The 57,671-nt window shown below is 46.6% G+C and carries 49 protein-coding genes (2 of these 49 cut by a window edge); 34 read left to right on the top strand and 15 right to left on the bottom strand.

What is annotated here, in order from left to right; translation table 11 throughout:
• Positions 1-712, top strand: the 3' portion of a protein-coding gene (locus E0496_RS17495; RefSeq protein ID WP_141503056.1) for a M24 family metallopeptidase. 389 nt of this gene lie to the left of the window's left edge; only the last 712 of its 1,101 coding nucleotides appear in the window; its start codon lies off the left edge, out of view; the stop codon is at positions 710-712.
• On the opposite strand, the gene E0496_RS17490 is transcribed toward E0496_RS17495, so the two are convergent.
• Positions 709-1,719 carry a sigma-54 interaction domain-containing protein gene (locus E0496_RS17490; protein ID WP_141503055.1) on the bottom strand — a complete coding sequence of 337 codons (1,011 nt, stop codon included), beginning with the start codon at positions 1,717-1,719 and terminating at the stop codon, positions 709-711. The two genes, E0496_RS17495 and E0496_RS17490, sit on opposite strands and share 4 nt — an antisense overlap.
• A gap of 85 nt (positions 1,720-1,804) precedes the next feature.
• Here E0496_RS17490 and E0496_RS17485 point away from each other — a divergent pair, with 85 nt between their 5' ends.
• Genes E0496_RS17485 through E0496_RS17475 form a run of 3 tightly spaced genes read left to right on the top strand, consistent with a single transcriptional unit; the run spans position 1,805 to position 4,894 of the window.
• Complete coding sequence (locus E0496_RS17485) at positions 1,805-3,025, top strand: NAD(P)/FAD-dependent oxidoreductase (protein ID WP_141503054.1); 1,221 nt, start codon at positions 1,805-1,807, stop codon at positions 3,023-3,025.
• A complete protein-coding gene (locus E0496_RS17480) occupies positions 2,994-4,013 on the top strand; it encodes a proline racemase family protein (protein ID WP_141503332.1) in 1,020 nt (339 codons plus the stop codon). Before E0496_RS17485 ends, E0496_RS17480 begins: the two co-directional genes overlap by 32 nt.
• A gap of 17 nt (positions 4,014-4,030) precedes the next feature.
• The gene (locus E0496_RS17475; protein ID WP_141503053.1) at positions 4,031-4,894 is read left to right on the top strand and encodes a proline racemase family protein; all 864 of its coding nucleotides are present in this window, start codon (positions 4,031-4,033) and stop codon (positions 4,892-4,894) included.
• A 4-nt stretch (positions 4,895-4,898) separates the two neighbouring features.
• Here E0496_RS17475 and E0496_RS17470 read toward each other — a convergent pair whose 3' ends face one another.
• Together E0496_RS17470 and E0496_RS17465 are read right to left on the bottom strand one after the other, a co-directional pair.
• Positions 4,899-5,789 carry an AraC family transcriptional regulator gene (locus E0496_RS17470; protein WP_141503052.1) on the bottom strand — a complete coding sequence of 297 codons (891 nt, stop codon included), beginning with the start codon at positions 5,787-5,789 and terminating at the stop codon, positions 4,899-4,901.
• A gap of 359 nt (positions 5,790-6,148) precedes the next feature.
• Positions 6,149-6,718 carry an LOG family protein gene (locus E0496_RS17465; RefSeq protein WP_141503051.1) on the bottom strand — a complete coding sequence of 190 codons (570 nt, stop codon included), beginning with the start codon at positions 6,716-6,718 and terminating at the stop codon, positions 6,149-6,151.
• A 79-nt stretch (positions 6,719-6,797) separates the two neighbouring features.
• Between E0496_RS17465 and E0496_RS17460 the strand changes: the two genes are divergently transcribed.
• Positions 6,798-7,112 carry a MazG nucleotide pyrophosphohydrolase domain-containing protein gene (locus E0496_RS17460; protein WP_141503050.1) on the top strand — a complete coding sequence of 105 codons (315 nt, stop codon included), beginning with the start codon at positions 6,798-6,800 and terminating at the stop codon, positions 7,110-7,112.
• Positions 7,113-7,210: 98 nt separating this feature from the next.
• On the opposite strand, the gene E0496_RS17455 is transcribed toward E0496_RS17460, so the two are convergent.
• Positions 7,211-8,068, bottom strand: a complete 858-nt coding sequence (locus E0496_RS17455) for an AraC family transcriptional regulator (protein ID WP_141503049.1) — start codon at positions 8,066-8,068, stop codon at positions 7,211-7,213.
• A gap of 219 nt (positions 8,069-8,287) precedes the next feature.
• Here E0496_RS17455 and E0496_RS17450 point away from each other — a divergent pair, with 219 nt between their 5' ends.
• Both E0496_RS17450 and E0496_RS17445 read left to right on the top strand, forming a co-directional pair.
• Entirely contained in the window at positions 8,288-10,309 is a 2,022-nt protein-coding gene (locus E0496_RS17450; RefSeq protein WP_141503048.1) for a beta-galactosidase, read from the top strand.
• A 356-nt stretch (positions 10,310-10,665) separates the two neighbouring features.
• Entirely contained in the window at positions 10,666-11,469 is an 804-nt protein-coding gene (locus E0496_RS17445; protein WP_141503047.1) for an acyltransferase domain-containing protein, read from the top strand.
• 42 nt (positions 11,470-11,511) lie between these two features.
• On the opposite strand, the gene E0496_RS17440 is transcribed toward E0496_RS17445, so the two are convergent.
• On the bottom strand, positions 11,512-12,351 hold the full coding sequence (locus E0496_RS17440; RefSeq protein WP_141503046.1) for an AraC family transcriptional regulator: 840 nt from the start codon (positions 12,349-12,351) through the stop codon (positions 11,512-11,514).
• Positions 12,352-12,545: 194 nt separating this feature from the next.
• On the opposite strand from E0496_RS17440, the gene E0496_RS17435 reads away from it, so the two are divergent.
• From E0496_RS17435 to E0496_RS17425, 3 genes are all read left to right on the top strand, one after another.
• Positions 12,546-13,589 (top strand): glycoside hydrolase family 88/105 protein, encoded by a 1,044-nt coding sequence (locus tag E0496_RS17435; protein ID WP_141503045.1) that lies wholly within the window; start codon positions 12,546-12,548, stop codon positions 13,587-13,589.
• 394 nt (positions 13,590-13,983) lie between these two features.
• A complete protein-coding gene (locus E0496_RS17430; protein ID WP_161601458.1) occupies positions 13,984-14,877 on the top strand; it encodes a nicotianamine synthase family protein in 894 nt (297 codons plus the stop codon).
• Positions 14,878-15,341: 464 nt separating this feature from the next.
• Positions 15,342-17,474, top strand: coding sequence for a GMC family oxidoreductase (locus E0496_RS17425; RefSeq protein WP_141503043.1), 2,133 nt, complete (start codon positions 15,342-15,344; stop codon positions 17,472-17,474).
• A 292-nt stretch (positions 17,475-17,766) separates the two neighbouring features.
• Here E0496_RS17425 and E0496_RS17420 read toward each other — a convergent pair whose 3' ends face one another.
• A complete protein-coding gene (locus tag E0496_RS17420; RefSeq protein ID WP_141503330.1) occupies positions 17,767-19,203 on the bottom strand; it encodes a DHA2 family efflux MFS transporter permease subunit in 1,437 nt (478 codons plus the stop codon).
• A 285-nt stretch (positions 19,204-19,488) separates the two neighbouring features.
• Here E0496_RS17420 and E0496_RS17415 point away from each other — a divergent pair, with 285 nt between their 5' ends.
• The 4 genes from E0496_RS17415 (at position 19,489) to E0496_RS17400 (ending at position 23,230) form a co-directional block, all read left to right on the top strand.
• Positions 19,489-20,103 (top strand): TetR/AcrR family transcriptional regulator, encoded by a 615-nt coding sequence (locus E0496_RS17415; RefSeq protein WP_141503042.1) that lies wholly within the window; start codon positions 19,489-19,491, stop codon positions 20,101-20,103.
• Positions 20,104-20,115: 12 nt separating this feature from the next.
• A complete protein-coding gene (locus tag E0496_RS17410; RefSeq protein WP_141503041.1) occupies positions 20,116-20,922 on the top strand; it encodes an AraC family transcriptional regulator in 807 nt (268 codons plus the stop codon).
• A gap of 78 nt (positions 20,923-21,000) precedes the next feature.
• Positions 21,001-21,972 (top strand): proline dehydrogenase family protein, encoded by a 972-nt coding sequence (locus tag E0496_RS17405; protein WP_141503040.1) that lies wholly within the window; start codon positions 21,001-21,003, stop codon positions 21,970-21,972.
• A 487-nt stretch (positions 21,973-22,459) separates the two neighbouring features.
• The gene (locus E0496_RS17400; RefSeq protein ID WP_141503039.1) at positions 22,460-23,230 is read left to right on the top strand and encodes an SDR family NAD(P)-dependent oxidoreductase; all 771 of its coding nucleotides are present in this window, start codon (positions 22,460-22,462) and stop codon (positions 23,228-23,230) included.
• A gap of 95 nt (positions 23,231-23,325) precedes the next feature.
• Here the strand turns inward: E0496_RS17400 and E0496_RS17395 are convergent, their stop codons facing one another.
• Together E0496_RS17395 and E0496_RS17390 are read right to left on the bottom strand one after the other, a co-directional pair.
• Complete coding sequence (locus E0496_RS17395) at positions 23,326-23,934, bottom strand: TetR/AcrR family transcriptional regulator (RefSeq protein ID WP_141503038.1); 609 nt, start codon at positions 23,932-23,934, stop codon at positions 23,326-23,328.
• Between the two features lie 224 nt (positions 23,935-24,158).
• Positions 24,159-24,395, bottom strand: coding sequence for a response regulator transcription factor (locus E0496_RS17390; protein WP_241674844.1), 237 nt, complete (start codon positions 24,393-24,395; stop codon positions 24,159-24,161).
• 488 nt (positions 24,396-24,883) lie between these two features.
• Between E0496_RS17390 and E0496_RS17385 the strand changes: the two genes are divergently transcribed.
• The 6 genes from E0496_RS17385 to E0496_RS17360 all read left to right on the top strand — a co-directional run bounded on the left by E0496_RS17385 (position 24,884) and on the right by E0496_RS17360 (position 32,380).
• A complete protein-coding gene (locus E0496_RS17385; RefSeq protein WP_141503037.1) occupies positions 24,884-26,056 on the top strand; it encodes a sensor histidine kinase in 1,173 nt (390 codons plus the stop codon).
• On the top strand, positions 26,049-26,735 hold the full coding sequence (locus E0496_RS17380) for a response regulator transcription factor (RefSeq protein ID WP_161601457.1): 687 nt from the start codon (positions 26,049-26,051) through the stop codon (positions 26,733-26,735). Before E0496_RS17385 ends, E0496_RS17380 begins: the two co-directional genes overlap by 8 nt.
• Before the next feature lie 144 nt (positions 26,736-26,879).
• Positions 26,880-27,911, top strand: a complete 1,032-nt coding sequence (locus E0496_RS17375; RefSeq protein ID WP_141503035.1) for an ATP-binding cassette domain-containing protein — start codon at positions 26,880-26,882, stop codon at positions 27,909-27,911.
• Positions 27,908-28,723, top strand: coding sequence for an ABC transporter permease (locus E0496_RS17370; protein ID WP_141503034.1), 816 nt, complete (start codon positions 27,908-27,910; stop codon positions 28,721-28,723). Before E0496_RS17375 ends, E0496_RS17370 begins: the two co-directional genes overlap by 4 nt.
• Before the next feature lie 262 nt (positions 28,724-28,985).
• A complete protein-coding gene (locus tag E0496_RS17365; RefSeq protein ID WP_141503033.1) occupies positions 28,986-30,773 on the top strand; it encodes a cache domain-containing sensor histidine kinase in 1,788 nt (595 codons plus the stop codon).
• Positions 30,774-30,829: 56 nt separating this feature from the next.
• Positions 30,830-32,380, top strand: a complete 1,551-nt coding sequence (locus E0496_RS17360) for an ABC transporter substrate-binding protein (protein WP_241674843.1) — start codon at positions 30,830-30,832, stop codon at positions 32,378-32,380.
• A gap of 170 nt (positions 32,381-32,550) precedes the next feature.
• On the opposite strand, the gene E0496_RS17355 is transcribed toward E0496_RS17360, so the two are convergent.
• Positions 32,551-34,071 carry a family 43 glycosylhydrolase gene (locus tag E0496_RS17355; RefSeq protein WP_141503032.1) on the bottom strand — a complete coding sequence of 507 codons (1,521 nt, stop codon included), beginning with the start codon at positions 34,069-34,071 and terminating at the stop codon, positions 32,551-32,553.
• 315 nt (positions 34,072-34,386) lie between these two features.
• Between E0496_RS17355 and E0496_RS17350 the strand changes: the two genes are divergently transcribed.
• The 4 genes from E0496_RS17350 (at position 34,387) to E0496_RS17335 (ending at position 39,756) form a co-directional block, all read left to right on the top strand.
• Complete coding sequence (locus E0496_RS17350) at positions 34,387-35,355, top strand: ABC transporter permease (protein WP_421924107.1); 969 nt, start codon at positions 34,387-34,389, stop codon at positions 35,353-35,355.
• Between the two features lie 33 nt (positions 35,356-35,388).
• Positions 35,389-36,285, top strand: a complete 897-nt coding sequence (locus E0496_RS17345; RefSeq protein WP_141503030.1) for a carbohydrate ABC transporter permease — start codon at positions 35,389-35,391, stop codon at positions 36,283-36,285.
• Between the two features lie 66 nt (positions 36,286-36,351).
• Entirely contained in the window at positions 36,352-37,965 is a 1,614-nt protein-coding gene (locus tag E0496_RS17340; RefSeq protein ID WP_141503029.1) for a DUF3502 domain-containing protein, read from the top strand.
• Positions 37,966-38,151: 186 nt separating this feature from the next.
• Positions 38,152-39,756: a helix-turn-helix domain-containing protein gene (locus E0496_RS17335; RefSeq protein ID WP_141503028.1), complete on the top strand. Its 1,605-nt coding sequence runs from the start codon at positions 38,152-38,154 to the stop codon at positions 39,754-39,756.
• A gap of 86 nt (positions 39,757-39,842) precedes the next feature.
• Here the strand turns inward: E0496_RS17335 and E0496_RS17330 are convergent, their stop codons facing one another.
• The 4 genes from E0496_RS17330 to E0496_RS17315 all read right to left on the bottom strand — a co-directional run bounded on the left by E0496_RS17330 (position 39,843) and on the right by E0496_RS17315 (position 42,249).
• Positions 39,843-40,139, bottom strand: a complete 297-nt coding sequence (locus E0496_RS17330) for a putative quinol monooxygenase (protein WP_141503027.1) — start codon at positions 40,137-40,139, stop codon at positions 39,843-39,845.
• 27 nt (positions 40,140-40,166) lie between these two features.
• Positions 40,167-40,805 (bottom strand): nitroreductase family protein, encoded by a 639-nt coding sequence (locus tag E0496_RS17325; RefSeq protein ID WP_141503026.1) that lies wholly within the window; start codon positions 40,803-40,805, stop codon positions 40,167-40,169.
• Between the two features lie 56 nt (positions 40,806-40,861).
• Positions 40,862-41,302 (bottom strand): MarR family winged helix-turn-helix transcriptional regulator, encoded by a 441-nt coding sequence (locus tag E0496_RS17320; protein ID WP_241674842.1) that lies wholly within the window; start codon positions 41,300-41,302, stop codon positions 40,862-40,864.
• A 116-nt stretch (positions 41,303-41,418) separates the two neighbouring features.
• The gene (locus tag E0496_RS17315) at positions 41,419-42,249 is read right to left on the bottom strand and encodes an AraC family transcriptional regulator (protein WP_141503025.1); all 831 of its coding nucleotides are present in this window, start codon (positions 42,247-42,249) and stop codon (positions 41,419-41,421) included.
• Positions 42,250-42,364: 115 nt separating this feature from the next.
• Here E0496_RS17315 and E0496_RS17310 point away from each other — a divergent pair, with 115 nt between their 5' ends.
• The 6 genes from E0496_RS17310 (at position 42,365) to E0496_RS17285 (ending at position 51,676) form a co-directional block, all read left to right on the top strand.
• Entirely contained in the window at positions 42,365-44,617 is a 2,253-nt protein-coding gene (locus E0496_RS17310) for an FAD-dependent oxidoreductase (RefSeq protein ID WP_141503024.1), read from the top strand.
• A 78-nt stretch (positions 44,618-44,695) separates the two neighbouring features.
• Positions 44,696-46,237, top strand: coding sequence for a response regulator transcription factor (locus E0496_RS17305; protein WP_141503023.1), 1,542 nt, complete (start codon positions 44,696-44,698; stop codon positions 46,235-46,237).
• Between the two features lie 32 nt (positions 46,238-46,269).
• Positions 46,270-48,048 (top strand): sensor histidine kinase, encoded by a 1,779-nt coding sequence (locus E0496_RS17300; RefSeq protein WP_141503022.1) that lies wholly within the window; start codon positions 46,270-46,272, stop codon positions 48,046-48,048.
• Positions 48,049-48,352: 304 nt separating this feature from the next.
• Positions 48,353-49,213: an ABC transporter permease gene (locus E0496_RS17295; protein WP_421924213.1), complete on the top strand. Its 861-nt coding sequence runs from the start codon at positions 48,353-48,355 to the stop codon at positions 49,211-49,213.
• Positions 49,207-50,067, top strand: coding sequence for a carbohydrate ABC transporter permease (locus E0496_RS17290; RefSeq protein ID WP_141503020.1), 861 nt, complete (start codon positions 49,207-49,209; stop codon positions 50,065-50,067). The genes E0496_RS17295 and E0496_RS17290 overlap by 7 nt, the downstream gene beginning before the upstream one ends.
• 73 nt (positions 50,068-50,140) lie before the next feature.
• Positions 50,141-51,676: an extracellular solute-binding protein gene (locus E0496_RS17285; RefSeq protein WP_241674841.1), complete on the top strand. Its 1,536-nt coding sequence runs from the start codon at positions 50,141-50,143 to the stop codon at positions 51,674-51,676.
• Between the two features lie 83 nt (positions 51,677-51,759).
• Here the strand turns inward: E0496_RS17285 and E0496_RS17280 are convergent, their stop codons facing one another.
• Complete coding sequence (locus E0496_RS17280; RefSeq protein WP_141503019.1) at positions 51,760-52,566, bottom strand: helix-turn-helix domain-containing protein; 807 nt, start codon at positions 52,564-52,566, stop codon at positions 51,760-51,762.
• A 114-nt stretch (positions 52,567-52,680) separates the two neighbouring features.
• Here E0496_RS17280 and E0496_RS17275 point away from each other — a divergent pair, with 114 nt between their 5' ends.
• Both E0496_RS17275 and E0496_RS17270 read left to right on the top strand, forming a co-directional pair.
• Positions 52,681-53,490: a phytanoyl-CoA dioxygenase family protein gene (locus E0496_RS17275; RefSeq protein WP_141503018.1), complete on the top strand. Its 810-nt coding sequence runs from the start codon at positions 52,681-52,683 to the stop codon at positions 53,488-53,490.
• A gap of 195 nt (positions 53,491-53,685) precedes the next feature.
• Positions 53,686-54,630 carry a D-2-hydroxyacid dehydrogenase gene (locus E0496_RS17270; protein WP_141503017.1) on the top strand — a complete coding sequence of 315 codons (945 nt, stop codon included), beginning with the start codon at positions 53,686-53,688 and terminating at the stop codon, positions 54,628-54,630.
• Positions 54,631-54,757: 127 nt separating this feature from the next.
• Here the strand turns inward: E0496_RS17270 and E0496_RS17265 are convergent, their stop codons facing one another.
• The gene (locus tag E0496_RS17265) at positions 54,758-55,132 is read right to left on the bottom strand and encodes a hypothetical protein (protein WP_141503016.1); all 375 of its coding nucleotides are present in this window, start codon (positions 55,130-55,132) and stop codon (positions 54,758-54,760) included.
• Between the two features lie 231 nt (positions 55,133-55,363).
• Between E0496_RS17265 and E0496_RS17260 the strand changes: the two genes are divergently transcribed.
• Together E0496_RS17260 and E0496_RS17255 are read left to right on the top strand one after the other, a co-directional pair.
• Positions 55,364-56,968: a response regulator transcription factor gene (locus E0496_RS17260; protein WP_141503015.1), complete on the top strand. Its 1,605-nt coding sequence runs from the start codon at positions 55,364-55,366 to the stop codon at positions 56,966-56,968.
• Positions 56,969-56,986: 18 nt separating this feature from the next.
• Positions 56,987-57,671, top strand: partial view of a sensor histidine kinase gene (locus tag E0496_RS17255; RefSeq protein WP_141503014.1) — the beginning only. The gene runs 1,172 nt beyond the window's last position; 685 of the gene's 1,857 nt are visible here — the first part of the coding sequence; its start codon is at positions 56,987-56,989; the stop codon falls past the right edge of the window.

The raw sequence follows: 57,671 nt of genomic DNA, 5'->3' as shown, positions 1-57,671 counted from the left end.
CGCGGACATTGGGCAGATGCGTGGCCGCAAGACGCGGGCTGAGGCGAATCTTGTCAAAGCGGCGGCAGGCTACGCGGACGCTGCCCTCGAAGCGGCATTAGGTTTCTTTCGCAGAGGCATGAAGGAAAGGGAGCTAGCGGAGGAAATCGATAGGCAGATTGTGCTGGCAGGAGGGGCTGGCCCCGCATTCAAGACGACTGTGCTTGGCGGCGAACGGTCTGCGCTGCCCCATGGGGATACCGGAGATTACGGGATTGTCGAGGGGGATATTTTGCTCATCGATATGGGGGTGGTTCATGAAGGTTACTTATCGGACATGACCCGGACCTTCCTTGTCGGTCAAGGGACAGCTGAGCAAGAGCGGATGTACGAAACGGTCTTGGAGGCCAATCGGCGGGCGATTGACGCACTTCAGACGGGAGTAACGCTAGCATCGGTCGATGAAGCGGCAAGGTCATGGATTCGAAGCTGTGGCTACGGAGAATGGTTTCCTCACCGCGTCGGCCACGGCCTGGGCACGGAAATTCATGAGCCACCTTCCGTACACGGCTGGAACGAACAACTTGTCGTCACGGGAATGCTGCTGACGATTGAGCCGGGCATTTACATTCCCGGCTTCGGTGGAGTTCGAATCGAAGATGATCTATATGTGAATGAGGATGGATTGGTAGAGCAGTTAACCGGTTTTTCGAAGCCATTGAGGCGTATTTAGTTTGGAGAATCGTTGCCGAACAGTGTGCCGATGCGTTTATAGAGCGTCATTCGCGAAATGCCGAGAAGCTGGGCGGCCGCTTGCTTGTTGCCGCTCGTTTCCTGGAGCGCGGACTCGATAAAACGCCGTTCATAATTCGCCAGCCAATCGGATAATGCGCCTTGCCTCGGCAAGGAAGGACTTTGATCAGCATGCTGCGTAGAGGGAGCCGACCCATGTGCGGCGCTGCGAAGCACCGCGGGAGGCAGATGCTCGGCCATCAGCGATTCGCCTGCTGACAACACGCATAGGCGCTCGATCGCATTGCGGAGCTCGCGGACATTGCCTGGCCATGGATGCTGAGCAAGCAGAGATTGCAGTCCGCTGCCTAGCGGTTTTGCGCAGCCGAACCGTCTCGCGAACGTCTCGGCGAGGAGCGGAATATCCTCGGAACGGTGCCGCAGGGGCGGAATGTCCAGCTCAAGAACGTTTAACCGGTAATATAGATCTTCCCTAAACCTCCCTTGTTCCACAAGCAGAGCCAAATTGCGATTCGTTGCAGCGATGAAGCGGCAGTCCGAGTGGAGAGTACGCGTACCTCCGACCGGATAATATTCGCGGTCCTCGAGAATGCGCAGCAGCTTCGTTTGCAGATCAAGTGGCAGCTCTCCGATTTCGTCCAGAAACAGCGTGCCACTCCGGGCGAGCTCGATTTTGCCGGATTTGCCCCGCGGATCTGCTCCGGAGAACGCGCCTTTCTCGTAGCCGAAAAGCTCGCTTTCGGCAAGGCTGGCCATCAGGGCACCGCAATTGACGGCAATGAACGGAGAACCAGCCGTTTCGCGAAGCGCATGGATTCCTCTTGCGAACAATTCTTTGCCGACCCCGCTTTCTCCTGTTAGCGTTACGGTGGCGGTAGTATGCGCGAGCCTGCGGGCCAAAGCGACAACGGAGAGCAATGCTGGGCTTTCTCCAATCAGATCATGGAATGGATCGGACGGATGATACGCGGAAGCTGTTGGTTGCAACGAGGGGTCCCTCCCTTAAAAAGTGTATCTTAATTATTACACTGTCAATTGAAAGTGTAAATATATGTAACGGTAGGTGAAGCTCATGACCATTAAGCGGCATGCAGACGTGATTGTCATAGGAGGCGGTATTATTGGCGCGTCCGTGTCTTATTTTGCGGCTAAGGCAGGATTGTCCGTCGCCTTGCTTGAACGCGGAGAAATTGCGCAAGGTACGTCGTCGCGGTGCGACGGGAATATTCTCGTTATTGACAAAGAGCCTGGATTCGATAGCCTAATGTCGATCGAAAGCCAGCGCATCGTCGCGGATTTGACCCGGGAGCTGGAGCAGCCGTTCGAATACCGGGCTCCCGGAAGCGTGTTCGTATGTGAGACGGAAGCGGAAATGGAAGCGGCGCGAAGATGGGTAGCTCGGCAAGCAGAGCTGGGGCTGCCGTTTCGGATGCTTGACCGGTACGAGATACGCCAGGAGTCTCGTTATTTCGCGGACGATCTGCCCGGCGGCCTTGAATGCGGCTCTGACTCGACAGTGAATCCTTATTTGCTGACCTATGCGCTTGCCGACGGTGCGAGGCGGCTCGGGACGGAAATAGGTTTGGGCACGACGGTGCAAAACGTAGCTAAACTGAGCGGGAACGGTTATGTCGTCGAAACGGATCAAGGCACATGGGTCGCGGGAAAGGTTGTCAACGCTGCGGGCTGCTGGGCGCCGATGATCGGAGGGATGATCGGCCTAGACGTTCCGATTATTCCGCGCAAGGGCCATCTCATTGTTGCATCAAGGCAGCAGCCGGTCGGCAGACGAAAGGTGATGGAGTTCGGCTACTTGATGTCCAAATTCGGAGGCTCTCGCCAAGTCGATCGCTTGACTGATCAATACGGTGTGGCGCTCGTCTTCGAGCCGACCGAAAGCCAGAATTTTCTAATCGGCTCCAGCCGCGAGTTCGCCCGTTTCGATATGGATGTACGGCCAGACGTCATCGCCTGCATGGCCAGACGGCTGCTCCGTTTTTATCCCGCGTTGTCCGATTTTCAAATCATACGCACGTATACCGGTTTGCGTCCTTGGACGCCCGATCATTTGCCGATCGTATCCGAGGTCGAGGATATGCCTGGCTTCTATATTGCGGCTGGACATGAAGGAGACGGCATTAGCCTGGCTGCCGTAACCGGCAAGCTGATGGGGGAATTGCTTACGGATGCCAAGACGACATGCATCCCGGCAGAACCTTTGAGCTTCGGTCGATTCAATAAGAGAGAAGGTGATGGCGGCCATGAACGCGACGCGCGTGTATCGCACCATTGACACCCATACGGGAGGCAATCCGACCCGAACAATTATTAGCGGTATGCCAAAGCTTGAAGGGACGACGATGGCGGAAAAGATGCTCGATATGAAACGAAATCATGACAGCATTCGGCGGCTGCTGATGAACGAGCCCCGCGGGCATGAGGTGATGTCGGGCGCATGCCTGGTGCCGCCCTGCCATGCGGAAGCGGACGTGGGCGTCATATACATTGAAACGGGCGGCTACTTGCCGATGTGCGGGCACGATACGATCGGTTTTTGTACCGCATTGGTCGAATGCGGACTTGTACCGGTAGAGGAGCCTAAAACGGTGATTAAGTTGGATACGCCAGCTGGACTTGTTCGTGTGGAGGTGACGGTTAAGGATGGAACCGCTCTTCAGGTAGCATTCCGGAATATTCCGGCATTCCTGCATAGCGTGAGCCGCGTTAATGTTCCAGGGCTCGGAGACGTAGCCTGCGAGATTGCTTATGGCGGTAATTTCTTCGCAATGATAGACGCCCGCACATGCGGTCTGCAGCTTGAGCCCTCGAATGCGGCGGCTATCGTTAAGCAAGCGGTTCAGATTCGACAAGCGATCAATAAGGGCTTGGTCGTCGAGCATCCGGAATCCCCGTTTATACGAGGGGTGACGCATGTCGAGTTCTACAGCGATGCCCGCGATCCAGAGGCGGATTTACGCAATGCGGTCGTCGTGCCCCCGGGAGGCATCGATCGCTCGCCTTGCGGTACGGGCACATCGGCTAAGCTGGCAGCGCTGTTCGCACAGGGCAAGATTGGTATTGGTGAAACGTTCGTTTACGAAAGCATCGTCGGCTCGCTGTTCAGAGGCAGGGTGGTGGAGCAGACAATGATCGGCATGCAGCCGGCTGTGGTTACGGAGATTGCCGGAACTGCGCGGATGATGGGCATGCATACGTTTTATTCTAATCCGGAAGATCCGTTGAACGAAGGTTTTTTGTTCGTACCTCCAAACGATCATTGAAAGGAGAAATCGCACTTATGAAATTCCGTAGAATGGCCAAATCGCTGGATGTTCATGTCGCTGGCTGGCCGCTTCGTGTTCTGTTCGAAGCCCTAGAGCACTGCGAGGAAGAGACGCTGTCGGAAAAAGCTTTGCGTTTATGGCATGGGGACCATTCGCCGCTGCGCTGGCTGCAGCATGAGCCGAGAGGGCATGCTGCGATGCGAATCGGTGTGGTGACGTCATCGCGAAAAGGTGATTACGGCTTGATGATATTCGACTCGGCAGGTCCTTGCCCGGCGGATGGAATGGATGCGCTGGGTGCTGCATCGGCTTTGACGGAAACCGGGTTGCTGGCAAATGCCGACGAAATCGTATTTGAGACGGAGAGCGGATCGATTGTAGTCGGCTTAGCGGATGAGGAAAAAAGGCGGTCTGCGGTTTGCCGGCTGGCGTTGTCCGAGCTCGCTTTGTACACGGTTGTTCGTGCATCTGATGCCGGTTTGTCGCTTCAACCGCACAATGCGCATGTGATTGAAGAATATATAGGAAGCTGCGGAGCAGAAGGCAGATCATTGGTGCTGGCAGAGGAGCGGAACGGCAACGAATGCGTGGTCGCGGCTATCGGCCGCGATGGTTGTTTGCTGCGTGCTCCGCACACGGTTGCGGTAGGGGTGCTGCTCGCTAATCTGCTTGGGGAGGAGGGAAATCTCCATGTTCCCCATCGCTTCATCGGACTTGCCGGCGGGTTAGTGGAAGGCATGGTCTTATCCGCGGACGATTTTGTGGAAGGGAATGAAGAAATAGTTTGGGCTTTGACCGCCTGCGCTAGACTGGTCGCGTCTTGCGAATTCGTTCTTGATCCGCAGGATGCGATTGGCGAAGGGTTTCTATTGAGATGACTGTTCATTCGACGTTCATATGCTTCAGGTAGTAGGCGTTGCGATAGCCTGTCGGCGTAAGATGCTCATGCTTGCGAAAGAGTCGAATGAAATATTTTTCGTCTGGAATGCCTACGTCGTGCGCGATTTGCTTGACTGTTCGCTTGGTTCCGGTCAATAGCGACTTCGCCTTGTACATTTTTTGCGCCAAAATATATTCGTGCAGGTTTCTGCCCAAAAAGCGCTTGAACAGTCTAGATAGATAATCCCGGTTGTATCCATATTTATCGGCGATAATGGAAGCTGTAAGCGGCTCCGCCGTATGGATGCGAATCCATTCTACGATTTCCGCCACCAGCGGATCAGGCGGTATGGGGGAGCCAGTCGCATGGCCCGAATCCGCTTGCTCGGCTAGCTCCAAAAACAACGAAGTCATCCGGTAGTGCAGAGCGGAGTAGTGGATGAGTTTGGAATTGGCTAGATGCTGGAGCTGGTGGAACAGGATATCGATTTTGTCGGAATGGCCGCAGCGGAAAAATAGAGGCAAATAGGCGTATTCGCTTTTGGCCGCCAGCTGTTCTTCGGCTTCCCGCTGGCTTCTATCCTCCTGCCACTCGTCCTCTCCGCAAATTCTCGCGTTCTCGGGACATTGGAAATGCACCCAGTAAAACGTAAGCTCTCCTTCGCTCGGCTGGTAGCCGAAATGTGTTTCGCCAGGCAGCAGAAGCAGTACGTTTCCCGGTCCAACATCGAAACGCTCGTTCTGCTGTTGAATATATTGCGTTCCCTTGACACCGACAATGATTTCGAAGCTGTCAATCACGCGGCGGGAATGCGTCCAAGAGCGAAGCGAATGCAAATGTCCTGCTGAAATAAACTCTAACGGCTGGCGAATATCCGTTCTCAGAAACCGCAAGTAGGATCACTCCTTCCGGATGGTTTGAAGCTGTTTCGATCAATGAAGCTTGTCATCTACTTATTCGACAGTGAATACTTGAAATTCCTTCCAAGTGGAATACGCTAGTGCAATCGTCGCTGACTATTTGGAGGCTGCGGGACAGATTAAATCTTCCAGGAGCTTCATTTCGCTCACGCCAGATTCTGTTTATGAATAGAACTAAAGAACATGGCGGTCATAAACTGCGCACAGAGAACAACCAAACCCTGATCCCAGATCATGGTTTGGTTATTTGCGATGGAAAGCACATGAACAAATATTTTAATTAATGAATGGAAATTAGATTAGCGGCTGTGAGATAAAATGAAATTTATAGATTACTTAGCATATGTTTTTACTCTAGGCGGGACATAAGTTGCAAACTTTTCTAACAATCCTGCTGGCTCCTCGTCTACTAAAACCATTTGGCGGTACTGGTCTTGTAAAAACTGTTGTTCTTTCATATGGTCAAAAAATGAAATCAGCAGATCGTAATAATGGTTAACATTTAATATACCACATGGTTTTTGATGTAAACCGATCTGCCCCCAAGTAAATACTTCGAAAAACTCCTCTAATGTACCGGGACCGCCTGGAAGCGCAATAAAGCCATCTGCTAACTCCATCATCTTGCTTTTTCGCTCGTGCATAGACTCAACAGTAATCAATTCCGTTAAGTTTTTGTGTGAAATTTCTCGTTCTTCAAGCAGCTTTGGAATTACGCCAATGACTTGACCGCCCGCCTGCAACACCGTATCAGCTACCGTTCCCATGATGCCAACACTGGCGCCGCCGTACACCAAAGTAATGCCACGTCTTACTAATTCTTTACCTAATTTTATTGCTCCTTCTCTGTATGCTGCAGAGGAACCATTACTAGATCCACAGAAAATAGCTATTTTATTCATAAAATTAACCCCATTTCGAAGATTATAATATACTAATCATTATAGTTAAATTTTGTTTAATAAATAGGGGGGATATAAATTGGACGTAAATGCGTTTCAAAAATGGGTGAAGGGTTATTATGCAGAACGAGGTTGGTCAGAACTTGATATTTTCATTCGTATAGGTTTTTTAGCGGAGGAGACGGGAGAAGTAGCACGTGCGATTAGAGCGTTAGAAATTGGTCGAGATCGTCCAGATGAAACCGTCGGCACATATGCTGAAAATAAGCAGGAGTTAATAGAAGAGCTTGGAGATGTACTAGGGAATGTAATAGTAATTGCCAACAAGTATGACATTAGCCTTGAGGATGTTTTTAAATCTCATCAAGAGAAATTGCATAAACGTTATAAGTAGAAGTTATGATTACGAAAAATGGTCATTCACTTACGGTTCCTTATAATTTCCTCATTGAAGAAGCGGTTGCCTTAGGCATCCGCTTCTTTTTTCGCTTCTTATGATTCCTCACCAATCCTATGAATGCTTCGGAATTGTAAGGGAGTCATTCCCTCAAGCTGACGGAAGCATGAACTGAAGTAGCTGGCTTGCGAGAAGCCTGTTTCCAGTGCGATTTGCTTTATGGATAGTCCCGTTGAGGCAAGCAGGCGTTTGGCTTGGATAAGGCGAGATTCCAGTAAAAAATCCGAAAAAGATTTTCCGACTGTCTGGCCGAATTTACGACTGAAATAATGGGTACTATAACCAGCGAGAGCTGCAGCTTTTTCAATAGAGAAAGACTCTTGACTATGGGTTCGTACGTAATTGGCGACCGCTCTGATTTTATCGGAAGCATGGTTAATGGGAACATTTAGCCGATCTGAGGTTGTCTGCAGCCGTGTTAAAAGTTCATACAACGTAGAAGCTACGGTATATTCATCATCGATCTGATAGGCTCTGCCTAGAGAGAGCAATTTTTGGACTAAGCGTTCGATTGGAGACAGGTTAGATAAGGCAAACAGCCAAGGCTCGTCAAGACCTCTGCCATCTAAAAGCTCCTCCAGCCGCTCCCCGTAAAAATGAACCCACCGGATGCTCCAAGGTTCATTTGCATCGGAGTAATAGCGTTGTCTCATGCCAGGTCCATATAGAAATCCCTGACCTTTCAATACATCATACCGTTTACCTTCAGTGACAAGGTATCCTTTACCCTCAAGCACAATATGCAAATTATAATTGCGATGCAGATTAAATTCTTTGGTTTGGAATTCACGATTAACAATATGATCGGGATAACCGCTAATACCGCCGATGTAATCCGGAAAGCACACATGTCTTGTGAATAATGGCGTTGGCAGAAAGAGATGTTCATTCATAGCTGACTCCTTAAATCGCAATATATTAAACGTTTAATTTGTTAACACTATTATTTAGTTGATCCAAAATATCTGAATGACAATATTTTAATACATGTCGCATGTTTTTGTCATTTATATGTGTAGGCTCGTCCTATAAAATAAAGGTTACACGTTCCTTCAATTATTGTAATGAAGAACAATCAATAAAAAACAATAGGCCCTAAGGAGAGATGGATCTTGCAACAATTATACTATGGTGTGGCTTACTACGACGAATATATGCCCTATGAACGACTCGAGGAAGACATTCGAATGATGAAGGCTGCTGGCATTAATCTCGTCCGCATTGCGGAATCAACATGGAGTACCCATGAACCGCAAAATGGTGTCTTCGACTTTACCAGTGTTGACCGTGTGCTTGATGCCATGCATAAAGCGGATATTCATGTTATCGTCGGAACGCCGACCTACGCCGTGCCAACATGGATGGTTAAAGAGCATCCAGAGGTGCTTGCTGAGACACCGAACGGGCAAGGCCGATATGGAGCAAGACAGATTATGGATATCATTAATCCGTCTTATCTTTTTTATGCAGAGAGGATCATTCGGAAGTTGATTAGCCGAGTATGCAGCCATCCTGCTGTTATTGGTTATCAAGTGGATAACGAAACCAAGCATTATGAGACGAGCGGCCCTAATGTGCAGCTTCGGTTCATTAAATATATGAAAGAAAAATTCGGTACATTAGAGCAGCTGAATCAGGAATTTGGCCTCGACTATTGGAGTAATCGAATTAATAGTTGGGAGGATTTTCCTTCCGTGGTTGGTACAATTAATGGCAGTCTCGGTGCAGAATTTTCTCGATTCCAGCGACAGTTAGTTACCGAATTTCTAGCCTGGCAAGTTGCCATTGTTAATGAGTATAAACGCCCTAATCAGTTTGTGACACATAACTTTGATTTTGATTGGCGGGGCCATTCGTTTGGTGTTCAGAAGGATGTGGATCACTTCGAAGCGGCAAAGGCGCTCGATATTGCGGGAGTCGATATTTATCACCCTTCGCAAGATGAGCTGACAGGCAAGGAAATTTCGTTTGGAGGTGACTCCACACGTTCTTTAAAGGGGAAAAACTACTTCGTGCTTGAGACGCAAGCGCAGGCTTTTCCAAATTGGACGCCTTATCCTGGCCAGCTTCGGCTTCAAGCCTTTAGCCATCTGGCTTCGGGAGCCAATATGGTCGAATACTGGCACTGGCATTCGATCCATAATTCCATTGAAACGTATTGGAAGGGTTTGCTTAGCCATGATATGGGTACGAATCCAACTTATGAAGAAGCTATAACGATTGGCCGAGATTTTAAGCGGCTATCCGCTAATCTCATCAACTTAAAAAAGGAAAACCGAGCAGCCTTGCTTGTCAGCAATGAGGCGTTAACCGCAATCGAGTGGTTCAAGCTGCCTGGAGGCGAAGTCCGTTATAATGATATTGTTCGTGTACTCTATGACCGGCTTTATGAGATGAATATTGGTTGTGATTTGCTAAATCCAAGCTCTACTGAACGGTTTGGGAACTATGACTTGATTGTTGTACCGGCCCTTTATGCGGCTTCGGACGAGCTTCTTGAGAAGCTAAATCAATACGTGGAAAATGGCGGCCATGTTGTGTATACGTTCAAGAGCGGGTTCGCTAATGAACACTCTAAGGTCCGTACGGGTATACAACCAGCCATAATAGATAAGGCATGTGGCGTCCAGTATAATCAATTTGTACAACCGAATAAGGTTTCGCTCAAGGGAAATCCTTTTGGCGTTACAGAGGAGTCTAACCGCGTTGATGTCTGGATGGAGCTTCTTACACCAACAACAGCTGAGGTACTTGCCTGGTATGACCATCCTCACTGGGGGAATTATGCAGCCATTACAGAAAACCAATACGGTCGTGGTACGGCCACCTATATTGGTTACATGCCAAGTCCGGAGGTTGCAGGGAAAGTATTAGAGAGAGCCTGCAAGGCAGCAGGCCTATATGGTCCGGACCAGGGGCTTTGCTTTCCATTGATCGTTAAGAACGGAGTAAATGAGGCAGGAAAGACTATTCGTTATTACTTTAACTATTCCAATAGTCCAACGACATTCTCTTACCCCCATGGCAATGGGATTGAGCTTTTGTCTGAGAGGAACGTCATTTCAGGCGAGCAAATCGAGCTGGATAGCTGGGGATTCGTTATTGTTGAGGAGAGCGTTTCAATTGTAAAATAAGTAGTAGGCAGACGCTGTTTATGAAGTGCAATAAAGCAGCAAGCAGTATGAAAAAGGTCAGTTACACGTTGCGTGTATCTGGCCTTTTTAAGTGTGAAAAGTATAAGCTAAAATCCCGATAACATCATCGATTGATTGAACAAGAGCTTTTTATCTCGGCAGGGTTAGAGCTGTTAAAAGCTTAAAAAACTTGCAGAAATTGTGCTGGTTATTGTATCCTACCAATGTCGCCAAATTTCTAATTTTAATGTTGGATGAATACGACTATTTAGAAGATAATACAGAGCTTTGTAGCTTTTAAGCTTACGTATACGTACTGGAAATGAGATAAGTATAGTGAATGGAGCGTGTTTCTATTGAATATTAAATTGTTTTGCGAAGGTATTATGCTTGAACCTGCTGCTGCGCAGCAATTGTATGCGTACCGTATGGAGGAAGTGACATATGAAGCACATAAACACCACTTCTATGCGGACTACGGATCCTTCTTTGAAAGTGTAAAGCAAACGACGAGCTATCGACAATTGTTACTCTATTTATTTGTCAGGTTTGGGGTAGATGCCTATGAGGAATACCGAATACGAGGGATTAGCGATGAAATCTACTTTGATACCTTCTCTGACATTCACATTTGGTGTACGGTCTGTATGAGTAATTATGGTGAATATGGAATCGAAGAATATAACTGGCTTCAGGAGCATGTTCAGCTTCGCTTGTTCAGACTCGGAAGGCTGCAATTCCAGCCAATTGCCTTTGACCGTGACTTAGCAGTAAATGACCGGAAAATAGCTAAAAACCAAATCGTGTTTAATATACATATCCCATCTGGAGAGCCGCTAACGACTCAAGGCGTGGAGAGGTCATTTGAACTTGCTAGAGCTTTTTTTAGAGGGATATCACCGGTGTATGTTTGTCATTCATGGCTGCTTTACCCGAAGCTGGGTGAGGTTTTGAGCGCTGGTTCGAATATTTTGCAATTTCAAAAATACTTCCACATTTATGAAATAGACGTTGAATCAAGGGAAGCCGAGCAAAGAATATTCAATAAGGTAAATGCCAATCCATCCGAATATGATGAGCAAACAAGCTTGCAGCGCAGCGCTAAAGCTTATCTGGTAGCGGGTCATCGACTCGGAAGCGGGTATGGTATCTTGCTGTAATGGCATAAAGATCACCATCTCGAATGATGGGTTCGATTAGTGTCATGAAATCGTCCCCGCGCCGTACAGCTTTCGGTACGTTTCTGGCGTCATGCCTTCCTTCCGACGAAATGTGGCTACGAAATGGCTCGCATCGCGGAAGCCGACCGCTTCGCCAATGCGGCGTACCGTCCAGTCAGGCCGAGAAGGAAGCCATTCCTTGGCTTTTCGAATCCTTAGCTGAATCAAGTAAGCATAGGCCGTCTGGCCAAACAGCTCCCGAAACTTCTCGTTCAACTGCCTCTCGCCGATGTTAAGCAAGGAGGCCATCTCTATAAGTCCGATGCCGGGATCCGCGAACTCTACTTCGAGCCAGTCCAACAGCCGTTGAACGCGCTCCAGCCGTTTTGTCATGGATGGCCGGTTGTCCGTTCTGGCATCGGTTCGCAGCAGCGTGAGGAATCTATACAAATCCGATGAAAATTGCCATCCCGACGGGTCGCCTCCAGACTCGGCGGTCGCTAGCATGTCTGCTAGTAACTTTGTTATTTGGTCATTGCCAGATTCCCATTGGAAGCGCTCCGCTATGTTCCATCCGAATGATTGGACGAAGCTCGCTGCCATGCTCCCGTGAAACGTAATAAATCCCGTATGCCAAAAACCGTTTTTTGCTTCGTACCGATGAGGAGTTCCTGTAGTTAGCAGTACTCCCGAGCATTCCGTCATTTTCCAGACTTGTCCGTTAGTCGAAAGCTCTCCCTCGCCAGCCAGCGTTTGAAGCCAGTGGAAATAGGGGTAGCCATTTGGTCGTTCCATCATCTCTTGCTTGGGACTGACTCCAATCGATTCGAGCTGCAGAGGCAGCAATTCCGCAGGAGTAGGCGGAACGATACGTTTTTTCATAGTAAACCTCCGTATTCTTATATGTCTTTTCTGTATTTTTATATGGGACCTTATAATATTAAGTATTACAATGAAGAAGTATACTGCTGTTTTATCATACAAATCGTGGAGTGACAAGAGAATTAACATGAGTATAAAGATAAAGGGCTATACCGTTTTAAGTACACGCACCTAATTAAGAAAGGATGATCAAGATGAAAATCAGCACAAAAGAAAGCGATTTGAAACAAGTCGTCGGGCGTGTGGCGGAGTACACGTTCGGTATGGACCTTACTTGGGATTGGCCGGGCGGAGTTGCCTACTACGGCGTTAGCCGGGCGTATGAAGTGACAGGGGAGCAAGCCTATCTGGATCGGATGATCGCTTGGGTGGACGAATACATCGAAGCGGGACTGCCTGTTTGGACGGTCAATACATGCGCGATGGGGCATATGCTGCTCACCTTGTACGAGCAGACGAAGGACGAGCGGTATGCGGAGCTTATTTTTAGCAAGATCGATTACTTGGAGAACAAAGCACTGCGTTTTGGCGATCGGGTGCTTCAGCATACGGTGTCTTCCAAAAACGATTTCCCTGAGCAGTGCTGGGCGGATACGTTGTTCATGGCGGCGTATTTCATGCTGCGCGCGGGCATCATGTTTGACAAAAAACATCTCGTTGAAGACGCTTTGCATCAATTTTATTGGCATATCAACTACTTGCAGGACGAGAACGACGGGCTGTGGTACCACGGCTACAATCATATCAAGAAGGACCACATGTCCGGCATGTATTGGGCGCGGGCCAACGCTTGGGCTGCCTATACGATGTCCAGAGCAGCCAAAATATTGCCGGAAGCCTATCTATATCCTCCAATGATGCATATTTGGAGTTCATTGCGCGATCAGCTAGGTGCGATCAAAAAGCTGCAGAAGGAAGAAGGTCTCTGGGGCACCGTGCTTGATTATCCAGAAGCCTATGGCGAAGTATCAGCTACGGCGGGCATCGCGGCGGCAATGGTCACGCATGGTAACCCGCTGCATGGGAAGCACGTGCAGAAAGCTCTTGATGGCGTATTAGCAAACATCGCAGACAACGGCCGCGTCAAGAACGTATCGGGAGGTACCGCCGTTATGAATGACATCGCTGGCTACCTCGGCATCGACCGGAAATGGGCGCAGGGCTGGGGGCAGGGGCTTGGACTTGCTTTCTTGGCTTCGGTAATCGATGATATTAAACAAAAGCCAGATGAGACTTAAAGATCGATCGGTTGTCGTATTGCGAGCAGCTTCCAGCAGGAACAGCAGCAGTGAAGAGTATACACAGTTGCCAAATCTATGCTAAGTGCAGTGCGTTGTGAAGCAAACGAGTTAAATTGAAATCATACACCGTTAATTGTGGGCAAGACCTACATTAACGGTCTTTTTTTACTTTAATTTTAACGGAGATGAGTAATGCGATAACGGTAACCAAGAACAAATACTAATACTAATCAGTGAAATGAAATGAAAAAGTTACAATAAAAGTTAGCTTTGTGCAATAGGATCTAATCAATCACTAGATAACCCGTCCAAGCACTCGTCTACATTTTTGACCATACGAATATATTTGAAGAGTAAGGGCTGGATGTAGATTGAAGGAGGAATGGAGCAAATGGAGAGATTTTCTACCACTGCAAATATACATATTGGAAGCACGCCAAGCAGGCAAAGGGTGGATGACTTTATCGGTTTTATCCGTGAAGTAAATGAACTTCTTCAAAAAGAAGAAGATCTTTCTCCTGCTAATCAGCAGGTGACGAACATGATTGCACGCCTTTCGCAGCAACTGCGCGCCGACTACTCGCCCGAGGAGGTCAAGGCTGTTCTAAGCCATGATTATATGGTCATGAACCAGCGAAGGCTGCAGGATAATCTGTCAATAGCCGAATTTCAAGTAGAGCTGGCCGATTCTCAACCGGTTTGCGGGGCTGGGGATTCCGTTCTGGATATCGTTGCACGGTTGCCTTACTGGCATATATATATGGCCTTGGTTAGCGAGGAGTTTTCCACGCTGCGTCAGTTGATTCGGCAAGATGGTCAGATAGAGAAATCGCCAATTGTATTTATTGGAAGCGGGCCGATGCCGCTAAGTCCGATTATTCTTCACCTATTCGGTGAGGTGGAGGTTGTCTGCCTTGAGATTGACCCAGATGCTTATGAGGCGTCCTGCTCCTTCCTCGAAAAAGTGGGTTTAAGGACGAAGGTAAATGTCATTCTAGAGAATGGAGCAGCTTTCGATTATAGCTTGTATAACCAAATATTTGTAGCGAGTCTCGTCAGAAATAAACGGGCAGTGCTCGAGCAAATTAGTCGTACTTCCTCAGATCCTCTGGTGGCTGTTCGCACAGCTGAGGGGATGAGGCAAATCATGTATGAAGCGATTGATGAATCGCAGTTGAATAAGCAGGGGTGGCGGATAATAGGACGCACTTCCCCTGATGGCAATCTGGTCATCAATTCGACTTTATTTCTGGATCGCTTCGCTGCCCTTACAATAGTGGAATAATAAAGGAATCACCATCATGTTAGTGATGTTGATGGTGCTAGGCGGCCCAGCTTGACGAGGTCAGAAATTATTAGGAAGATGAGGATAACAGCTTTACAGTTTACAACCGACAATACGAAAATAGCGTCACAGGCTCTTACAGCTGCGGCGCTATTTTGAGTAATTGGTTAGCTGCTGATATCTTCCCTATTGCAATACTCGCTATGAGGATGGAGAGAATAAGTTTGTTTCTATTTTCGTTGAATAAGAAATCGAAAGTACTTGAACAACGGGCTGAAAAGTATAAGATAGAGATAATGCATATGACAACGATTTAATTATTCGACTTGTGAAAAACAAACTTTTTATGACATCCTATTTAAAGTAAGCGAAGCTAAGCGTGAAGAACATACAGGTAAAGGAGAGTCGGCCATGAGGATGAATCCCTATGATGTTAATAGAGGTCATGGTGAGGTGGAAGCAAAATGAGGCGCAGCGAACAGACTATTTTTGTGAGTGAATATCGGCTTATTTTGGAAGCGGTTACTGACCGGATGATTCCTGATGATGAATGGCCATCAGGGACGGCTGGAGGAGTGCTGACTTACTTGGAACGACGTTTCGCCGAGGATGCAGCTACATGGACGAATGTCATAGAACCTGGACTTCGCGCATTGGATGCAGCAGCAATCACTTTCTTTGGGCAACCATTCTTGACATTATCGACTCATGAGAAAGATAGCTTGCTCCACGAGGTCGAGAAGGATTCCGTTAAAGACTGGCCGATCTCGCCGAAACAATTTTTTGACACGCTGCTAAGCTTGGTCATTGAAGGTTATTATGGAAGTCCTGAAGCAGGTGGGAATCGTGGGGGAAAGTCATGGGAAATGATCGGATTTCGTCCAGGCCCTGTTCCTGAGAGCAGCGAGTCGGCTCCTGAAATCGATTTGCCGCAGAAGACCTTCGATCAGCTTCGAGACCAGTATGATGTCATTATCATAGGAGCTGGGGCAGGCGGCTCTGTAGCTGCAGCGGTATTAGCTGAAGCAGGACTTCACGTTCTTGTTGTTGAGCGTGGAAGCTGGCTCCCATACAGCCAGATAGGCAATGATCATTTGCGCAATCATCGTTTTAGCAAGTATGGACATAACACGGGCCCAGAGCTGACAGGAAACCCGCGTACGATTGTATTGGCAGGTGGAGATGAGCGGATTACCGCGCCGATGGAAGGCGATTATCATAATAATGCTATGACGTTGGGCGGAGGAACTCGGATTTATGGAGCGCAGGCATGGCGGTTTCATCCGGATGATTTCCGAATGGCTACTCGTTATGGGATACCGGAGGGGAGCTCGCTGAGTGATTGGCCATTTGGTTATGACGAGCTCGAGCCTTATTATGCACGGGCTGAGTGGGAAGTTGGTGTCTCCGGTGATGGGAAAGCCCATTCTGGGCGTGGAAAGCGGAAACGCTCCTACCCGATGCCAGCGTTGTCGCGTACGCTTGAAGCAGAACGCCTCGCAAGGGGAGCAGAGAAGCTTGGATGGGAGGTCGGTTCAGTGCCTCTACTCATCAACTCCATTGAACGGGATGGCCGACCAGCCTGTGGACGGTGCGGCCAGTGTGTCGGATTTGCCTGCCCAACCAATAGCAAGAATGGCGGACACAATACGATGATGGTAAGGGCTATCGCTACAGGTAACTGTGATCTGATCTGCGATACAACGGTGGAGCGCATCGATACCGAGAGAGGAAGGCATGCCACTGGCGTTCGTCTTGTACAGCAATTGGGTGGCTCCATCCAGCGACATCAAGTGCGGGCAGGTCATGTTGTGGTTGCAGCGGGAGCTATCGAAAGCGCACGTCTCCTACTCAACTCCGCAACGGATTCGGATCCGAATGGGTTAGGCAATCAGAATGGACAAGTAGGCAGAAGCCTTCAAGGCCATGTCTATTCGGGTGCTTACGGCCTCTTTGATGATCCGATTCAAGATGGCCTCGGTCCGGGCGTTAGTATTGCGACCTTCCGCTTCGACCATAGTAATGAAGGCGGTATTATCGGGGGAGGTTTGCTGGCCAACGAGTTCACTCGGCTGCCGCTCTTGCATTGGTATCGAGCGCTTGCACCAGGTGCCCCGCGTTGGGGCAGCGATGGCAAGGCAACGATGCGCGAGAGTTACTTGCGTACCAGCCAAATTCAAGGGCCGATTCAAGAAATACCGAGTCCAGAGTCAAGAGTTCGGTTGTCTAGGACGGTCAAAGATCGTTTCGGTATGCCAGTAGCTCAGTTGTCCGGAAGCGTGCATCCCGAGTCGCTTCGCGCTGCTTCCGTACTGGGAGAGCAAGCGGAGAAGTGGCTTTGGGCCGCAGGAGCCCGTGAGGTGTGGCGAACCCAACCAGGTGCAGGGCTTAGTGGCGGACAGCACCAGGCAGGCACACTACGGATGGGTAATGATCCGGCAACATCTGTTACTGATCCATCAGGCCGCGTGCATGGATACGATAATCTTTGGGTGAGCGACGGCTCTGTGCATGTGACGAATGGGGGGGTTAACCCGGTGTTAACGATTCTTGCCTTAGCTTTCCGTACAGCAGAAAACCTAGTGAAACAAGGCTAGTGAAGGGAAAGGATAGCATTCAAAAAAATAAACCATTAAAAGTCGACCCCATGGTCGGCTTTTGTGCATTTTTTTCAGATCATGAGATGACGGACGCGTTTATATTGCAGGAACTGGCGGATTTCGCGGTGGTGAACCTTTGGACATCTACCAAACCGAGATTTGCATGGAGATGGGAATTCTCTTAACAGAGCGAAAGTTTACAAAAAAAAGACTACTCCCCTTTTAGATCAAGGGGGTAGTCTAGTTCGGGTAAGGTTTAGCAAGATTGAATATAGTCACGAATTACTTATTATACTTCTTTAACGACTTTCAACTTCACTGCTGCCTTGCTGTCTTCTACAGATGGCTGATCCGCACGTTTGATGAAGAAGGAAAGCAGCATCCCGACGACACCAATTCCTACGATAACGAGATAGGCGTCGTTAATACCGGAGATGGAAGCTGCAGTAACCATTTGTGCTTGTGTTGCTCCCTCGGTTCCACCTGATGCCATTAGCTCTTTCATATGAGTTGTCGTACGGCTTGTCATAATGGTTACGAGCAATGAGGTGCCTACAGCCCCTGCTACTTGTTTAATAGTATTGGAGATGGCCGTACCATGTGCATTAAGTCTAGCAGGCAGCTGATTCAAACCAGCTGTTGTGATTGGCATAAGAAGCATGGCCATACCGAAACGACGGCCTGTAGACATGAGAACCAGATAGGAATAGCTGGTTGTGTCCGTTAAGTTAATGAAGCCTAAGGTAGTGATGATCGTAATCGCCATCCCAATGATGGACAGCCATTTGGCTCCGAACTTATCGAACAGCTTTCCTGTGATCGGCATCATAATTCCCATAAGCAATGAACCTGGGAACATCAATAATCCGGATTCCAGCGCTGTAAAGCCACGGGCATTTTGCAAATATAGCGGAAGCAGCATCATATCCGCGTACATCACCATGGTCACGGCGATATTAATGACGGTGGTTAGGGAAAACATGCTGTATTTGAAGGCACGGAGATCCAGAAGCGGAGTATCCAATTTCAGCTGCCTCCAAGTAAATAGGACAAGCGAAAGGATTCCCACCGTAATAAACGTGATAACCTCAGCGCTTGACCAGCCTAAGCTGCCGGCTCGGCTGAAGCCGTACATCACAGCTCCGAATCCAACAGTGGAGAGGATGACACTTAGGACGTCAATTTTTGCATGAATCCTCTCTGACACATTTCTTAGATAAATAAAGCCACAAATGATTACAATAACGACTAACGGAATCATGCCGTAAAACATCGTTTCCCATTTGTAATTTTCCAATATATAACCGGCAAGCGTTGGCCCGATGGCTGGGGCGAAAATAATAGCGAACCCAACCATGCCCATCGCGGCTCCCCGTTTATTGGGAGGAAAGAGCGTTAATATAACGGTCATAAGCAGTGGCATAATGATGCCTGCGCCGGCTGCCTGAATCAAACGACCAGTCAACAAGACAGGAAAGCTTGATGCGAGCGCTGACACGATCGTACCTGCCAGAAAGATAAACATTGACGTTTGAAAAAGCTCACGCGTAGTAAATCGCTGCATTAAATAGGCTGTGATTGGAATCAAGACTCCATTTACCAACATATAACCTGTAGTCAACCACTGAGCCGTTGCAGCCGAAATGTTAAAATCAACCATTAATTCGGGGGTAGCAACGCTCATGACGGTTTGATTCAGCGTCGCAAGAAAGGCACCTAAAATCATAATGAACAAGATCGGTCCTTTTTTTAACGAACTGCTGTTTTCTGCTAAACTTTTATTCAACCTACTCCATCCTTTCAATTCTTCTCTGTGTGTGTACTTAATTTACACTGTGTTATATAATGAACAATGTATAAATTAGATTATAGGCAGAATTGATCGGTTTACAAGCGACAGTATTTGCGAATAGTGTAAAGTACTTTACAACTAAAGTATTATTGTTGTTTAACTTGAAGATGTTCTACGATATTGTAAAAAGTGTAGTCTGGAGTTTGAAAGGAGAAGGATATGGAGAATGGAACGCCGCGAACAGATCCTCGGATCGTGCGTACGCGACAATTGCTTAGAGACGCTTTTATTGAACTGCTGCAGGAAATAGATATCGAGAAAATTTCGGTAAATCGCCTCGCAGAGCGAGCTACCATCAACCGTGTTACTTTTTATCTGCATTATCGGGATATTCCGGATATGCTGGAGAAGATGGCAGATGATATGATTGAGGACATTCAGCAGGTTTTGGACAATACTCCGCTTCATCTGAATCCGGATTCGAAAGAAGAAGAATCTTGGCCGATGCTCGTGAATTTGCTTGAGCATCTTTCCAAGCATGCGAAATTTTACAAAGTCATCCTCGCGACGCATCGAACGACGATCTTTTCTGACCGGCTGTTAAAGCTGCTTACGGGACTTGTTACCGAACGAATAGAAAGAAGAGATATCGAATTACACCGTTCAACTTTAAACATTCAGAAGGACATTGCCATTTGGTATGGATCTTCGGCTTTGATCGGCACGATCATCGCGTGGCTTCGCAATGATATGCCCTATACGCCGCTATATCTTGCCAAACAATTTGTATTGCTCCGGTCAACGTCAGCGAAAACCATAAATCTTAATAAGTAGGAGGGCTTTAGCATGCCGTCAGTGGCCTTTCACCGCGAACCTATGTTGCCTTTCTTGGAAGCAAAGCAATGCAAAAGAAGTGATCTTGCTTATCATAAGCATTTTCATGCGGAATATTCGATTGGCTTGATTGATAAAGGAGCAACGAATGCTTGGTGCGATGGAAAGCTGCTTCAGGTTGAAGAGGGCAGATTGATCAGTTTTCCACCCTCCATGCTGCATGCTTGTCAGCCTCAAGACGATACGGCTTGGGAATACAAGATGCTGTATATCAAGCCTGAATGGTTTCAAGACCTTGAGCAGCGAGAGATGGATCAGCTTTATATCCCATACTTATTAGAAGAGGGTAAAAATAAAGCATGTCGTTTGCATTTAAACCGAACAATGGAGGCAATTGCTAGAAAAGGTACTCCGCTCGAGATTGAAACAGCATTAATTGATCTCGTACAAGCGCTTGTTAGTCAGCATAGCTCCGATCTTGAGCATGAAGCTTCATGCAAACAGGATCAGAAATATGTCAAAGGCATCAGAGAATATCTGCATGAGCATTTTGCCGAGCAAGTTACATTAGAGACTCTGGAGAACGAAACAGATATCAGCAGGTTTCATCTCGTAAGGCTATTTAAGAAATGGAATCATCTTCCTCCTCATGCTTATCAAATCCTGCTAAGAATCAATCATGCAAAGACAGAACTGGCTAAGCAAAGACCCATTGCCGATATTGCGGCAGAGGTAGGATTTTATGACCAAAGCCACTTTGCGAAAGCTTTCTTTAAAATAGTGGGGACAACCCCGCAAAAATATGCGTTAATGATTTGAAATTGAGCAATATTTTACAATACCGATTCCTCTCCTGCTTGTAAACTAGGTTTACTTGAAAGAAGGAGAGATAGAGCTATGCATCTGAAATCTGATTTGGAAACACAATTTACTGCTGCACTTAAATCAATCGCTCGTCGTAGTGATCTGAAGTCCTATGTGGAGAATACACCGCAGCTAAAGGGGATGCTCCAGCTAGCGGCTGCGCGATATGTGGCAGGTGAAATGCGTCAAGATGGACTTGAAGCAGCACAGAAGCTTGATGCTAAAGGTTACGCGACATCTCTTGAATATATTGGGGAAAATACAACCGATGTATCTGAATGTGAGGCAGCAGTTGCGGAGCTGCTCGCTTTAATTCATGAAGTTGGCCAGAACGGGGCCTCAGGGCGAGTATCCTTCGATCTGTCGCATATCGGGCTTCTGCTGGATACCGAGCTTGCTTATTCATATCTAATGAAACTTGCTGAGCAAGCACAGAAGGTTGATGTTGAGCTTTTCATTAGTATGGAAGAATCCTCCAAGACGGAGCGCATACTCTCTACCTATAAACGAGCGGTTTACATCTATCCAAATATTGGCATCACGCTACAAGCACAGCTAAAAAGAACACCGGAGGATTTGGCTGCACTACAAGGCACGCCGAGTCGAATCCGTTTGGTAAAAGGAGCCTATCAGGAACCGGATGACTGTATGATTCCTCGTTCTTCTGAACTTAATAAACGATATGTTGAACTTGTTGAAAGCTCCCTTCGTCATGGGCATCGCATATCAATTGCCACTCATGATGAGCATATGATTGAAGAGCTCCTTGAACAGGACTGGTTGTTAAACGCGGGTGTAGAGTTCGAAATGCTGTATGGCATACGCCCGGACCTAAGCAGCAGGCTGAAAGCGGCGGGGAATCCGGTACGGATTTATTTAACTTATGGACATGAATGGTATTTATATTTGTGTCATCGCATTGCCGAGTACCCTCCAAATCTTTTCCAAGCGGTAATAGACACAGTGAGCAATGAAGCAGTAGAGTCTGTGCAGGCTTATCTTTGATTATCCGCTATATAAATTGAACGAGAATAAATAGTAACTTGGTAATGACCTCACTTTGAAGAGTAAGCGAAGCGAGAAGATCGTTCTGGAGAGGCTTTAGTTCCACATATATAATTCATATCCATTCATAATTACCATCCAGAAAAATGGATGAAAGCAATCAGGTTTGCTATCATCTTAAGCTTGTTATATAGAGAGGTAATTTGTTTAACTGTGCCAAAATCAACAACTGCACCATGATCTGTTCATTATTACGCTTTGGAAATCGGTTAACATACGAAGGACAAGCTTCGTGTTGCTTAACATACAAAAGCGCTTTCATTTGCTGATTGAGAATGTTTTTGGTGTTGCTTTATACTATAGAAGCATAAACGGACCGGCTTGTCACAGGTGGTGGATTATAGACGAACCGATAACCGATTACGGCTTATCTATATGAAAGAATGAGCGCATAAACAGATATCGTCAATCAGAGAGGATGAATGAAATGGGTAGATTGTCAGGTAAAGTGGCTATTATTACTGGGGCAGCTAGCGGCATGGGACTTGCTGGAGCGCAGTTATTTGCCAAAGAAGGTGCAAAGGTCGTTGCAACGGATGTTGTGGAAGAAGCGCTGCAAGAGCGGGTGAATGCCATTGTGGCTGATGGAGGAGACGCGATAGCTTTGAAGCTCGATGTATCCAGTCCCGAGTCGTGGACAGCGGTGATAGAAGCAACGATTGCGAAATATGGGAAAATCGATATTCTCATCAATAATGCAGGGATTCACATTGCCAAAGGCGTGCTGGAAGCCGAGCTAGCGGATTGGGAAAAGGTCATGTCGATTAACAGCACGGGCGTATGGCTGGGCATGAAGTCCGTTATCCCCTATATGCAGCAAAATGGTCAGGGCTCGATTGTGAATACTTCATCTATAGCAGCAATCATCGGCGGTATCGCAGATGCTCAGGGCGCAGCTTACAGCGCATCCAAAGGGTCTGTCCGTTCACTGACTAAACATACGGCGCAGTGGTTCGCCAAAGACAACATTCGCGTCAACTCGGTTCATCCGGGTGCGGTGTTCACGGGAATGGTCGAGAAAGCGGGAATCAAATCCCAGGTTGAAATGGGCGAGCATTACAAGAATTTGGCTCCCCTTCCTCCTCACGCTGGCGAATCGATGGATATTGCGTATGCATATTTGTTCCTAGCTTCGGATGAATCCAAGTTTATCACAGGCATCGAGCTGCCTGTTGACGGCGGCTGGATCAGCAACTAAATATTCTAATCCCATAAGAAAGGGTCTGGCGCATGCCAGGCTCTTTCTTCTTGTATGCTTGCAGAAGAAGTCTGATTTAAGATGAAGTTTGGGGGTTATCCTGAGTTTAGATTCGAATGATACATTTCGTTGGAGCGGTTCATGCGCGTTAGTTCGAGCAATTGCTCCGCCATATAAGTAGAGCTATATTTAAATTTGCCCTGCACCCATTCCGTAATCAGACCGAGAACCGCATTAGCCTGGTAGCAGGCAAGCAGTTCCTTGTCGATCATGGGATTGGGAGAGGTGTTCGTTACATCGTCCAAATACAGGCTTTTCAGTGTTTGATATACCGTATTTCGAAAGTCCTGTAGTATACTCGTGCTTACCAATAAAATATAGACGGTCGCGTAAGCATGTACATGGTCAAAAATTTTGATGGCAGACGCGCTCAGGCTCTGGATATCAAAATCCTGATGCTGCAGATAAGGATACCGGTAGGCCTGAATTAGATCCGTCAATACGTCAGCTAATATATCCTCAAGCAGTTCTTCCTTGAAAGTATAGTGTTTATAAAAGGTACCACGATTCAAATCAGCTGATTTCACGATATCCGTAATTGAAATATCAGAGAATGGTTTGCGTGGCATCCACTCGAGCAAAGCCTGCTTTAGAGCTGTTCTCGATTTATGGACTCTGCGATCGACAGAGAGTGATTTTAGCATGGATATCCTCCTTTATTTTTGAAGTAGGATGAAGGTTCAGAGGAGACGCAAAGAAACCATTAGGTAACTCTGTCCTTATTATACTACGTGAAGAATTGGGAGGATACCTTGGAACGCCATACTAACAGTAGTGAATATAGAAGCCGCAAACGCCCTTTCATCAAGTCACTATACGTTCCTTTGGGTGATGATTTAGGCTAAGGGTGGACAATCGAACTGGGAAGTTAACGGGATGATTTTTCGTTTGAGGAAAGTACATGATAAAGCAGCATGGAAAACAATTTTCGCATCGAACGGATGCCAATTTTGTTCATGATATTTGCCAGATGATTTTTGACCGTTTTTTCACTGATTACACATTTCTCAGAAATTTCTCGATTAGACAAACCTTGTACAACGGATAGGATGAGAATTTCAGTCTCGCGCTGCGTAAGGCGATAAAGGGTTGAAAAATCTTGCATGGCAGGATCCAATCTTCGAATTAGGAAATCATGCAATGCTACATTGTCTATGCCATAATGATTCATGAATTGCTCAATATGGGATGCTTTCTTGTTTTCATATGAGAGTTTCACCTACTCATGCTTACTATCAAGGAGTAATCGAATGGAGAAAAATATACTTGAGATTAAGAGGAAACCGCCTAATACGTTCCATAATATCAATAACATTTCTACAAGTCTCCCTTGAAGTTTTATTCTCATCTGCAGAAAGTAATCCTTTTGACACTTAAGACACAAGGGAAGTTTTGATTGAAATGGTTCGAAATGCTTATATTATCCGATATCCTTCATTATAAATAATGATAAAAACTTATTCTAGATGAAGAAACTCACTTGAAAGTTGGTTATTTCGTCATTTTTCGACTTTTTACCCTTGTTTGTATGACTTAAGTCATGTTTATGGTAAAATACGGGGTAAATCTATCATTCCATGCGAGGGCATAATTATGGATGCACAATTAAATAATAAAATGAAGCATCTCTTGTTCGTCATTGTCATCGGAGCGACGGTCTGTCTATTGTTCCATACAGCTAAGCTTTCTGCGTGGCTAATCCTGCTATTATTCGGATATGTGTCAGTTGTCTTCATTCGAGATTACATCTTGAAGGTCAATTTGCAGGGAATGGCGGGGCTCCTATTTTTATCATTTCAACTAGCATTGGCGACTGCCCTATCGATCGGATCAGAAAGCTTTTTTGCCCAAATCTACATTTTGGTGCTCGTTGGAGAATTTAGTTTTCATCACAGCAGAAACCATTCGATTATCTTTACGATGATGAGCTATATTAGTTGTGTACTGGGCCTTTATATTTATCGTCAGTTCCCACCCTTTAATGAAATCGTTTATATTTTGCCTCGAATCATTGAATACTTTGCCATTTTTGGGGTAAGCCAACTCGCGAAAATTGCTTTTCAGCAAAAAAATCAGTTAGCTATAGACAATGAACAACTGCGAATCGCATCCATTGCTTTAGAAAAGAAAACACAATTACAAGAACGCACCAGAATTTCACGTGAAATTCACGATTCGGTAGGACATACGCTTACCTCAGCATTAACCGGCTTGCAAACAGCAGCACATGCCATCGAGAAAAATCATTATTCCATTGCGAAAGAGATGATTGATCGAACGAAAGACTATATTCTCAGTGGCTTGGATGATGTTCGAAGCTCCGTACATTTGTTGCATGAAAATATTTTAGATGAACCGTTCATACCCGAACTTATCAAGTTGATCGACGATACGAAGAAGCAGACACGAGTGGAAATTGCGTACGAAATAGACCCCATTATGCCTGATCTGCTGCCCATGATTGAGTTGACGATTTATCGGGCATTGCAAGAGGGGCTGACTAATGGCATTCGGCACGGTTCTAGCACCTATTTTCACTTCTCGTTGACTTATCGAGATGAGTGCATCAGATTTATTTTATCCGATAATGGCAAACCTCCCGCTCAATTTGTTTTGGGTTTTGGTTTGAAAGCGATGAATGAGCGAGTAAAGGAAGTTGGCGGAGAATTAATGATTTTGAACAAAGGTTCTTCTGAAGGAGTAACTTTGGACATTAGAATACCTTTTCAGACGAAAAAGACAGAACGGAGTGAGCAAATTGTCTAAAAGAACTATTTTAATTGCCGACGATCAGCCCTTAATTCGAGACGGTTTGGCTGCCATTCTAAGTATGGAGGAAGAATACACGGTAGTGGCTACAGCGGGGGACGGTTTGGCAACGTTAGCGCAAGTTCGATTGCACCGTCCAGAGCTTATCTTGATGGACATCCACATGCCAAAGCTTGATGGCTTGGAAGCAACCAAACTTATCAAAACGGAATTTCCTGATATCAAAGTGCTGATTTTGACAACTTTCGAGGATGAAGAGTACATATGGGAAGCGATACGTCACGGAGCTAGCGGTTTTTTGGTCAAAGGGGTTGAGACGAAGAAACTTTTCTCCACGGTTCAGGACTGTTTAGAGGGAAGAATTAATTATCCCAATCGCATTCAGAACCGTCTCGTTCAAGCTCTTCATTCATCAGAGCAGTACGAACAACGATCATCCAAAGATACATTCGAACAAGGCTCGGAGCAACAGACGGATGACAAACTGGATGGCTTGTCCATACAGGAACGAAACATTGTAAGCAAACTGAAACAAGGAAAGTCTAATCAAGCGATCGCCTCAGAATTATTCTTAACGACCGGTACTGTAAAAAATTATTTAAGCACAATTTACAAAAAACTGAACGTTTCTAGCAGAACTGAAGCCATCGCTTATCTTCATGACGCGATTCCCTAATCCTTTCAATGAAAGATGGACAGGTAAATAACCTATCCTTTCATTGTAAAGGATTTTTTTTGTACGCCAACGCTGCCTTCGTTTATATTCCGTTTAAAAACGCGAGTTAGGATGATTACATCATCTAATAATGGAGGAATTGGAATGGATCGTGTTTATAAGAAGAGCAAAGAGCCGAACAATGGCGATTTGGCGGTAGAAGCGAGTGGGCTCGTTAAAACGTTCGGTCATTTTAAAGCGGTAGACGGTGTGGATCTGAACGTGCGAGCCGGTACGATTTACGGGGTGCTGGGTCCAAATGGAGCGGGCAAGACTACAACGATTAGAATGCTGGCGACCTTGCTGCGAGCGGATTCAGGTTCGGCACGGATTTTTGGGCATGATGTGGTGAAGGAGTCGCAAATTGTACGTCAATTAATTGGAGTGACTGGTCAGTATGCATCGGTAGACGAGTCGCTTAGCGCAACTGAAAATCTGATTATTTTCTCAAGACTGCTGGGACTGGGACGCGCAGAAGCTCGGCGAAAGGCTGGTGAGCTGCTTGAGGAATTTGGTTTGACGGAGGCGGCGAAGCGGCCGCTCAAAAACTTCTCCGGCGGCATGCGCCGTAGGCTTGATCTGGCAGCGAGCCTGATTGCGCAGCCACCGCTGCTTTTCCTGGATGAACCGACAACGGGGCTGGACCCACGGACGCGTGCACAAATGTGGGATACGATTCGCCGGCTTGTAAAGACGGGATCGACTGTGCTGCTAACCACGCAGTATCTCGAAGAAGCAGATCAATTGGCAGACCGGATCGCAGTCATCGATCATGGCCGAGTTGTGGCTGAAGGCACACTGGATGAGCTGAAAGCTTCAGTAGGCACTTCTTCGTTGCAATTAAAAGTTCAACACGAAGAGGATTTCACTATCGCCCGTAGGACGGTTGAGCAGGTGCTTGGCATTCAGTTAATGGTGTCGCATGATGCAGGGAAGATTACTGCACCACTCGTCAATGTCGACCTGGTGACGGATGTTCTTAACGCACTTCGCCAAGCGGGGGTCCATTTAGCCGAGATGAGTGTGCAGAAGCCGACCCTTGATGAGGTGTTTCTTACCATTACAGGTCACGGCGTTACGGAAGAAGCGTCAAGGGCTTCCACTGAAACGAAGAAAGCAGAGGTGGCAAGAGTATGAGCACAACTTCAATGAAACCAGGCGCCGCTCGCGAGCTGAAAAACCATACCAGCTTGGGTCAGACGATACGAAATTCGCTAACAATGGCCTATCGAGGTCTGTTGAAAATACGGCGCACGCCAGAGCAGCTATTTGACGTAACGCTTCAGCCGATTATTTTCACATTGATGTTTACCTATATCTTTGGCGGAGCGATCTCCGGTGATGTGGCAAGTTATTTGCCCGTTATTATTCCGGGTATTCTCGTGCAGACGGTCATTACCACTTCAATTGTTACTGGAGTCCAGTTGCGTGAAGATATGGATAAAGGTGTATTTGACCGATTCAAGTCACTGCCTATTGCGCGTATTGCTCCGCTTGCGGGAGCTTTGCTTGCCGACACCGTTCGGTATACGATAGCGACGGCCCTTACATTTACGATGGGCTATATCATGGGTTACCGGCCGGAAGGCGGCCTGGAGCATGTTGCTCTTGCAGGCGTCCTGGTCATTGTATGCGCTTGGGCGATCAGCTGGATCTTTGCGTTCTTTGGTGTTATTGCACGCACGGCTTCAAGTGTTCAGGGCATATCGATGCTCGTGCTTTTTCCGCTAACGTTTCTCTCCAATGCTTTCGTGCCAGTTGATACGATGCCTAAATGGCTGCAATGGTTTGTTGACATTAACCCAGTCTCGCATCTCGTATCGGCGGTTCGCGATCTTGCTAACGCAGGTACGGTAGGGTGGGATCTTGGCATCTCGCTAATCGGCGCGGCGGTCATAGTGGCGATCTTTGCACCCATCACGGTACGCGCTTATATGCGCCGGACGTAGCATTGCTAATATTAGACGAACGTTTATATTCAGAAAAAAAGCTGATCTACGGAGTAAAATCCGGGATCAGCTTTTTTGAATGGGGAGGACACAGGTTTCAGTGGGTTTGGATTTAGCAGCTAGATTGATGATACCAGTGATCATTTTTTAGTGATATACTTCCTATTGAAAACCGGATTGCGAAAAGTAGAATTATAGGGCTTTATAAAAGAAGGCGCTCCCATGGAGCAAATGAAAATAGCGGCATTTGGGGGATAGAAGCATGAGGCGAAATAAAAACTGGTTTGCAAATTTAAGTATCCGCTATAAGCTGTTTGCCTCGTATGTGCTTGTCATCATGATTCCATTTATGCTTCTTCTCATTATCCATATTAACTTAACCCAGCACGAGAATAAGGAAACCGCGGTATATGCGTCACATAAGATGCTTGACGAATCCAAATCCTATTTGGAGTATAAGGCACAGGCGATAACGGAAGTGCTTAATTTTATTGGATTCAATTCACTGGTACAGGTGGGAGTTACAGCCGATTCTTTGCAATACGAGGATGTTAACCTCTGGCATCAAGATGCGCTCCAATTGTCGCGATTAATTAACCAATTCCGTTATAACGATGATATCGATACCATTCAAATATACATGAGGCAGGGCCTTGCGGGAGCGACCGAGAGTACCGAGTTTTTGGATATTAGCAAGGTGGAGTTCATGACATGGTTTCAGGATTTCTCCGCTTCGAAATCGGTTTTTGCATGGCTTCCTTCGACGTTATTAGAAGAGGAAGCGGACCCAAGAGAGCTGACGGTTCTGCGCAAAGTGCCGAATGCTCACAACATTCAACAGTTTGACGGCATCGTGCGGGCACGCGTGAAACCGAGTGCCATGCAATCCGTGTTGGATCATGCCATTTTGTTTCCCCATGCAGCTTCACTCTTGTTCAATGATCGAGGGGATGTTCTAAGCCAATCCGAGCAGTTCCCCTATGAGACAGATTTGGTGAAAGATCTGCGTGATTTGTTTTTTCAAACGGATAATGGAGACAACTATTTCGAAGACAACTATCGGATGGAGGGGAAACGATATCTATTGGGCATAATGGCCATTCCCAATACCGATATGAAACTAGCGCTAATTGTTCCTTACTCGGATATATCACTTTCCAGCACGAAAGCTCGCAATCGGATTGTCACAATTTTTCTGTTAGTTGTGCCCTTTATGCTTCCATTGTCATTTTTTGTAGCGGCAACGGCAACGAAGCGAATTCGGCGCTTGATTGTTCATGTCCGTAAAGTGAAGCATGGTCAATTCCAGATTGCACTTCTTCCCGCGAGTGAAGATGAGATAGGCGAGTTAACGCATAACTTCAATGTGATGGTGCAAAATATTTCGGGCTTAATGGATGAAACGTACACGTTAGGCCGAGAAGTGAAAAATAAGGAGCTATTGGCGCTGCAGGCCCAAATCAACCCTCACTTCTTGTATAATACGCTTGAACTTATCAATGTCATGGCAATTGAATCAGGCTCCAAAGATATAAAGCAGGTGGTTGATGAATTGGCCATATTTTATAAGCTGAGTTTGTCTAACGGCAAAGAATTTGTGACGCTTGAGAGCGAGCTGCAGCATATCGAAGCTTATGTTCGGATACAGAATATGCGATTCGGAAATCCCATTCAATTGGAGCTCGAAGTTTCGCGGGAGCTTTTCTTGTGTGAGCTGCCCAAAATCCTTTTGCAGCCTCTCGTGGAAAATGCGATTTTGCACGGTATTTTGGAGAAGGAAAACGAAGAAGGTACGATCCGGGTATCCGCATGGACGGAGAAAGGCGATGTTATCATTGAAGTGTTTGATGATGGCGTCGGTATGGATGAAGAAAAACAGAGTGCAATATTAACAGGACAAAACGTAAGCAGTAAAGGCGGGGGCTATGGAGTGCGAAATATCAATGAACGTTTGCAGCTGTCATATGGACCTTTGTATGGTTTGAAATATGAAAGCACACTCGGCCATGGCACAAAGGTGCTCCTGCGAGTCCCAATCAGGAAAATATAGAGCTATTCGGATGAGGTTAAAGTGAACAAAGGCAGATGGAATAAGGAGGAATTGCGTTGGCTTTCGTAAAAAGAAGCATGTTTTTTTTGAGCATGCTTGCGCTCATCTTGACAGCATGTTCCAATCATAATCCTCAGTCGGAGTTCAAAGCTGGGACCCGGAAATATGCCACAGAAGTAAAAATTACTGGATATTTAATTGGTGAAGTTCCGAAAGGTATGCCCAGTGTGCTGCGAGAGCTTAATCAAAAGCTGAAACAGGACATCAATGCGACTCTCGAGTTGAATTACATCGGATGGGGAGACCTCGCGACGAAATATCCTTTTGTGCTATCCTCTGGAAAAGAGATCGATTTTATCTTCGCGGCGGATTGGGCCTATTATATTTCGGAAGCAGCAAAAGGAGCTTTCCTGCCGCTAGATCCGGATTTGCTTAGAAAGCATATGCCTTTGCATATGGAGAATATGCCGCAAGAAGCTTTACAAGCATCTTACGTGAATGGAATACCCTATATGATTCCAACTTCCACGCCTGACAGGAAAGTCAGTATGGCCCTTTTCCGTAAAGACGTGATGGAGCAGGCGGGTATGACCGAGATTACGAAGTTTTCTGAAATCGAGCCTTATTTGGCAGCGGCAAAAAAGATGAGTCCGGACATGATCCCACTTCATCTGGATTCGCAATTCGAACTGCCTTTTCCGTATTTGTATTTAATGTCTGAGAAGCTAGCCATGAGAGGAGCCCCTATTGACTCTGGAGATCCAATGGCACAAGGAATAACAGCAGACAACGAGGACCCCGCTGGTAAAATAATCAGCATGATAGATGAGCCTGTTCTCAGCATTCAGAAGTTTGCGGCCAGCATAATGAAAGACTGGTACGATAAAGGTTATGTTAATCGCAATCCATTCTCGAACAAAGTGCGCTCCAAAGATATTTTCTGTGAGGGGCTGTCAGGTGTTGCATTTGGTAATTCCAATGATATGGTTTCAGTGTTTGATGCTTGTGAGCGGAAGGGAATCGATGTCTATCCATTTCCTTTATTGTTTCCATCCGGTAAGGTTACACAGACAAGCTGGCTGAACAACGGTGTTGCCATTGCTGCTAATTCTAAAAATCCGGAGCGTACAATGGAAGCACTTGATTTAATAATGGAAGATCCCGATTATGTGAATCTGGCTTATTATGGCATGGAAGGAATGCACTATAAATTGACAGCTGAAGGGGCAATTGCGCGTCTTGAATCATCCCTGTCTGGTGAAAACAGCTACCCTGTGGATGCTTCCGGCTTTTGGTTCGTAAATAAAGATCGTTTAAAGCTGATGTCGACGTGGACGGATTCCTACATCAAGCTTCAAGATCAAATAAATGATTATTTGGAGCCAACCACCTATTTAGGCTTTTCGTTTAATCCGAGGGAGGTGAAAGCAGAAGTTGCTGCCATAAAGGCGGCTTCGACTCTTTATGCACAGCCTATCTATATCGGTGCAGTGGATGATATCGACGCCTCATTTGAATTGTTAAAGGGCAAGTTGAAAGCTGCGGGTATTGATAAAGTGAAGCGGGAGGTTGAGAAGCAGGCGGCGGAATTTCTGGCGAGCCAATAAGCATATTTATTCTAATCCATTGAAGCCTGCCTGGCGTATTTCGTCAGAACAGGCTTCTTTTTTAAAAATATAGGAAAGCATACCACTTCGCTATCCCTTCTCTACATTTCTCGGAATGTAACGCGCTGCGCCGCTAATCTACGGAGACAGTCGTTTCACCTTGGTTATGACTAATTTTTAATTAGCGACCAATCATCCACTTTCACCCAATTATTCGCATTTGCAACCGAGTAAACCCCTATTTGGGCCGAACCGTTCGTTACCAAAATATTGGAGATAGTTATCTGCGTCCAACTGCCGATCGAGCTGTTGATGGCATAATTTTTCTCTGTGCCTCCGTAGTTTTTTACAAAAATCTGTGCGATGGTTTGTCCGCCGCTGCTTTGTACCCAAACCTTTAATGTATAAGTGCCGTTCGGAAGATTGTTTACAGTTTGGTAGCGGCTGGCGCTGTAGGCTGAAGCAGCGTATTGCTGACCCGCCCATCTGCCCGTATGCCCTCCAGTTACATTGCTATTTGGATCTTCGGTTGTATTCTTCCAAGTGGACCAGCCAGCCAATGCAATCTGAGAGACGCGGTCCGCTTCATAACTTGGATTTAACGCAAAGTTATTGGCGCTTCCTATGCTCCATGTTCCCGCTGCCGCATCCAAATTAAATTGACTTAAGGATTGAAGCGTCGGTGTTGTTCCGTTAAAGGATAGAGGCATCCACTGATTGTATCCGATCCCATTGCCAGCGAAATTACTCCATCGATCCCCAGCAAACAAGATCGTCGTTCCACTAGAGCCTTGAACCGGTATCATCATCCCTGTTTGCGTAACATGAGAGAAATCGTTGTCTGTGCCAGGCATGACCTGTTCTGCTGAATAAGGGCCGAATAAGCTCGTAGAGGTCATGTAGTAGGAATGGGAGGCATTCCAGCCATGCAGATCAGAGGAACAAAAATAATAAACGCCATTGTATTTGAACATAACGTTGCCTTCGCGCCCGCCTATGGTGCTTCTATATATCCTCGTTGCCGGCTCGACATTCAAATAGTCCGAAGAGCGAAGCGGTGCAACGTACAAATTATTGCGTCCGCTGGTATTGCTGAATACTAAGTAAGCTTTGCCGTCGTCATCAATAAAAACAGTCTGATCTCCAGACATATTATTCACAACGTTCGTAATGGCGGTTTGTACATGATGAAAGGAAAATGGTCCGGTAGGTGTACTGCTGGTTGCGAATGCTATTCCACTTCCTTCAGGACCCACATACTGAGTGATTAATACATATTGATTCGTGTTGCTATTGTAAGCGACACCGAGCCTGCCGAGCCAATCGGCATCCCACGTTGATCCATTGGTAGCCCCATTTATTACATTTCCCTCGAAGGTCCAATTAACCAAGTCTGTTGAGGAATAGCAGGTAACCGAATTAAAGCTTGTATCGCTGTTTTTGGAGGTTGGATTATTATAGTAGGTTACAGCTCCGTTATATTTAACCCCATACCAGTAATACGTATTTCCTACCTTTAAAATTCCTCCGCCTTGGGAATAGATCGGATTATTCGAGGTATCCTTCCAGAACACATCGTTTGTGATGGTTTGACTTGCCGCGCTTGTTGTCTTTGCACCCAAGAAAAAAACAGCAGTAAAAAGAAGAAAAAAGCCATTCATCAGCATGAAGATCCGGTAACCGGTTTTCATTTACAACATCCTCTCAAATTGGAATCGCGGACACGCTATTGACCGTTATGGTAATACATTTCCTCCATTCCTGAGTAATATAGCTGCTTAAAGAGATGGTGCAGAATTATTATAGAGCGCTTACATACAAGGTGATAAGGCTATAATCTTAACATTTTCTTTCAAAAGTTATGATTCATAAGGGGGATCATGTAATAAACGTTTCTAAAGTTTTCAAAGATTATCATAACTTTTGATCGTATCGAGAGATTCTTGAATTTATTAGGATAGAGAGGTAGACAACAGCAGAATGAAACGAAACGGAAGGTGATGAAGTTGAACACGAACGTCCAAAAGGGAGATTTGACGAAGCCTCTTCAAAAGAAAAAAACGTGGGGCCTTATCAAAGATTTGAGCTCCAACAGGGTGCTGTATCTCATGTTTGCGCCAATAGCGATCTATTTTATTATTTTTTCCTATATCCCGATGACGGGGATCGTCATGGCATTTCAATCTTATACCGTCAAAGGTGGACTATTCTCAAGTCCTTGGGTAGGGCTCGATAACTTCCAATATTTCTTTAACTCAGGCAAGGCTTGGATCGTTACACGAAATACGATCGTTTATAACATCATTTTTCTTGGCTGCTACACGCTTTTCTCGATTGCAGCGGCGGTGTTTATATCTGAGATTCAGAAGAAGTGGTACAAAAAATTATCTCAGACCTTAATGTTTTTGCCTTATTTTATTTCATGGGTAACCGTATCGGCATTTGTATACAATTTCTTGAATTATGAATATGGCATTGTAAATAAAATTTTAGAGCATTTCCACATGGAAGCGCTAGATATCTATTCGAACTCAGGCTATTGGTATGTGATACTTCCGTTCATGTACGTATGGAAGTGGGTAGGCTACGGCAGCGTACTCTACTTGGCGGCAATCGTAGGCATCGATCAGGAAATCTATGAGGCTGCTACCATCGACGGCGCTACCCGATTCCAGAAGATTACCCGAATCACGCTTCCGCTGCTCAAGCCTACTATGGTCATTTTGCTTCTGCTTGGCTTGGGACGGATTATGCGAGGAGAATTTGATATGTTCTATCAATTGATCGGCAACAACGGTCTTCTTATGGATGCTACGGATATCATTGATACACTCGCTTTCCGATCGTTGATGGGGACGGCAGACTTTGGGATGGCTTCTTCTGTAGGCTTATACCAATCGGTACTTACGTTAATTATTATTTTGACAGCGAATTGGCTTGTCCGCAAATATGACAGAGATCAGGCATTGTTTTAAACGTTCAATTCTAATGACAAGAAGGTGATGGTTATGAGCAGTCTTAGTGTCAAAAGTAAAAAAGATTCTTCTCCGGTGTACACAACTATTTCGTATGCCGTGGTTACGATTATTGCACTCGTATGTGTACTTCCCTTTATCGTATTGCTTGCCGGTGCCTTTTCGTCAGAAAGCTCGGTTTTAAAGGATGGTTATTGGTTTTGGCCGAGGGAGTTTTCGCTTGAAGCGTTCCAATTCATCTTTCGTTTCCCTGAGGATGTCCTGTCCGCTTATAAAGTATCCATTCTCATCACGATAATTGGAACGGTCGTATCTCTGTTTATCTCGACGATGGCTGCCTACGTGCTCTGCAGGAAGGAGCTCAGATATCGGAATGCACTGTCATTTTTTCTGTTCTTCACAACGTTGTTTAGCGGAGGCTTAGCCCCTTACTACATCTGGCTAAGCCGGTATTTACATTTATCGAACACGTATTATGTGCTTATTCTAGGACCGATGTTCAATGTCATGTACATCTTGATTTTACGCAGTTTCATCAAGGGTTCTGTCCCAGAGCCGTTGATTGAATCCGGGAAAATAGATGGAGCCGGAGATTTGCGCATATTCCTTCAGCTTGTTATCCCTTTGTCTAAGCCAGCACTCGCTTCCATTGGTGTTTTCACAGCTCTGGCTTATTGGAATGACTGGTGGACAGCGATGATGTTCACAAGCAAGGACCAACTGATTCCGCTGCAGTATCTTCTCTATAAGATGCTCTCAGCCATTAATTTATCTGCTGCGATGTCTGAACATGTGTCCAGTGTCAGTACTCCGAAAGAGACATTTAAGCTGGCAATGACCGTCATTGCTACGGGGCCGATCGTAATGGTTTTCCCTTTCGTACAGCGGTATTTCGTTAGCGGCATCACGATTGGTGCAGTCAAAGGTTGATATAGGTTCCGAGTCAAACGGAATGTATATAAATAAAGCTTGAACAAAATAAGGGGAGGTTTTTAGATGAAAGCATTCAGAAAAAGCAGTCTTTCTGTTTTAGTTCTTGTGGTGATGTTCGTATTTGTACTTGCTGCCTGCAGCGGGAATAATGACAAAGACGCCTCAAGTAATACGCCAGCCAGCACTAATGGATCGACGGAGCCCGCATCAACCGATGAAGGCAAACCGGATAACTCCAAAGAAGTGAAGATCGTTGGTTATGTGCTCGGTGAAGCTCCGAAAGGCATGCCGGATGTGTTAGCCGCTTTGAATGAAAAGCTTAAAAAAGATATCAATGCTACGGTTGAGCTGAATTACATCGGCTGGGGAGACGTAGGCTCCAAATATCCGCTTGTGCTTGCTTCCGGACAAGACGTTGACTTCGTATTCGCGGCAGACTGGAATTTTTACGTATCGGAGGCTAACAAAGGCTCATTCCTGCCTCTGGAAGAGAATATGCTGAAGTCATTTATGCCTAAATATTACGCTAAGCAAGATCCGGCTGCCTATAAAGCTGCTGAAGTCAACGGAAAGCAATACATGATTCCGACAACAACTCCTGACCGCAAAGTAGGTGTGGTCGTCCTTCGCCAAGATATTCTAGATCAAGTTGGATTAACGAATCCTACCAAAATGTCAGAATTAGAGCCCTATTTTGCAGCCATCAAAAAAGACTACCCAGATATGACACCGCTTAACTTGGATTCACAATATGATCTACCTGCACCATTTGGCGCATTGGTTCAAGAGAAATTTGCATATCCAGGTGCACCGCATGATTCTGGAGATCCATCAGGCGTAGGTGTCTATACGGATCAGGAAGATGCAAGCGGCAAAATCCTCAGTATTACGGATGAACCGATCCAAGGCTCATTCAAATATGCAGCTGAAACGATGAAAAAATGGTATGACGCAGGTTATGTGAACAAGAACCCATATTCCAACAAAATCCGTTCCAAAGACAATTTCTGTGAAGGAAAGTCAGGCGTAGCTTTCGCCAACTCCATTGATGTCCAATCGATGCTTGCAAGCTGCCAAGACAAAGGAATCGAGACATACATTATGCCAGTACTTTCACCATCAGGCCATGCACCTTCAAACAGCTGGTTGAACAACGGAGTAGCCATTGCCGCTAATTCGAAAAACCCGGATCGTGCATTGCAAGCGCTTGACCTTATTATGCAGGATGAATCTTATGTTTACTTGATGTACTACGGGATTGAAGGGAAAAACTATGCGATTACGGCTGACGATAAATTGACGCTCCCAGAAGGCGTTACGTCGGAGAATAATAGTTACCCAGCAGATGCTGCTGGTTTCTGGTTCGTAGATAAAGACTTGTTCAAACCGAATGCCGATTGGACGGACGCCTATGTGGAGCTGAATAATCAAATCAAAGATTATCTTCTTCCCGCCACCTATCTCGGCTTTACGTTCAACTCGGAAAGCGTTAAATCCGAAATCGCAAATTTGAAAAACGTATCCTCCCAGTATTTCCTTCCGATAGCAATCGGAGCGGTTAAGGATGTTAACCAGTCATTTGATACGCTGGTATCCAAAATGAATGCAGCTGGTATCGATAAGGTGAAAAAGGAAGTAGAAACACAAGCAGCAGCATTTTTGGCTAACAAAGGTTAGTATAGTAGATAACAGCCGTTCCCTTCTCAAGGGCGCGGCTTTTTATCTAAATGCAGTCTAGGCATTTAAATGGATGAGGTCAGAGTTGTATGCGGAGAAGATACCTCGACAGATGCGCATTTCATCGGTAATAATGAAAGAAAATGCTAGACGGTTTGAAGTCTTACAGCAAGGGGGTCGCAGCAAATGAAGTTAATGATCGTGGATGACGAGGAAAGAACGAGAGAGATGTTGAAAAAATATATTCCTTGGGAAGAGTTAGGCATCCATCAGGTGTTCACTGCCCGTAATGGCTTAATGGCTTTGGACACGGCAAGAGAAGTGCGGCCGGATATTGTGCTTTGTGATGTTCGGATGCCCAAGATGAACGGCATTGAGTTCGCCCAGCAATATCAAGCCATTGATCCGACTTCGATTTTCATATTTTTAAGTGGATTTTCGGATAAGGAATACTTGAAAGCGGCGATCCATTTGAAAGCCTTGAATTATATTGAGAAACCGGTCAATTTGGATGAAGTTAAATCTGTGATTTTAACGGCTATTCAATTAAAATGCGAAGAACGCAAGAAAAAATCCGAGGACGAGCAATTGAAGGCAGGATTTGATCATGGCTTGCCTTTCTTAAGGCAAGAGATGGTACGCAAGCTTATTGCTGTCCCAACATCTGTACATGTTCGACCTGCTTTGCAAAGTACAGAAACGTTCTTATTGCCTTCGCAAGGCCCGTATACCGTGCTTTCCGCCTTATTGTATTGGAGTCCCGCCTATCTTCCTGAAGATCCAGCTCTGGTGCAGGAACAGTTGTTATTTACGTTGAATACGGAGCCGCAATTACGTGGATACCGCGCGTTGTTCGGCTTTGATTCCAATCATTTTTTAATAATCATAATGTCAGGGGCGTACCGGAGTTCGTTTCGTGACAATCGAGAGATTATTGATTCACTTTATGCAGAGTTGAAAGCGATTGCTGGGCACAACATCGAAGTAAGGCTCGGCATTGGAGAGGTTGTGCATGAGCTGGATGATATTCCGATTTCTTATCAATCCGCTCGCAAAGCCGGCTTTATGCAATTTTACGTCGAGGGTTTAAAACCTATATTTTCCAATGATGTGAACGCGGTTCATACCCCGCTTGAAACCAATTGGGAAGATGTACGCATAACGAGAGATGAGCTTCGAAAAGGCAATTTGGATGCGGTCAAACAATCCATTGATAAATTAACGGAACGCGCGAGGGAGCATGTGGACATTGATATCGTACGTGTCAAGGATACGTACTTCCAGTTTCTACTTGCTATTTTGGAAGTTGCTGTACAACAAGGTTTGAAAGAGCTGACACACGATACGGAAAGGCGATATATTTGGAAAGAGATCGACAGAATCTCGAATTTAGAAAATCTGAGAAGATATCTGCTATCGTTTTTGCAGCTCTTCTATGAGATGAAATCCGGCCATACGGAGCAAGGCTTGAGCAAAATGAGGGAAATTATTCGTTATATTCATTCCCATTTTCATGAGAATGGTTTTAACATTCAACAAATTGCAGATCATGTTAATCTCAGTGAAACCTATTTATGCTCCTATTTCAAGAAGCAGCGTGGCGAGACGATTAAAGAATTCATTACTCAAACAAGAGTGGAGAAAGCGAAGCAGCTGCTTTTGGATCGAGAGGTTAAACTATACGAGGTGGCAGTTCGACTTGGTTTTACGGATGCGAATTATTTTTCGACCTTTTTTAAACGGTATGCGGGAGTCTCTCCCTCGGAATATCGTGAAAGAACGCAGAGCTAATGAAGCTCGCCATATATAGACCGGTGCCTAGGTTGGTGGAAGAGGTTAGGGGCTAACGTGCCCCTCTCATATCCAGTACTTGCATGTTAACGATTGATCTGTTCCCCATTGAACACTTGGAGATCCATTGGCGCAGCTAGGTAAGCTTGCGCTTTCTGGACAAAGGCAGTGAAGTGCGCGCTGGTATTATGTGCGGTGGTTGCCTCCACGTCTTTCCACAATTCGACCATCGTATAGCGATGGTCCTTCTCCGTATCTTTCAGGAGAGCATAGCTGATATTTCCTTCTTCGGCACGCGAAGCCGGAATGAGCAGATTAACAGCCTCCAGAAAAGCTTGCTCTTGCTCAGGTTTTACTGCGAGTCCTGCATGAATAATAATCATGGTTATTCACCTTCCTTATTAGATTAATTATTTCCAAGTGGTAACGGTCTCGACAGGCAAGCGGTAGGAGGGATGCCCTTCATTCACTTGCTTGCCAATGGAGATCAGCATGACGGGCACGTAACGCTCTTTGTCCAAGCCAAAAGCTTCGGCGATTTGATCTTTCTCAAAGCCTCCGATTGGGTTCGTATCGTAGCCATGGGCACGAGCGACAAGCATCAGCTGCATGGAGACAAGCCCTGCATCGATGAGGATGACATCGCGCAAATCCGCTTTCGAAATATTTTGATAGTAAGGGGTGAAAGCCTTGAATTGCATATCCTTTACTTCTTGAGGCATATAGCCGAGCTCTACCGATTTGCCGAAAATCTCTTCCGCGTATTGAAAGTTATCCATATCGCCAAACACGGCAATTACAGCTGCTGAAGTGCTTACTTGATTCTGATTGAACCTGGCAAGCGGGGCAAGTGCAGCTTTGCCTTCCTCACTTTCAATCACAACGAAGCGCCAAGGCTGCATGTTAACGGAAGAAGGGGCAGCGGTGGCCTCTGCCAAAATTTCAGTTAATTCCTCGCGGCTGATTTTGACGCTGGAATCATAATATTTAACGGAACGACGCCCAAATACAATCTCATTAAAATCGTTTGTTTTCTGATATTTACTCATGATGTAGAAATACTCCTTTTTTCTATTATGCTAAAGGACAGCTGATTTTAGCAGGATTAGATATTATTTTGCATGCGGCTAAGCAGTTCATCAAGCATTTGAAGTTCTTCTTCAGTGAAATCCTTCATCATTTTGTTGACGAAAGTAGCTTTCTCCACTTTATACCCGATAATTCGTTCCCGACCCTCTGGGGTAAGGCGAACGAAGGTGATTCGGTTGTCATCTGGGTTTTTGCGCCTGGATACCATTCCGTCCGCTTCGAGCTGTTTAAGGTGGCGCGTGATAGCGGCGCTGTCAATATTGATGAGCTTTTGCAAGGTGGATTGGTTGACTTCATCCGCCTCATAGAGCTCACACAGAAGCTCAAAACGTGATGAACTAATACCTGTACAACGTTCAAATTTAGGACTGACTTTATTGTTAAGCCCTTGGAGCAAATATAGAATCCGCTCTTCCTTCGATTTAAAACGTGTGATGATCAGTTCCTCCTTTCGCATACTGTTGACGCCTCAATGATTGATGCCTCAAACAATATAACACTTCTTTTTTTAATTTTCAAGTGGATAAGAAAAACGTTATTTTTTGTGAAATGGAATGTGTCTTATTTGATTCGTTACACGCGGTTCATTTTCCGATAGGCGGATGGACTGGTTTTTAATGCTTTGGTGAATACCCGGCTTAAATAAAACCCGTTGCTGTAGCCACAGGCAACTGCGATTTTCTCAAGGGGCAGATCAGTATCCATCAGCAGCTCTTTGACTTTCTCAAGGCGAAGCAGGGCTAAGTAGTGTGAAGGATTCATGCCTTCGCTCTTGCTGAATCTACGGCTGAGCTGCACGGGACTGATTCCAAGCTCGGCGGCAAGTTCCAGCATGCTCAGTTCTCCAAACCCGTTTTGCTCAATGAACAGCTTGGCTTGTTCAATTAGCGGGTCTTTGGGCGGGACCGCTTTGTCGGAGGTGGGAGGTTCAGTCGACTGGCAGTAGCGCCAAATATCGCTTAAGGCATGATTTTGCCAGTGGCGCTTCGGACTAGTTTCTCTTTCAGGATGCTCCTTTAAGAACCTTAGATTATCGGCAAGCCGCTCCCTTTGGTTAATAGTTAGCTTATAGGAGGATGCAGCTAGGCGAAGCCGAACCGATTCCTCCTCCTCCTTTTGTTTTCCATGATCATCCGAGACAGATTGGAAAGAAAATCCAATGAAATGAAACGAAAGCGTGTGTATGACGCTGCGGTGGAAGCTGAGCTCCGGCGGACAAACAATAACGTCGCCCATCTTCGCTATTCCTTCCGCTTCCCCAATCCGGTAGGAGAAGCTGCCGCCCTCCACAGCAAAGAGCACCCAATACTCATAAATATCTACGTTGAATTGAAACTTTGTTTTGTGATCCCAAAAGTTATGGTGCAATAGTTGGGGGATTATACCGGAGCTTGAAAGGTTCATCTGCCTCAGCCTCCTGAGTGAAATAAAGTATATGCTCTTATGATAGCGCAGTGCATGTTAAATAACGACCCCTTCGTATAAGATGAAGGTAAAATCATGCTTGGAGGCGATCGTTATGAAGCTTGAACTCGTAAAATCCGATATTACCGTCATTGGCGGGGGCTTGGCCGGCGTATGTGCGGCTGTTTCTGCTGCGCGTCTAGGACAGACCGTATCACTCATCAACAATAGAGGCGTTCTTGGGGGAAACTCCAGCAGTGAGGTTCGAGTATGGGTTTGCGGCGCGACGGCGCACGGCACGCAGCGGTATGCACGGGAAACCGGCATTATGGGTGAAATGTTCGTCGAGAACCAGTACCGAAATCCGGAGGGAAACCCGTATTTATGGGATCTTGTCGTTCTCGAAACCGTTCGCGCGGAGAAAAATATCCAATTGTTTCTCAACACAGATGTGCATGAGGTGGAAGCAAGCGGACACGAAAATGAGCGGGCGATTCATTCGGTGACGGGATGGATGATGGGCTCGGAGCGAAAGATCCGTTTTGAAAGCGATATGTTTATCGATTGTACCGGGGATGGACTCGTAGGTTTTCTTGCCGGCGCAAAATACCGGATTGGCCGTGAAGCAAGGGATGAGTACAACGAGGAATGGGCGCCGGAGATTGCGGATGACATTACGCTTGGAAGCACGCTTCTATTCTATACAAAGGAATCCGACCGACCTGTGAAATATATTCCGCCAAGCTTTGCAAAGGACATAACGAAAACGACGATTCCAATGAAACGGGTCATCCGCAGCGGCGATTCGGGCTGCCATTATTGGTGGATTGAATGGGGCGGCGAAACCGATACGGTTCATAACAATGAATCCATACGCGATGAGCTCTGGTCGGTCATTTATGGCATATGGGATTATATCAAAAATTCGGGTAACTTTGAGGCAGACAACATGACGCTGGAATGGGTAGGCTCGCTTCCAGGCAAGCGGGAATACCGCCGTTTTCAGGGGGATTACATGCTAAATCAAAACGATATTATCGCACAGGAGCCTTTTGGCGACCGGATTGCCTTCGGAGGCTGGTCCATCGATCTTCATCCGCCGCAAGGCATGTATTCGACCGAGAGCGGATCGAAGCATTTATATCCGGACGGCATCTACCATATCCCTTTCCGCAGCCTTTATTCGAGCAATGTAAGCAATTTGATGTTCGCGGGCCGGGACATTAGCGCAACCCACGTTGCTTTTGGCACAACAAGGGTAATGGCAACTTGTGCCGTTATGGGAGAGGCAGCCGGCAGCGGCGCCGCTTTGGCGCTGCAGAAAGGAGTCTCGCCGCGGTTGCTGCACCGGGATTACATGAAGGATTTGCAGCAGCTTATGCTGCGCCAAGATGCATCGATTATCGGAATCGCAGGCGATGACCCGCGGGACCTCGCAAAAACAGCCGAAATCACGGCATCCAGTACGCTGAATGCGATTGCCGTTACAATCCCGTCCGATACCCGTCCACTCCATAAGGATGTAGGCGTTTTGTTTCCCGTTTCTCCCTCTCTGGAAACGGTAGACCTGCTGCTGGATGCTGAACAGGACACGCTGCTTGAGGTGGAGCTATGGCATACGGGTAAAGGAGAAAATTATGTGCCTAAGCAGCAGGTAGCTGTTGCTTCTGCGACGGTAGCCAAAGGCAGCCGGCAGTGGGTGAAGCTTGGACTGCCCTGGCAGCCGGATGAAGCTTGCAACGCTTTTGTCATTATAAAGGCGAATGAAGCGATAAGGCTCTACACTACAGATAAGCCGCTGACAGGCGTATTGTGCTTTGAGAAGGGACCAAAGCCGGTCGTATCCTCACTGTTGGAAGATCAACAGCCCGATCAGCCGGTCGTACAATGGAGCATGTACGGTTGGAACCGTCAACTGACATGCTTGCAAATTACGCCAGCCACAGAGGCATACTCGCCCAAACAAGTGATCGATGGTTATGTCCGTCCCTATGCGGGGCCGCATCTTTGGGTGTCCGAAGAAATGAGCAAGGGCAATCCGGAATGGATCCAGCTAACATGGAAGGAAGAGCAAAAAATAGCAGAAATCCATCTCACCTTTAACGACGATGTCAACGAGGATTTGATCAACCTGCATCATCATCGTACAGTTTTCGAAACGATTCCAGAGCTGGTGCACACCTACCGCATAGAGGCGCTCATCGGGGATGAGTGGATCGTTGTAGCGGAGCAGAGCGATAACCACAAACGCAAAAGGGTTCATAAGCTTAAGGAAGAGATGCTGTCCAAGCAAATTAGAGTCTGGATCGAAGGCACGAACGGCTGCTTACGAGCGGAGGTTGCCGAAATCCGAGTTTATGCACTATAATTAGCTAAACATAATGATAACGCTTTCAAATTATTCCGATTTGCAGCAGGAATCAGGGATTTGAAAGGAGAGAAGCTCATGACTATGAAGCCGCTTCGCGTATTGATCGTTGATGATGAGATCCCTCTAAGACAGGAACTGCGGATATTCCCATGGGAGGATTGCGATGCTGTATTAGCTGGCGAAGCCAGCAATGGAGCGGAAGCTTTGCAGCTATGCGAAGCTTGTGCGCCCGATGTTGTTATCACGGATATAACCATGCCGGTTATGGACGGGATTACGCTCATTCGGGAATTAAGGAAACAATACCCTAAGGTTCAGATGATATTGCTCACCTGTCACAGCGATTTTCATTATGTGCAAGAAGCTCTTCGCCTTGGAGCGCTTGAATACATTTTGAAGGTATCGATGGAAGAGGATGAGCTAAAGCAAGCGCTTGATAAAGTAAGAGCTGCGATGATGAAGGATCGGATTGCCCAGGAAAGTGAAAAAAGGGAGCAACGCATGCTGCAAGCGGCTCTATTCAGCAAATTGCTTCATGGGCAATCGGTAGAGAGCTCCGATTGGCATCCGATGGGGATGGACGGGGAAAAATCGGCTCTATTGGTTCGTTTGATGATAAACGTTTCCCATTCCGCCTATCTCTCCGTCAAGCAGCCTATCCAGCAGCTGCTTGCCGAAATGGAAAGAAACGACCCTAGTTGGCTGACTTGGCTGACATTGCGGGAAAAAGAGTATTTTATTCTAATCGACGCGGGGCAGCCGTCCGAGTTTGTCATGCAAACGCTTGGGATAGCCGTGCAAGCGATGAATGATTTGATTTTCCGGGATTGCCCGCTGATGAATCAGCACTCTGCCGTTCATGCCATAGTGAGCCATCCTTTTAAGACCAAGGAGGATCTTGCGAGTTCGCTTGCGCATTCGACGGAATGGAAAGACGCTCTATTTTATGATTATGCCATGGAAAGCCAAGTGTTCACCAATCATCCGATGCTCTTAACGGACATGACTGATAAGAAGGCCAAGGAAATGAACGAGCTGCTTAGAAAAGCGAGCTGGTCCACATCGGCGTTAAGAGACTGTTTGCACGGCGAGTTTATCCATTGGAGCTCGAAACACCGTATCAAGCCTGAACAGCTTAAAGAGCGGATGCTGAATTGGCAGGTGGACTGGCTGAAAGTACAGGAAGGCGAAGAGCTTGACGGCTCCGGCATCGCGCAATTAATGGAGGCGCAAACGCTGTCTCAGTTGGTCGCCTGCGTCATCCGTGCGATCAACGCTGTCGAGCAGGGACGAACGCGCTCGCGCGTAGAGATCCGCTCTGCTGTGCAATGGATCAAGGACCATATGCAAGAGCAGATTTCGCTGCCCCATATTGCCGATCAGGTCGGCCTTAGCCCTCATTATGTCAGCAAATTGTTCAGGGAAGAAACGGGGAGTACGGTCAATCAATATATTTTGCGGCTACGAATGGAGAAAGCGGTGGAGCTGCTGAAGCATACGAACAAGAAAGTGTATGAGATTGCGGAAGAGGTCGGCATCCCGAGCTACCGCTATTTTACCGTTACGTTTCGGAATTGGACCGGGGTATCGCCGACGGATTATAAAAGGCATAGTTAAGGCAAGAGACCGGGCGCGGGGGAATGGGAACTATGACGAAGCTGTTTCATTGGTATGCCAGCCTTGGTCTTGCCACCAAGCAGTTCATCTATTTATTTATCGTAACGCTGCTGCTGTTTCTTGGGCTCGCTTGGCGCAATCTTCATGAGGCGGAGAGCTTGCTGCAGAATCAGTTGACCCGCGATGCGGAGCTGCTTGTAAGCCGGACGAATCAATATATTGATGCCAGCCTGGATAATGTGGAAAATATGCTGCTGCTGCTCTCGACCCGCGCGGATTTGCTGGAGGAGGGAAACGAGGAAGAAGCGATTGATACGCTGCGCAAATTTGCCGATTATAACAATTCGATCGCAAAGACCCTGTACATGATTCGCGCCGACGGCAGCGTTTATTCAAGCTCCCAGGTCTATTTTGAAATCATCGGAAATCCCCGCCTGCAGGAGCTCTATGCGCTTGCACTGCAAAATTATGGGTCCATTAACGTCAGCGAGCCATATTATTCGCCAATGTCGGGGCATACGCTTGCCTATGTCTTGCCGATTACGGGAGCAAACAAACAGGTGCTTGGCGTTATGGTCGTCGAGTTGAATCTGGATTTGCTCACGGAGCGAATCGCTCCGATGATCTATCAATCCTATGTTCTGTTTACGAAGGACGGAAACGTCATTAATCGTCTGGATTCTCGCGATAAGCTGCTTCCCTTCGAGCAGGCTTCCTTTCCCCCGCTGCTTCAGGACGGCTTCCGAAAGCAGCTCGTCACGCTGAAAATCGGTGTGAATGGTATAAAAGGCCATTCTCTGAACCCGCTGGTGGCGGTAAAATCGGCGAAAAACCGCTTGGGCTGGTCTCTCGCAGCCTTTATCGAAGAAGATTATTTCTATCAGGATTTGCAGAAGCTGAATAATAACTACAGGACGGCGAGCATTGTATGGATTCTCGTACTGCTGCTCAGCGCGTACCTGCTCAGCCGCTCCTTCACGCATCCGATTCGCAGGTTTGTTGAAAAGATGGATCGACTTAACGATCTCCAGGTTGTGGCAAAGCTGCCGGTCACGCGGCGGGACGAGATCGGGCGGCTGACGCAAAGCTACAACGCGATGCTAGAGCGGATTCAAAGCCTGCTGCAAAAGACAAAATCGGCAGAGGAGCAGAAAAAGGAATACGAGCTGAAGATGCTGCGAAGCCAAATCGCTCCGCATTTTCTATATAACACGCTTGCCTGCATCAGCAGTCTGGCGAAGCAGCAGCGGATTGACGAGGTGCGCGATACCATTCGCTCTCTAGTGAAGCTGCTCAGCTTCAGCTTTGACAAACAGTCGGAGTACGTCTCATTAGAAGAAGAACTAGAAGGGCTGCGCATGTATATGCACATTCAACAGGTGCGTTATGGCGAGCAGTACCGCTATAAGCTGGAGATCGATCCATCGCTGATGCATTACCGGATTCTTAAGCTTACCCTCCAGCCGCTCGTGGAAAATGCTTTGTTTCATGGCATAACGCCTAATCACGGCGGCCTTATCACGATCAAAGCCGATATGGAGAAGAGCAAGCTGCGGCTTTATGTCCGCGATGACGGAATTGGAATCCCAATGGAACAAAGAGGCAAGCTGCTGCAGGATCACCCCGGGCAGGATCGCTCGGCCTACCGTTTCACAGGTATTGGCCTGCGCAATGTACATGAACGGATACGAATCCATCATGGTGAGCCTTACGGCTTGCGAATCGGAAGCTCGATGGGCAGAGGAACCGTTATTCGAGTGGATATGCCTTTACTTGCTGAAAGCGATGAACGTTTGGGCATTTGGAGCTAAGCTTATAGTGAACATGGAGAGGCTGTCCTGCGGGACAGCCTCTTCGCGTATGCGTATGGAAGCGCATGAATGTGGGGAATGCCTGATTAAGTTCCTTCAATATCTGTACATTATTTACGTTTTTGTGTATATCGGCACTTTATTCCAGTGATTATACTTATCTTATTGGAAGCGCATTCAAATAAGGAGGGATACGATGGAAGCCGATCACAGCCTTACGCCCACCCCTCGGATAGGACCTACTCCGAAGACGAAACTGCAGTCGATTCTTAGAACGATCTGGAGCTTCCGGGCCTTTTACATCATGCTGTTGCCTGGTGTAATCTACTTCATCATCTTTCGGTATTTTCCGATGTATGGGGTCATCATTGCGTTTAAAAACTTTGCAATTCTAGAGGGCATTACAGGAAGCTCATGGGTTAATCCATGGTATAAGCATTTTCAGGATTTCTATCAATCTCCCTATTTCGGCCAATTGCTGTCGAATACGTTATTAATCAGCGTATATAAGCTGGTCTGGGGTACGCTGCCTCCGATTCTACTGGCGCTGCTGCTGAATGAATGCCGTGTTCGGTGGTTGAAGTCAATCGTTCAGACGCTCACGTATATGCCGCATTTTTTATCCTGGGTCATTATATTTGGTATTCTCTTGACGTTATTCTCTCAAAACGGAGGATTGATTAATCGCTGGATTGTAGAAGCAGGGGGCACCTCCGTACCCTTTCTCACTTCGACCGATTATTTCCGCAGTATCCTAGTCGGCTCAGAGGTTTGGCAAAATCTCGGCTGGGGAGCCATCATCTACTTGGCCGCAATGGCAGGCATCGATCCTACTCTTTATGAAGCAGCGAAAGTGGACGGCGCAAGTCGGGTGCGCATGATTTGGCATATTACACTGCCGGGGATCCGAAGCATTATTATTCTGCTGTTCATTCTCAAGCTCGGCCATTTGCTGGATGCCGGCTTTGATCAAATTTACATTTTGTACAACATACAGGTTTATCCGGTCGCCGATATTCTTGACACTTGGGTGTATCGCACAGGGTTGCAGCAGTTGAATTTCAGTTTGGCGTCTGCCGTCGGATTGTTCAAGTCCGTCATAGGGCTAATCCTTGTATTAGGTGCTAATCGAATGGCGAAGAAGTGGGGTGAAGGGATATGGTAAAAAGTCTCGATGATAAAATTTTCAACTCCATCGTGTATGTTATTCTGGGGTTATGCGGCCTGGCTGCCATATTGCCCATCCTGTATGTGGTAGCCGTTTCGATTACCCCTTTCGGTGAAGTGCTGCGCAATGGAGGATTTATATTGTTCCCAAGAGAAATAACCTTCACAGCCTACCGAACGCTGCTGACGGAGTCGAATATTCCGAAAGCGTTCCAAATTACGGTTCTCATCACGGTGATCGGCACGGCCGTGAATCTCATATTGACAGGCCTGATGGCTTACCCGCTTAGCCGTAAAAACTTGCCCGCAAGAAACTTTTTTCTCATGATGATTGTGTTCACCCTGTTATTCAGCGGAGGAATCATTCCAACCTATCTGGTTGTCAAATCCTTGGGGCTGCTCGACTCGATCTGGGCTATGATTTTGCCTAACGCGGTTTGGAGCTTTAATGTGCTCATTATGAAGAGCTTCTTTGAAGGGCTGCCGGAGGAGCTGTTCGAATCCGCCAGGATAGATGGCGCGAAGGAATTTCGAATATTGCTTCAAATCGTAACGCCGCTCTCGGTTCCTGTTTTGCTAACGGTTGGTTTGTTTTATTTGGTCGGCCACTGGAACGAATTTTTTCAGGCGATTTTTTATGTGACCGACCGCACGCTGTATCCGCTTCAGGTTGTCGTCAGGGAAATCCTGATGCAAAGCCAGCAGCCGCTTGAAAATGCGGAGAACATGATGCCCACCCAGACCATGCAGATGGCATCTGTCATGATTGCCAGTCTGCCGGTCATCGTCATCTATCCGTTCCTCCAAAAGCATTTTACGAAAGGCATGCTGCTTGGATCCATTAAAGGTTGACCAAGGCCGCATAGATTACTGGCCAGCTATGCGGACTTGTACCATAGCAAGAGTGATGAAAGGGGATAAGAAGATGAGAAAAATATTATCTATATTGTTAACCGCTTCTATGCTTGGAGCTATGCTTACCGCTTGTTCGGGAGGAGATGGCAATAAGATTGTGGGCGGTGACCCAAGCAATACGGCCAAGCCAAACGCAGAAACGGCGCAGCCGAGCAGCAAACCGGTGAAGATCGAAATTATTGAAACGGGAAACAACCTGCCTTCCCCGGATAAGGATGTCATTAAGCAGGAGCTCGACAAAGCGCTGAACATTGACCTTAACCTAACGGTGTATCCGTCGGGTGACGATTACAGCAACCAATTGAGTGTCCGAATGGCCTCGGGAAATTTTCCGGATCTGTTCATGGTCGACCGCCAGCAATTGATAGAGTTTTCCAAACAGGGGTTGCTCCTTGATTTAACGTCATACATGGATAAGCTGGAGCAAACGGTAGCTTTCATTGGCGAAGACAGCGTCAAGAAGGGCATGGTTGACGGAAAGGTATACGCGATTTCCAAATCTCCGCAAATCCCTTACAACACCTATTGGATTCGCAAGGACTGGCTGGAGAAATTGCAGCTTCAAGTACCTAAGACCGTGGAAGAATTATCAACGGTGGCAGAAGCCTTTACGAAGAACGATCCGGATGGGAACGGCAAGCCGGATACCATCGGTTTGACAGGTGGCAAGATTGGAGCATTCTCGCCTGTATTCGGCGCATTCGGCGCCGGCATGCCCGGAAACTTTTATGAGAAGGATGGGGCAGTCGTCAACGGTCTGTATGACCCGGCGATGAAGGAGGCACTGGAATTTATTAAAAATATGATCGCTTCAGGATCTGTTGATCCCGAGCTGCTGGCCAATAGCGGACTTCAGCATCAAGAAAAGGCGATCAAAGGGCAGGCAGGCATCGTTTATCTTGATTGGCCCAATATGACCAAAGAACAGTTCGTGGAGCAAATTAAAACGGTTAATCCCAATGCGGAATGGCTGCAGATGACTGCGCCGACAGGCAAAGGGGGGCAGTACGACGGATCATGGGATATTGGCGCGGCGCCAGGCCGATTCGCCATTCCGAAGGCACTGGAGAAAGATCCGGAAAAGCTGCAGCGAGTATTTGATTTGCTGAATTACATTTCCAATCCGGACGGAGGCTCGCTGTTGGTTCAATTCGGAATCCAGGATACGCACTTCACGCTTGATAACGGCAAACCGAAGATGACAGACAAAGCAGGCGATGTCGGTTATTCCTGGCTGTACCAATTCACCGGCAGACCTGAAATGGAGTATTTGCAAGCCAAATTCTCCGCTCAGTCAGAAGCGATTGCTTTTGCGAGCGAACAGCCGCGTATCGAGATACTGAACGGATTCATTGATAATCCTCAGGGCTTTAATCCAGCTGATGCGGACCGTTATATAGAGGAAGAGCTTGCGAAATTTATTTATAATAAACGCCCGTTAAGCCAATATGACGACTTTATTAAGACGCTGGAGACATCTATGAACTATAAGACGTTTATGGACAGTGCGTTAGAGCAGCTTAAGGCACTTGGCTATGGAAAATAATTTCAGTTTAATAAAATAAGGATAACGTGCAAGCCGACCGCTGATTTGATGGTCGGCTTGTTTGATTTTAGGGTATCAAAGCATTACACGCGATACGTTTTTCTATAGGCCGATGGGTTGATGCCGAACATTTTTTTGAAGCTTTTGCTCAAATGATGCTCATCTGTAAAGCCGCAGTGCTCGGCGATTTGGCTAAGCGTGAGCGATGAATGTACCAGCAGCTGCTTAACTTTGTCCATTCGGAGGGTAGCGGCGTAGGTGCTTGGCGCAATGCGGAACTCTTGCTTGAAAAGCCTAGTGAGTTGAACTTGGCTTAATCCTAACTCTGCTGCGATTGTTTTTAGGGATAACCCGAATTCAGCCTGCTGCTGAAGTCTATGTACAGCTTGCTGAAGAAGAGGGTCCTCGCTGAACAGTGGAGTTGTCTGTTGGCCCGATAATTCAATCTGCAGGAGGTAAAGCAAATCTTTTAGGAGATGTTTTTTGTACTCGCGACCAAGGGTCGGATTCAAGTAACGGGCTTCGCGCAATTGGGAGAGGATGGAATGAAACCTCCTGTTGTTGATCAATCGAAGCTTACCGGTCGGTGGGAAATCGGTTGCGTGCGATGAAGTAAAGCTTGCATCAGGTTCGGATACCCATTGGAATCCCAGTAGATGAAAGGATAAACCGCTTGTCTTGCGGTAAAAGGTCAGATCAGGCGGACACACCACCATATCGTCTTTAACCGCCCGTCCGCTCTGGCCGCCCATCCTGTAGTCAAAGCTACCTTCTTCTACAATAAACAAAGCCCAGTGGTCATAAGTGTCATGTGTCTTCTGAAAATGGAAAGCATCCTTCACATAAACATGGTAATGCAGATCGGGCTCACGGAATCGGGTCAGCTCCATAAAAAGTCAGCTCCATTGATGAAATTATATACAAGTAATTTAAGATTTTCATACATTATAACATATTTAATCGTTAGATATAATTGAATTAAATACAAGAAGGAGGTATGGAACATGAAGACAGCCGACCTAAATATTGCGGAATTGATGAAGCAATTTAATGAGGCGGGGTATTTGCTGTTACCAGGCGTATTATCGCAAGAAAAGGTGGACCGGCTGAATGCCGCCATCGATGAAGTCATTGCGAGCGAGCCTGAAACGCTTGCCCATAATATCTATAACAGCGTTGAGCGTCATCCTGAAATCGCTTCACTCATCGATCAGCCAGATATTTTGCCGCTTATCGTTAATTTGCTGGGCCATAACATCCAACTGCATATCTCGCACTTGACGATTAGAAAGCCGAATCCTAGCGAGGCGCAGACGGCTTCGCACAGCTTTATTGATTGGCATCAAGATGGACCGCATCCGCAGTTTCCCGTCATTGCGGGCTTGACGGCAACCTATTACATTAAAACCTGCTATATTCTAAGCGACATGTCGGAGCCGGATCGAGGCAATACGAAAGTAATACCGGGCAGCCACACGAGGCCTTACAATCCTAACCATAAGGATGTACGGCAGCAGGTGAACGGCGAAGTGCAAGTATGCGGGAAACCGGGAGACGTATTCCTATTTGCCCAAAATCTATGGCATGCCGGCTCTCCGAATCGGTCCGAATTTACGAGACGGCAGCTGTTTCTGGGCTACAGCCCGATTTGGATGCGCCCAATCGATTACCATACGGCATCGGAGAGTCTCCTGAGGGATGCTGACCCGATCCGTCGTCAATTGCTAGGGCAAATCAGCGATAACCATTTTAAGTATTATGTTCCAGAGGATACGATGGTACCGCTTAAATCGCTGCGGATTAGCGAAGTTTAAGCAGGTAACGTAGCCATTTATTTTACACGCTATCGTTGCTTTATATTGCTACACGAAACGGTTACGCTCCTCTTGCTGAGGACGGCGTAGCCGTTTCTTCATATGTCATTCGAAAATTTTGATGTAAAATCAGTTTAAACATAGGTATAGTAGAGTTACTATTTTAGTATTGAAGATGCAAAAGGAGGGATTGTTATGCCAAAGGAACAGCCAACGATATTGGTCTATTACAATGAGCCGGAGAAATATGCCGAGCTGCTGAGGGAGCATGGTTATTTATCGGTAAGAGTGGCTCGGACACCAGAGGAAGCGGCGGTGCAGCTAGCGGGAGTCGAAGTTATTTTATGCTGGAACTTTCCTGAAATTTTATTGTCCATGCCGGAGGCGTCTTCGGTAAAATGGATTCAATCCATCGGTGCGGGCGTTGATCATTTGGTAACGAAAATTCCGGAGCACATCATGGTTACCCGAATTGTTGATCAATTCGGCGCCATGATGGCTGAATATAGTTTGGGCTATATGTTGTTTCATAATAAAGGGATGGCACGGCTGCTTACGTCTCAGCATAATCGCAAATGGGAACCATTCCGTGCCGATACATTGGAAGGAAAGGTACTCGGCATAGCCGGTCTTGGTTCGATTGGTTCGGAAATTGCGAATCGAGCTCGAGCGTTCAACATGGTGGTGCACGGACTCAGCCGGGGAACTGATAAAGCCGATCGGGTTGATGTTCATTTTCTGGCTGGGGAATGGAAGGCATTTGTGAAGGAGTTGGATTATCTGGTGCTTACACTGCCGTTAACCGCTGACACTCGTCATACCATTGACCACGAGCTGCTGATGGCGATGAAGCCGGAGGCTTGTCTTATTAACGTCGGCCGGGGAGGTCTGATTGTTGAAGAGGAGCTTATTGAGACGCTTCAGCTAAGACCAAGCTTCACGGCCGTTCTAGATGTATTTGAAAAGGAGCCTCTTGCTGAAGACAGTCCGCTCTGGACACTTCCCAATGTCATCATCACACCGCATGTGTCGGGCCAAAGCAGGTTTGCGGATGTTGGACGGTATTTTGTAGAAAATCTTGCATTATATGCCGAAGGCGCTGCTTTGAAAGGGACGGTAAATCACAGTAGAGGCTATTAACTGTGCAATCGCGCTGCTTGCGACCTATTTTAGGAAAGCCGCACGAATACTCTTATATTGAAACAGAAGCTTCTTACAAGTTCTATGAACTCATAAGAAGCTTCTACTGTTTCTAGCAGGCTAAAAGTTACCGATGTGAGGACGGTTTACGCTTTGTTGTGCTGCGCTTTGCAGCGGATGCCGCTGTGCGTGCCGTTTTCCGTATTTTTTTGTTTCTAGATTTGTTTTTTTTGACAGGCACGCTACTTAGAAACGCTTTGGGACCAAGGAAGGAACTGACCATACTGAAAGCCGGCCGCATTTGCTGGAAAAATCCAAAAACTTTTTGTACTTTACCCATCATGGACATGATGCCGTCGAATCCGCCAAGTCGCGTAACCATCGATTCTTGTCTGTTCGAAGCGGGTTCGACCATGGTCTCTTCCGTACTGACTTCTTCTACAGCCATCTCGCTTTCAGCTGGAAGAATGGCATCGGTGCGGGCCTTTCTCCTTTTTTTCACTCCGAATCACCTCCTATAGGCTATGATAAATACTGGAAGTATTCTCTATGAACGTTTGCGGCGCTGTATCTCTATAAGATATTCAGAGCCGTATCTATCGGTATAGTTAATCATCCAAAAAGATTCTCCTTATCCAACTATTTTCTCCCGCAGCTTCATTCCAAATCTCATAGTCAAACGCTACAATAAAATAGATGGTTGTATCGTACTACAGCTAAGGGGGATGATCGTATGCTTGCCTTGAAAATGGAAATTTTGGTCGTTGACGATGAACCCAAGCAGCGGCGCGGCTTGGCAGCGATGGTTCGCTCGCTGCGCCCGGATTATAAAGTGCATGAAGCGAAAAATGGGAAGGAAGCGCTTGAGCTTGCCCAGAACCGTAGGCTGGATATCGTGTTTACGGATATTCAGATGCCGCTGGTCAATGGAATAGAATTTTTGAGGGCCTTAAACGATAAGGGAACGCCAATACCGAAAGTTGTTTTTGTAAGCGTATTCCATGAGTTCGAATATGCGCAGCAGGCGCTTCGTTTGGGTGCAAGGGATTACCTAGTCAAGCCTGTGATTTCAGAAAATCTGGAACCGATTCTATCTGATTTGGAGAAACAGTTCAAACGCGAGAGCAGCCTTCAATCGGAGAAAAAAAACTTGGACGAGCAGCTCGCCCACACCAAACCGGTATATATGGACCTTCTGCTGTACAAATGGATGACGCAGGACCTTCAGCCCTCGGAGTGGAGTGACGTAAGACGTCATTTCCCCTTGAATGGTCATGGAACCGTACTCATTATTCAATCGAATTCCAGCGGTCAGACGGAAGAAGAACTGGAATGGAAGAGCATGCTGAAGCGGGCGATTATGCAGACGAATACGACGTGCGCGGAGCTTATTGTCGTTGCTCCGGAGCATGAGAAAGAGCTTCTCTACGTCATTGCATTTTGGAGTCCTAACCGCTCTGGCACTGAATGTCTGGATCTGCTGCGCAAGTCGCTGACCCAGCTAGGAAATGTTTATAGCCGCTCCATTAGCGTAGGTGTAGGCAAAGAGTCGCTTTCTATTGAAACCGATATAAGGCTAAGCTGCGAAAGCGCTAAAACAGCGCTGCAATACCTTTACTATTTTCCGGAAGGGACATGGCTAAATACGAATGAACTGCAAAGCTTGTTAAAAAATGAGACAAGCCTGCTGCTTGCGACGAAAGATGCCGATACCCTGGAGAAAGCTGTATCAGAGAATCAGCTGGAGCTTGCGATTTCTACGCTTACCTCTCTATTGCATAAGATGGCAGCCGCCTATCCGACTCCCTTTAGGTTGAAGTGCAATGTGACGCAGCTGCTTTTAACTTGCATGAAACGGATCGAGCTGGTGATGGATGAAGAAGGCTACCGGCAGCTCGGCAGCCGAATCGATCAGGAGCTGTATGCCACATGTTCTTTCCAGAAAACGCTGGATACCGCAGCTTTGCTGCTTGCCGATATGATCAAGCAGATGAAAAATGACAAGTCCTCTCGGAGCGAAATGATTATGCATAAGTGCAGGGAGTTCGTTGAAAACCATCTGCATGAGGATCTGGGACTGGAAATGGTGGCGCAGCGTTTTTTCTATAACCCTTCTTATTTCAGCATTTTGTTTAAAAACAACTTTGGGCTTTCCTTTACCGATTTTCTCGTGAAAACACGAATGCAGAAGGCTCGCAGCCTATTGCTGCAATCGGAGCAAAAGGTCGTTGATATCGCAAGGCTGGTCGGTTACAAAGACATCAAATATTTTAACAAGGTTTTCAAAAAAATGTTTTTGTACTCGCCCGAAGAATTCCGAAGAATGTTCTCATCCTGATTAAACGAGGCTAAAGCGATGCGCATCCTGAGAAAAATGGCGGACATGGCTGCCAACGCAAAATTTCGTATCAAGCTGTTAGTTTCCTATTTTTTGCTGGTCAGCTTTATTATTTTGGCACTTGGTTTTGCTTATTACCAGATCAGTGCCCGTAATATGCTGGCTAATGTGAAGGAAAGCTTAGGCAACGTTGTCATCAATAACAACCAACTGCTCGACGAGAAGCTGCAGTACATCCGCGACAAAAGCGAAATGCTTCCGATTGACAATGAATTGTATCAGGTCATTACCGAAACGGATGTGGCTGATAATGAATCCTTGCTGAAGGCTGACCGGCGCATTACGCAAATCTTGTTCAAATATTTTGGCGGAGACACGGATATTTATGCTTCATTCATCCTGACGCCTCCCTATAATTTCGGCAATACAGCGAGAATGTTCGTGATGCCCGAGGCTTTTTACGCATCCTCTTTATACAGGAAGGCTGTTGCAGGCAAGGGGGATTTGGTATGGGTTCCGACCTATCGCTTTGCTGAAACACTGGGTGAGAAAGAGATGTCAGGGCTGGACTTTGAGTTCAGCAAGTTGGTATCGGCAGTCAAACAGCTCAATCTTACCTTTATCGATGATAAGGGCATATTTCATGCACTGCCCCAAACGATGCAAAAGCCTGTGCTCATGATTAATTTGACGCCTGATTACG

Origin of the sequence: Paenibacillus luteus (assembly GCF_006542765.1) — a bacterium.
Lineage (GTDB): Bacteria > Bacillota > Bacilli > Paenibacillales > Paenibacillaceae > Pristimantibacillus > Pristimantibacillus luteus.
Note: the sequence above shows the minus strand (reverse complement) of the source record. Positions and strands in the feature narration are given on the sequence as shown.

Excerpts from the sequence above, each read along its gene's own strand:
- E0496_RS17390 (WP_241674844.1), bottom strand. The coding sequence starts at position 24,395 with ATGCAAGATTTTTCAACCCTTTATCGCCTTACGCAGCGCGAGACTGAA.
- E0496_RS17440 (WP_141503046.1), bottom strand. The coding sequence starts at position 12,351 with ATGAAAAAACGTATCGTTCCGCCTACTCCTGCGGAATTGCTGCCTCTG.
- E0496_RS17270 (WP_141503017.1), top strand. The coding sequence starts at position 53,686 with ATGCCAAAGGAACAGCCAACGATATTGGTCTATTACAATGAGCCGGAG.
- E0496_RS17280 (WP_141503019.1), bottom strand. The coding sequence starts at position 52,566 with ATGGAGCTGACCCGATTCCGTGAGCCCGATCTGCATTACCATGTTTAT.
- E0496_RS17480 (WP_141503332.1), top strand. The coding sequence starts at position 2,994 with ATGAACGCGACGCGCGTGTATCGCACCATTGACACCCATACGGGAGGC.
- E0496_RS17295 (WP_421924213.1), top strand. The coding sequence starts at position 48,353 with ATGCTGTTGCCTGGTGTAATCTACTTCATCATCTTTCGGTATTTTCCG.
- E0496_RS17370 (WP_141503034.1), top strand. The coding sequence starts at position 27,908 with ATGAGCACAACTTCAATGAAACCAGGCGCCGCTCGCGAGCTGAAAAAC.
- E0496_RS17260 (WP_141503015.1), top strand. The coding sequence starts at position 55,364 with ATGCTTGCCTTGAAAATGGAAATTTTGGTCGTTGACGATGAACCCAAG.
- E0496_RS17435 (WP_141503045.1), top strand. The coding sequence starts at position 12,546 with ATGAAAATCAGCACAAAAGAAAGCGATTTGAAACAAGTCGTCGGGCGT.
- E0496_RS17420 (WP_141503330.1), bottom strand. The coding sequence starts at position 19,203 with ATGATTTTAGGTGCCTTTCTTGCGACGCTGAATCAAACCGTCATGAGC.
- E0496_RS17275 (WP_141503018.1), top strand. The coding sequence starts at position 52,681 with ATGAAGACAGCCGACCTAAATATTGCGGAATTGATGAAGCAATTTAAT.
- E0496_RS17300 (WP_141503022.1), top strand. The coding sequence starts at position 46,270 with ATGACGAAGCTGTTTCATTGGTATGCCAGCCTTGGTCTTGCCACCAAG.
- E0496_RS17365 (WP_141503033.1), top strand. The coding sequence starts at position 28,986 with ATGAGGCGAAATAAAAACTGGTTTGCAAATTTAAGTATCCGCTATAAG.
- E0496_RS17355 (WP_141503032.1), bottom strand. The coding sequence starts at position 34,071 with ATGAAAACCGGTTACCGGATCTTCATGCTGATGAATGGCTTTTTTCTT.
- E0496_RS17465 (WP_141503051.1), bottom strand. The coding sequence starts at position 6,718 with ATGAATAAAATAGCTATTTTCTGTGGATCTAGTAATGGTTCCTCTGCA.
- E0496_RS17285 (WP_241674841.1), top strand. The coding sequence starts at position 50,141 with ATGAGAAAAATATTATCTATATTGTTAACCGCTTCTATGCTTGGAGCT.
- E0496_RS17425 (WP_141503043.1), top strand. The coding sequence starts at position 15,342 with ATGAGGCGCAGCGAACAGACTATTTTTGTGAGTGAATATCGGCTTATT.
- E0496_RS17475 (WP_141503053.1), top strand. The coding sequence starts at position 4,031 with ATGAAATTCCGTAGAATGGCCAAATCGCTGGATGTTCATGTCGCTGGC.
- E0496_RS17320 (WP_241674842.1), bottom strand. The coding sequence starts at position 41,302 with ATGCGAAAGGAGGAACTGATCATCACACGTTTTAAATCGAAGGAAGAG.
- E0496_RS17430 (WP_161601458.1), top strand. The coding sequence starts at position 13,984 with ATGGAGAGATTTTCTACCACTGCAAATATACATATTGGAAGCACGCCA.
- E0496_RS17485 (WP_141503054.1), top strand. The coding sequence starts at position 1,805 with ATGACCATTAAGCGGCATGCAGACGTGATTGTCATAGGAGGCGGTATT.
- E0496_RS17335 (WP_141503028.1), top strand. The coding sequence starts at position 38,152 with ATGAAGTTAATGATCGTGGATGACGAGGAAAGAACGAGAGAGATGTTG.
- E0496_RS17415 (WP_141503042.1), top strand. The coding sequence starts at position 19,489 with ATGGAGAATGGAACGCCGCGAACAGATCCTCGGATCGTGCGTACGCGA.
- E0496_RS17455 (WP_141503049.1), bottom strand. The coding sequence starts at position 8,068 with ATGAATGAACATCTCTTTCTGCCAACGCCATTATTCACAAGACATGTG.
- E0496_RS17305 (WP_141503023.1), top strand. The coding sequence starts at position 44,696 with ATGACTATGAAGCCGCTTCGCGTATTGATCGTTGATGATGAGATCCCT.
- E0496_RS17315 (WP_141503025.1), bottom strand. The coding sequence starts at position 42,249 with ATGAACCTTTCAAGCTCCGGTATAATCCCCCAACTATTGCACCATAAC.
- E0496_RS17400 (WP_141503039.1), top strand. The coding sequence starts at position 22,460 with ATGGGTAGATTGTCAGGTAAAGTGGCTATTATTACTGGGGCAGCTAGC.
- E0496_RS17405 (WP_141503040.1), top strand. The coding sequence starts at position 21,001 with ATGCATCTGAAATCTGATTTGGAAACACAATTTACTGCTGCACTTAAA.
- E0496_RS17290 (WP_141503020.1), top strand. The coding sequence starts at position 49,207 with ATGGTAAAAAGTCTCGATGATAAAATTTTCAACTCCATCGTGTATGTT.
- E0496_RS17310 (WP_141503024.1), top strand. The coding sequence starts at position 42,365 with ATGAAGCTTGAACTCGTAAAATCCGATATTACCGTCATTGGCGGGGGC.
- E0496_RS17325 (WP_141503026.1), bottom strand. The coding sequence starts at position 40,805 with ATGAGTAAATATCAGAAAACAAACGATTTTAATGAGATTGTATTTGGG.
- E0496_RS17340 (WP_141503029.1), top strand. The coding sequence starts at position 36,352 with ATGAAAGCATTCAGAAAAAGCAGTCTTTCTGTTTTAGTTCTTGTGGTG.
- E0496_RS17345 (WP_141503030.1), top strand. The coding sequence starts at position 35,389 with ATGAGCAGTCTTAGTGTCAAAAGTAAAAAAGATTCTTCTCCGGTGTAC.
- E0496_RS17375 (WP_141503035.1), top strand. The coding sequence starts at position 26,880 with ATGGATCGTGTTTATAAGAAGAGCAAAGAGCCGAACAATGGCGATTTG.
- E0496_RS17395 (WP_141503038.1), bottom strand. The coding sequence starts at position 23,934 with ATGCTAAAATCACTCTCTGTCGATCGCAGAGTCCATAAATCGAGAACA.
- E0496_RS17385 (WP_141503037.1), top strand. The coding sequence starts at position 24,884 with ATGGATGCACAATTAAATAATAAAATGAAGCATCTCTTGTTCGTCATT.
- E0496_RS17410 (WP_141503041.1), top strand. The coding sequence starts at position 20,116 with ATGCCGTCAGTGGCCTTTCACCGCGAACCTATGTTGCCTTTCTTGGAA.
- E0496_RS17330 (WP_141503027.1), bottom strand. The coding sequence starts at position 40,139 with ATGATTATTATTCATGCAGGACTCGCAGTAAAACCTGAGCAAGAGCAA.